The sequence below is a fragment of the Streptomyces sp. NPDC008163 genome (genome assembly GCF_042956885.1).
GTDB classification, from domain to species: Bacteria; Actinomycetota; Actinomycetes; order Streptomycetales; family Streptomycetaceae; genus Streptomyces; species Streptomyces drozdowiczii_A.
The window spans coordinates 1-55,932 of record NZ_JBIBHG010000002.1 but is presented as its reverse complement, the minus strand read 5'-3'; the positions used below and the strand labels follow the sequence as shown (position 1 = coordinate 55,932).

Genomic DNA, 55,932 nt, shown 5'->3' with positions numbered 1-55,932 from the left:
ACCTACTCCAAGTACTTCAGCGACGCCGCGAAGACGGACGCGAGCCGCAAGAAGCTGGTCTCCTCCTGCATCGACCAGTACATCAAGGGCAACCTGCCCGTCGAGGGCGGCTTCGGCGGCGCCGGTTCGGCGGCCGGCATCTTCGACGGCATCGACATCGACTGGGAGTACCCGGCCTCCGCGGGCGGCCACCTGGGCAACCACTACGCCCCCGAGGACAAGCAGAACTTCACGCTGCTGCTCGCCGAGTTCCGTAAGCAGCTCGACGCGTACGGTGCCGCCAACGGCGGCAAGAAGTACCTGCTGACCGCCGCCTTCGGGGCAGGCCAGGACAAGATCGCGAACATCGAGACCGACAAGATCGGCCAGTACCTCGACTACGCGAACCTGATGACGTACGACATGCACGGCGCCTGGGACGGCGACGGGCCGACGTACCACCAGTCCCCGCTGTACTCGGGCGGCAACGACCCGTCCGACCCGGTCGCGCCCGGCACCGAGAAGTACTCGATCGACAACGCGGTCGACTCCTGGCTCGACGGCAAGCCGGCCTACGGCATCGCCGGCGGCTTCCCCGCGAACAAGCTGACCCTGGGCTACGAGCTCTACTACCGCGGCTGGAAGGGCGTCCCGGCGGGGACCACCCACGGCCTGACCCAGTCCGCGACCGGCGGCTCCTCCCCGCGCCCGCTGAGCCAGCAGGCCGGCATCGCGCACTACAAGGAGCTCGGCGGCATCGTCGACAACCCGGCGACGACGTACTGGGACGACGAGGCGAAGGCGTCCTACTTCTACAAGGACGGCGAGTTCTTCACGGGTCTGGACCAGAAGTCCATCCAGGCCAGGGCCGACTACGCCAAGCAGCGCGGCCTGGCCGGGGCGATGATGTACTCGCTCCTCGGCCTGGACGACAAGACCACCCTGCTGAACCAGATCAACACCGCGATCGGCGGCACCACCACCGGCCCCACGACCCCGCCGACCACCGACCCGACCACCCCGCCCACCACCGACCCCACGGACCCGCCCGCCGGGGGCTGCGGCTCGGTCCCGGCGTACGTGGCCGGCACGGTCTACAACGCGGGCAACGTGGTCTCCTACAACGGCCGCAAGTACAAGGCCCAGTGGTGGACCCAGAACGAGACCCCCGGCAGCACCGGCGACTGGGGCGTCTGGAAGGACCAGGGCGCCTGCTGAACGCCCTGAACCGCTGCGGGCCCCCGCCGGTGCGCGCACCGGCGGGGGCCCGCGCGTCGGGGGCCACGGCGGCCCGGAAGGAAGGTGGGGCAGACGAGTCGGGCTGTACGCCGGGTTCTGTCGCCCGGTCGCCTCGCGGCGGCCGGGGAGACGGCCATCCATCTAGGACCGGCATTGCTGCCGGCCTCGTGCGGTCTACCCGCGAACTCGGGCGGGCCGCCCTCGAACGTTCGCGCAGGAGCACCGGGGTGCTCCCTCTTGACCTTGCTCCGGGTGGGGTTTACCTAGCCGCCTGAGTCACCTCAGACGCTGGTGGTCTCTTACACCACCGTTTCACCCTTACCCGGGACCGAGGTCCCGGGCGGTCTGCTTTCTGTGGCACTGTCCCGCGGGTCACCCCGGGTGGCCGTTAGCCATCACCCTGCCCTGTGGAGCCCGGACGTTCCTCGGGAGGATCCGGAGATCCCCACGCGGCCGTCCGCCCGGCTCGTCTGCCGTGCCGCCCATGCTACCCGGCCGGGAGGGGTGGCTCAGAGGAAGTCCTCCGTCTTCAGTTCCAGGTCGAAGGGGGACGGCAGGCGGATCGGCTTCCCGAAGGGCACGGTGCAGTGCTGGCGGTAGTCGTCACCCTCCGGGTCGCGGAACAGCGTCACCGAGGACTCCTCCCGGTCCACCAACAGGTACAGCGGGATCGGGCCCCTCGCATAGCAGTGCCGCTTGGCCTCCCGGTCGGCGGCCGGCTTGGACGAGGTGACCTCCACGACCAGCGCCACCCCCTCGCACGGCATCCACGGGTCCGCGCCCCGGTAGAGCCGGAGTGCCGTGGGGGCGAACGTGCCGTCCGGGATGGCGTGGTTCTTCGGGCAGCGTCCGCCGCTTCTCAGTTTCAGGCCCTTGTTCCCGGAGAAGTCCATATCGGTCGTCGCGTGCCTGACGACCTGCTTCAAGATCACACTGATGTAGTCCTCATGATCCCCGTCCGGCGGCGGTGTCACGACGATCTCCCCCTCGATCAGCTCCGCCCGGAAGCCCTCCGGCGTATCCAGCGCCAGGAAGCCCTCAAGCAGGACGTCCGCCTGCGAAAGCGGTTCGTGCGGCATGGCAGACATGTCACGCCCCTTCCTCGGTCGCTCGCCAGAGTGGGCCATCGCGGAACCAGCCGTCCGTGAGATGGGAGTCTTTCTCCCGATCGTGGCACAGGAGGACCCTCCACGGTCAGAGGCGGCTCGATGCCAGCGCGGTGATGCCCGCCGTCCAGGCCGTGGTGACGGCGTCGGGGGTGGGGAAGCGGCCGTTCAGTTCCATCATGACCATGCCGTGGGCGAAGGCCCAGGCCGCGCGGGCCAGGTGGGCGTCCGGGGCCAGGGCGCGGAAGAGGGGGGCGGCCGCGCGGTCTTCCAGGTCGTGCGGGTGGGCCCGGGACGTGGTGAGGCGGTAGAGGTGGGGGTGGGCCAGGGCGTGGGCGCGGTAGGCCGTGGCCAGGGCCGGGAAGGAGCCCGGGGCGGCCGTCTCCGCCGCCTCCAGGGCCTCGGCGGTCTCCGTCAGCATCGCGTCGGCCAGCGCGTCCACCACCGAGGACTTGTCCGGGAAGTGCTTGTAGAGGGACGGGGCCGTGATGCCGAGCAGGCCCGCGAGCCGGCGCATCGTCAGCGCCTCCGGGCCCTCCTGCTCCAGGAGCATGCGGGCGGCGGCCAGGATCTGGTGCTGGCGGGCGCGGTCGGTCACGCCGGTCCTTCCGTCGTACGGGCGCGGGGCGCGGGGGCCGAACTCGCGATCGTACGAGACGCCGTCAGGCCGGAACGAACAGGGCCTTCGCCGTGCCCGGGGCGGCCTGGGCGAGGCGGACCCGCAGCCGCTCGCCCAGCGGGAGGGGCGCGGTGCCCTCGACGCGGGCGACGACCGCCGGGGCGTCGATGTGGACGGTCCCGGTGGCCGGTTCGTTCTCCTTCACGTCCACCACGTAACCGTCGAAGACCTCGCCCACCCGGTCCTTGAGCAGCGCCGCCTCGACCAGATCCACGGACTCCCGCTCCACCGTGTTGCCGCGCCGCGTGCCCTCCGCCATCTCCTTGGGCAGGGCGGGCAGGGCGGCCAGGACCCATTCGGGCGGGTCGCGGTCCTCGCAGGCGGCGACGCACAGCTCGGAGGCGTAACGGTCGACGAGGCGGCGCAGCGGCGCCGTGCAGTGCGTGTACAGGCCGGCGACCGCCGCGTGCACGGCGGGCACCGGCAGGTCGCCGCCGTCGAAGACGGTGTAGCCCGCGCCGCGCAGCAGCGTCGTGCAGTCCTGGAGGAACGCCGCGTGGTCGGCGCGGACCGGGTCGAGCGAGCGGACCAGCTGGGCGTACGGGACGTGGTGCGGCCAGTCGATGTGCAGGGCCGCGGCGCTGCGGCGCAGCCGGGCCACCGCGCCGTCCGGGGCGACCGGCAGCGTGCGCAGGATGCCGGTGCCGCTCTCCGCCATGAGGCGGGCCGCCGCCATGCCGGTGAGCAGGGAGAGCTGGGCGTTCCAGCCGTCGGCGGGGAGCGGGGCGCGGTATTCCAGGCCGTACCTGCCGTCGTGCTCGGTGATCTCCTGCTCGGGCACGTGGAGCGAGATGCCGCCCCGGGCCACCTCCTGCTCCTCGCGGAGGGTGCCGATGTCCCGGAGCAGGGCGAGCGGTTCCTCGGCGGTGCCCGCGTCGATCTGCCGCTGCACGCCCGCGTAGTCGAGCTTCGCGCGGCTGCGGACGAGGGCCCTGCGCACCCGGGTCGCGACCGCCGCGCCCTCCGGGTCGAGGTCGATCTCCCACAGGACCGCGGGGCGGACCCGGCCGGGCAGCAGGCTGGCGGCGTCCTCGGACAGGACCTCCGGGTGGAGCGGCACCCGGCCGTCCGGGAAGTAGAGCGTCGTCACCCGGCGGTGGGCCTCCGCGTCGAGCGCGCCGCCGGGGCGCACGAACGCGGCCACGTCCGCGATGGCGTAGTGCACGCGGTAGCCGTGGGCGCGGCGTTCCAGGTGCATCGCCTGGTCGAGGTCCGTGGAGGTGGGCGGGTCGATGGTGAGGAAGGGGAGGTCCGTCGCGTCCGCGTGCCCGGCGAGCTCCGGACCGCGCGCGGCGTCCGCCGCCTCGGCGAGCACCTCGGGCGGGAAGTCCTCGGGGAGCGACAGCTCGGTGCGCAGGCCGCGCAGGGCCGCCCGCAGCGGGGTCTCGGCTGCGCCGGTCATGTGCAGATGGCGGCGGGGCATGGTCCCGAGCGTAGGGCGGGGCACGGAACGCGGCATTCCGAACGGAGGGCTTTGTGCCCGTGCGGTGGGCCCTGCGCCCCGTACGAACCGCCGCCGCGTCCCCGTACGCTGACCTGGGGCGTCCGTGCGGTCCGCACACCGCCGCGCCTCTTCCCCGTACGTACGAAGGAGAACCGCCGTGCTCGTGCTGTTGCCGCCCTCCGAAGGAAAGGCCGCCTCGGGGCGCGGGGCACCGCTGAAGCCCGAGTCCCTGTCGCTGCCCGGTCTCGCCGGGGCGCGCGCCGAGGTGCTGGACGCCCTCGTGGAGCTGTGCGTGGCCGACGAGGAGAAGGCGCGGGAGGTGCTGGGGCTCAGCGAGGGGCTGCGGGGCGAGATCGCGAAGAACGCGGAGCTGCGGACGGCGGGGACGCGTCCGGCCGGGGAGCTGTACACGGGTGTCCTGTACGACGCGCTCGGTCTCGACTCGCTCGACACCGCCGCCCGCCGCCTCGCCGGGAAGTCGCTGCTGGTGTTCTCCGGGCTGTGGGGCGCGGTGCGGGTGGGCGACCGGATTCCGCCGTACCGCTGCTCGATGGGCGTGAAGCTGCCCGGGCTCGGCGCTCTCGGGGCGTTCTGGCGTACGCCGATGGCGGAGGTGATGCCGGAGGCGGCGGGCGACGGGCTGGTGCTGGACCTGCGCTCGTCCGCGTACACGGCGGCGTGGAAGCCGAAGGTCGGGGTCGCGGAGCGGACGGCGAGCGTGCGGGTGCTGCACGCGCAGATGGTGGACGGGGTGGAGAAGCGGTCCGTGGTCAGCCACTTCAACAAGGCCACCAAGGGCCGCATGGTGCGGGACCTGCTGCTCGCCGGTGCCCGCCCGGCCGGTCCCGCCGAGCTGGTGACCGTCCTGCGGGACCTCGGGTACACCGTCGAGGCCGAGGCGCCCGCGCGGGCGGGGCGGCCGTGGCAGCTCGATGTGGTCGTGACGGAGATCCACTGACGGTACGTTGCACCCTCCGCAACGCTCGTTGCGTACTGCGCCGCATACCGGGCAGGATGGGCGCATGACCTCCTCCGTGCTGGACCTCGCCCCCGTCGTGCCCGTCGTCGTCCTGGAGGACGCGGCCGACGCGGTGCCGCTCGCCCGCGCCCTGGTCGCGGGCGGGCTTCCGGCGATCGAGGTGACCCTGCGCACCGCCGCCGCCCCGGACGCGATCCGGGCCATCGCCGCGGAGGTCCCGGACGCCGTCGTCGGGGCGGGCACGGTGATCTCGGCGCGGAACGTGGCGGACACCGTGGCGGCGGGGGCCCGGTTCCTGGTCAGCCCCGGCTGGACGGACACGCTGCTGGACGCGATGAAGGGGTCCGGGCTGCCGTTCCTGCCGGGCGTCTCGACCACCTCCGAGGTGGTGGCGCTGCTGGAGCGCGGGGTCACCGAGATGAAGTTCTTCCCGGCCGAGGCGGCGGGCGGCACGGCCTACCTGAAGGCCCTCTCCGCGCCGCTCCCCCAGGCCCGGTTCTGCCCGACGGGCGGCATCTCGGCCGCCTCCGCGCCCTCGTACCTGGCGCTGCCCAACGTCGGCTGCGTGGGCGGGAGCTGGATGGTCCCGGCGGACGCGGTCGCGGCCCGGGACTGGGCGCTCGTGGAGCGGCTGGCCGCCGGGGCGGCGGCGCTGAGGGGGTGAGCGGGGCGGCGGGGAAACCCGTCGCACATCGCCGTGCATGCTCCCCGGCATTCGGGGCACGAGCCTTGTAGGGGACGTAGCCCGCATGCCGGGTGACCCGGGTTCCGGCAGGTAATCCCCCGACCGGCCGGAACCGCCTCGGCCCCACCGGCCTTCCCCCCGCCGGTGGGGCCGAGTGCCGTCCCGATGCCTTTATCGCAGGTGGGACGTGTCGTTCAGCAGGCGTACGGAGGCGTTGCCGTCGGCGTAGTACGCGACGGACGAGACGGACGCCGCCGACAGCTCCATCCGGAACAGCGCCTCCGGGGGCGCTCCCAGGGCGAGCCGGACCAGGGTCTTGATCGGGGTGACGTGCGTGACGACGAGGAGCGTGCGGCCCGCGTGACGCGTGACGAGACCGTCCCGGGCGGCCGCCACGCGCTCGGCGACCTCGGTGAAGCTCTCGCCGCCGCCCGTGGGGGCCGCGTCCGGGGAGGCGAGCCAGGCGTCCAGGTCGTCTCCGTACCGCTCCCGGACCTCGCCGAACGTGAGCCCTTCCCAGGCCCCGAAGTCCGTCTCGCGCAGCCCGTTCTCGACACGGACCTCCAGGCCGAGCCGGGCCGCGACCGCACCGGCCGTCTCGCGGCAGCGGCGCAGCGGTGAGCTGACGATCTCCTGCACGGTGCCGCGCGCCGCGAACGCCGAGGCCGCGCGCTCGGCCTGGTCCAGACCGGCCGGAGAGAGCGCGGGGTCGGTGCCGCCGCTCCCGGAGAACCGCTTCTGCGGGGTGAGGGCCGTCTCGCCGTGCCGCAGCAGGACGAGCGTGGCGGGCGCGCCCAGGTCGGGCGCCGAACCCCAGCCCACCTGCGGGGTCACGGGGTCGGGTGCCACCGGGGCGCGCGGGGTGTCCAGGGCGGCCGTGGAGGCCGAGGGCTCCCATCGGTCGCCGCGCCGGCCCGCGTCCATCGCCTCGTTGGCCAGCCGGTCGGCGTGCTTGTTCCGCTCGCGCGGGATCCACTCGTAGCTGACGTCCGCGCCGGGCAGGACCGCCGCCGCCTCGGCCGCGAGCGGCTTCATGTCCGGGTGCTTGATCTTCCAGCGGCCGGACATCTGCTCCACGACGAGCTTGGAGTCCATCCGGACGCGCACCCGGACCCCGGTGCCGACCGGGCCGTCCGCGATCAGCGCGCCCACCGCGCGGAGGCCCGCGACGAGGCCCTTGTACTCGGCGACGTTGTTGGTCGCGACGCCGATGTACTCGGCGGTCTCGGCCAGCGTCTCGCCGGTGTCCGGGTCGATGACGACCGCGCCGTAGCCGGCGGGGCCCGGGTTGCCCCGGGAGCCGCCGTCGGCCTCGATCACGAACCGGCGCGGCAGGCTCACTACAGGCCCGAGTCGGCGGTGCGGACCAGGATGCGGCGGCAGTTCTCGCAGCGCAGCACCGTGTCGGGGGACGCGGCCTTCACGTCGTTGATCTCGGTGATGTTGAGCTCCAGGCGGCAGCCCTCGCAGCGGCGCTGGTAGAGGCGGGCGGCGCCCACCCCGCCCTGCTGGGTGCGGAGCTTGTCGTACAGCTTCAGCAGGTCGGCGGGGACCGAACCGGCGACGACCTCGCGCTCCTTGGTGACGGTGGCGGCCTCCGCGTCGAGCTCCTGGGTGGCGGCGTCGCGGCGGGCGGTGGCGTCGTCCACCTTGGCCTGCACGGCGGCGACCCGGTCGGTCAGCTCGGTGACGCGCTCCTGCGCGGACTCGCGGCGCTCCATGACCTCCAGGACGACGTCCTCCAGGTCGCCCTGGCGCTTGGCGAGCGAGGTGATCTCGCGCTGCAGGCTCTCCAGGTCCTTCGGCGAGGTGACCGCGCCGGAGTCCAGGCGCTGCTGGTCGCGGGCGGCGCGCTGGCGGACCTGGTCGACGTCCTGCTCGGCCTTGGTCTGCTCGCGGGCGATGTCGCTCTCCTCGGTGGTCGAGGCGACGAGCAGGTCGCGGAGCTGGGCGAGGTCGGCCGTCAGCGACTCGATCTCGGCGTGCTCGGGCAGGGACGTGCGGCGGTGCGCGAGCTGGGAGAGGCGCTGGTCGAGCGCCTGGACGTCGAGAAGTCGGATCTGGTCGGCGGGCGCGGCGTTCAGTTGGGGGCTCCAGAAGAGTGGTGGGCGGTCCAGGGGTCGGTGACCTGCTTCGAGACGTGGACCCTCAGGTCCCATCCGAGGCGGTCGGAAATCGCTTCGAGCTGTGTGGCGGCCTGCTCGCACCACGGCCACTCGGTGGCCCAGTGTGCGGCATCGACCAGGCCGAGCGGCGAGTGCTGGGTGGCCTCGGAGGCCGGGTGGTGGCGCAGGTCGGCGGTGAGGAAGGCGTCCGCACCGGCGCCGCGCACCGCGTCGAAGAGACTGTCGCCGGAGCCGCCGCTCACCGCGACGGTGCGCACCAGCGCCTCCGGGTCGCCGGCGAGGCGGATGCCCTGCGCGGTGGCGGGCAGCCGGGCGGCGGCACGGGCGGCGAACGCGGCCAGGGTCTCGGGGTGGTCGAGCACGCAGATCCGGCCGAGCCCCCGGCGTCCGGCCGGGTCCGTCGCGTCCGGGACAAGGGGGCGCTCGACGCGCAGGTCGAGGGCGGCGGCCAGGGCGTCGGAGACCCCGGGGTCGGCGGTGTCGGCGTTGGTGTGCGCCACGTGCAGCGCGATGCCCTCGCGGATCAGCGTGTGCACTACGCGGCCCTTGAAGGTGTCCGCCGCGACCGTCGTCGTACCGCGCAGGTAGAGCGGGTGGTGGGTCACGATCAGGTGCGCGCCCAGCTCCCGCGCCTCGTCGGCGACCGCTTGGACGGGGTCGACGGCGAAGAGCACCCGGTGGACCTCGGCGTCCGGATCACCGCAGACGGTGCCGACCGCGTCCCATCCTTCGGCCCGCTCGGGCGGCCAGAGGGCGTCGAGCTCGGAGATGACTTCAGACAGACGGGGCACGGAGGAAAGGCTACCTGGCCGCCGCGCCCCGGGAAGCCCCGGGAACGGGCCGCCCGCGGCTCGGCCCCGTACAGCACACGCACCCGCGTACGTACAGCGAAATCCGGCCATCACCACCCTTATGTGTGAAGTGGGGGAGGTCGTGTTGTTCGGCTGGAAGTGCGAAAACTAGCTTCGGTTGCCGGAGGTGATGAGTCGATGACTGCCTGTGCCATCGAGGACGGGGCCATGACGGGTGACGGCGGGTCGGCGGAGCCGGAACCGGAGCCCGATCCGGGCGGGCGCGCGGAGGCCGTCACGGAGACCGGCCCTGCGGAGACCGGTCCTGCGGAGGGTGTGCCCACGGGGAGCGCCCCGGCAGAAGGCGCCCCGGCGTCGGAGGCCGGCGCACCGGCCGCCGGGCCGGAGGCGGGCTCCCCCGCCGAAACGGTTCTGCCCGCCTTCACGCTCACCGCCGACGGCGCGTACGGCGCCCGGCTCACCGCCGCCCCGGTGCCCGGCTCCGACACCGCCTGGTACGCCGAGCGCTGGACGCTCGACGGGCCCGAGCCCTACGCCGTGCCGCTGCCCACCGATCAGCCGGAGGAGGCCGAGGCGCAGGTGGTGCCGCTCGCCGACGGCCGGGTGCTGATCCGGCGCCGGGTCGCCGAGCGGCACACCTTCTCGCTGCTCTATCCGACCGGCCCCGGCACCGGCGAACTGCTGCTCGGGGCGGTCGAGCGGGACGCGCTCGCCCTGCTGCCGCCGTCGCCGGACGGGGTGAGCGCGTACGCCCTGGCGGTCGGCGCGTACTCCACGGAGCTGTGGCGGGTGGCGGGTGGCGGGGCGGACGGACCCGAGCACCTCGCGGACCTGCCGGGGCGCTGCTCCGGCGGCGTCTGGCTGGACCGGACCGGGCGGATGCTGGCCCTGGACCGGGAGCCTGCCGGGGGCGGTCCGGTGAAGACGGTCGCGGTGGACCTGGGGCGGGGCGCCGAGATGACCCCACTGCTCCAGATCGCGCCGGAGAGCGACGACCGGCTGCTGCTCGCGGACCCGGACAGCGGGCTGCTGCTGATCCGCTCGGACGCCCCGGGCCACGACCGGCTCGGCTGGGGGGTCCTCGGCAGCTGTCTGCCCGTGCGGTTCCCGGAGTGCCTTCGGCTGCCGGACTGCTCGGTGGAGCCGTTCGCCGTGCAGCCAGGGCAGATGCTGATGCCGGAGAGCTGTGCGGTGGCCCTCCGGATCGACGGGGCGGCGGGCAGCTGGATCGGCCTGTGGCGTCCGTCGGGCCGTCGGCTGCACCAGCTCGCGGCGCCCGGGGGCTGGCTGGCGGGCAGCGGGGTCTGGTCGCGGGACGGGGTGCTCAAGCTCCCTTACGCGGACGGGGACACGGCGTGCGCGGTGGCCCTGCTGGAGATGCCGGAGGAGACGGATTCTGGGGGCGACGTAAGTGGTAGGCAACCTTCCGCGCCATCGATGAATCCTCCAGTGTGTACACCGGTTCCTCTGGGGCAGGCGCCTCTCGTGGGGCATACGACCCCTGACTAAGCTGGGGCCGGTCTCACGCACCGTGCGTCCTGGTCACCGACCGTGGCCTTCCCGGGCCTGCGGCGGCGTGAAGCTCCGGTCGGCACACACGTAAGCGATCACAACGGGGTGACTTCCCACATGTCTGAAGCCCGCACCGACACGACCCAGACGTTCCCGCCCGCGGCGGACGCGCAGCGGGGCGACGCCGGCGGCTCCGGAAAGCACCGAGGGGGTGTGGCGACGGACGACACGGCGGCAACGCCGGCCGGCCGTCATCGCCGCCCCGCCGAGGAGAGCGGCGCGGCGGCGGCCTGACCGCCGTCGGCCGAGGAGGGGAAGCGGCGCCCCTGCCGCCCGGGAGACCGTTCCGGGCGGCAGGGGCGCCGCTCTGTCCGCCATCGGAAGCGACCGGGACCGGACCAGGACGCGGACCGACTTCGGGACGCGGACCGACGCCGGGACTCGGACCGCGCGTGGAGCCGGATCCGGAGCCTCCGCGTCCGCGATGACAAATGTCATGGCGGACCCAGTACATACACCTCTGCCGCCGCACGCTCACGCTGCGTAACGTCGTAGGCATGACGCAGACAAGGGACGACGAGGCCGCGGTGGTCTTCGCCGGGGCGGTGAAGACGTTCGGACGTGCCGGGCGGAGCGTGCGGGCCGTCGACGGGGTGGACGTACGGATCGGGCGCGGCGAGACCGTGGCCCTGCTGGGCCGCAACGGAGCGGGGAAGTCCACCGCCATCTCACTGCTGCTGGGGCTGAACGAGCCGGACGAGGGGACCGTGCGGGTCCTGGGCCGCTCCCCCGGCCGGGCGGTGCGGGCGGGTCTCGTCGGCGCCATGCTCCAGGAGGGTCGGCCGATACCCAGGGTGACCGTGCGCGAGCTGGTCTCCTTCGTCGCCTCCACCTATCCGCGTCCGCTGCCGGTCGCCGAGGCGCTGGCCCTGGCGGGCGTCACGGAGTACGCGGGGCGGCGCATCGACAAGCTCTCGGGCGGCCAGATCCAGCGGGTGCGGTTCGCCGTCGCGCTGGCCGGCAATCCCGAGCTGATCGTGCTGGACGAGCCGACCGCCGCCCTGGACGTGGAGGGGCGGCGCGCGTTCTGGGAGTCGATGCGGGCCTACGCCCGGCGCGGCAACACCGTGCTCTTCTCCACGCACTATCTGGAGGAGGCCGACGAGAACGCGGACCGGATCGTCGTCATCGACCGGGGCCGGGTCGTCGCGGACGGAAGCGGTGAGGCGATCAAGGACGCGGCCGGGCACAGCCAGGTCGCCTTCGACCTCGCGGGCCGCTCCACCGAGGGCCTGGACCGGCTGCCCGGTGTCGTCGCCGTCGAGGTGACCGGCGACCGCGCCCTGCTGCGCACCGACGACTCGGACGCGACGGTCGTGGAGCTGGCCCGCCTCGGGCTGGTCCGGGGCCTCCAGGTCTCCCGCGCCACGCTGGAGACCGCCTTCCTGGCGCTCACCGCCCCCGGGGAGCCCGCACCGGAAGACACCCCCGCGGCCGGGGACGCCGCTCACGCGCGGACCGCGCCCAGGACCGAGAAGGAGACCGTCTGATGTTCCCGTACATCCTGCTCGAAATGCGCCGGACCCTGCGTGACGCCGGATTTCTGATCTTCGGCACGGGCATGCCGGTGCTGATGTACCTGATCTTCACCAACATCGGTGACGACAGCGCCGACGGCTGGAAGACCGCGTCCATGGTCGGCATGGCGGCGTACGGGGCGCTCGGCTCCGCGATGTCGATCGGTACGGGTGTCGCCTCCGACAAGTCCCTCGGCTGGCTCCAGCAGTTGAGGGTCACTCCGCTCTCCCCGTCGCACGCGGTGGTGGGCCGGGCGGTCAGCGGATCGGTGACCGTGCTGCCGGTGATCCTCACCGTGCTGCTGGCCGGGGGCCTGATCAACGGGGTGCGGATGGCGGCCTGGCAGTGGGCGGTGCTGGTGCTGCTGCTGTGGCTGGGCGCGCTGCCCTTCACCCTGCTCGGCCTGGGCAACGGCTACCGGCTGACCCCGCAGGGCACCGGCGTCGTCAACGTCGCCTGCCTGATGGGCTTCGGCGTCGTCGGCGGGCTGTGGTTCCCGCTGGAGATGCTGCCCGAGTGGCTGCGCTCGGTCGGCCGGTTCACCCCGGCCAACCGGTTCGCGGACCTTGGCTGGGCGACGACCGACGGGCACGCGCCGAGCGCGACGACGCTGGGCGTACTCGCCGCGTGGCTCCTGCTGTTCGGCACGTACGCGGTGATCTCGTACCGTCGGTCCGCCAGGACCGTGTGACAGGAGCGAACATGCCGCGGAACGCACGACCGTCGTTCAGGGAGCGCCGCAGGCTGCGGCGGGAGAACCGCAGGCCCGGACCGCCGTCGCCCTACGCCCTGCTGCCCTGGCTGCTGATGGGCCTGGGCGCCTTCTCCAACCTCTTCCAGGGCGAGACCCCCACTCCGTGGATCGCCGGAGCCGGCCTGCTGGCCTTCAACTCGCTCTACATCTCCGTGGTGTTCCGCGGCTTCACCAAGGAGAAGCGCGAGAGCCCGGTGACCTACGTCCTGCTGGGCGCGCTGGCCGCGGTCACCTTCGCCCTGGCCATCGGTTACGGGGGCAGCTGGCTGCTGTTCTTCCCGCTGCTCTCGCTGGCCGCCGGCACGGTCCTGCGCCACCGGCTGCTCGCGGTCGGGCTGCTCGGGCTCGCGGTCGCCGCGTGCGCGGTCGCGGTCTGGCGGGACGACAGCGCCTCGCCGCCGTGGACGCTGGGATACGGGACGTTCATCTCCGGGGCCGTGACCTCGGCGATCCTCCGGCTGGCGGAGACCGTGACGGAGCTGCGCGCCACCCGGCAGGAGCTGGCCCGGGCCGCCGTCGAGCAGGAGCGACTGCGGTTCTCGCGCGATCTGCACGACCTGCTGGGCCACACGCTCTCGGTCATCGTGGTGAAGTCCGAGGCCGCGCGCCGGCTCGCCCCGCGCGACGTGGACGCGGCACTGTCCCAGGTCGCCGACATCGAGTCCGTCGGGCGCCAGGCGCTCACCGAGATCCGCGAGGCGGTCACCGGATACCGCGAGGGCAGCCTCGCGACCGAGCTGGACCGGGCCAGGTCCGCGCTGACCGCCGCCGGGGTCGAACCGGTCGTCCGGCGCTCCGGGCCGCCGCTCTCCCCGCAGACCGAGGCGCTGCTGGGCTGGGTGGTGCGGGAGGCGGTCACCAACGTGGTGCGGCACTCCACGGCGACGCGCTGCGTGTTCGAGGTCACCGGGACCGGCGAGAAGGTCCGGCTCACGGTGACCGACGACGGCCGGGGCAGGCCCGAGGGCCCCGCGCCCACCCCGGGCATCGGCGGCACCGGTCTGAAGGGGCTCACCGAGCGGCTCGCGGCGGCGGGCGGCTCCCTGGTGGCGGGCCCCGGCCCGGACGGCGGGTTCGTGGTGACCGCCGAACTGCCGGTGGACGCGGGCGGCGCGGAGGACGGCGACGCCGACGCGACGCCGACGCCCGGAGCGGGGGGCGATCCGGCCTGCTCGCCTACCCTGGGCCGGTGAACGAGATGCCTCAGGAGCACCCCCCGGCCAAGTCCGTCCGCGTCCTGCTCGCCGAGGACCAGGGGATGATGCGCGGCGCGCTCGCCCTGCTGCTCGGGCTGGAGCCGGACATCGAGGTGGTGGCCCAGGTCGGCGCGGGCGACGAGATCGTGGCGGCGGCGCTGGCGTCCCGGCCGGATGTGGCGCTGCTGGACATCGAGCTGCCGGGGCGCAGTGGTCTGGACGCGGCGGCCGACCTGCGCGAGGAGGTCCCGGACTGCCGGGTGCTGATCCTCACCACCTTCGGCCGGCCCGGCTATCTGCGCCGGGCGATGGAGGCGGGGGCGGCGGGCTTCCTGGTGAAGGACGGCCCGGTCGAGGACCTGGCCGAGGCGGTCCGCCGGGTGCTCGCCGGGGAGACGGTGGTCGATCCGGCGCTGGCCGCCGCGGCGCTCAGCTCGGGGCCCAGTCCGCTCACCGCGCGGGAGCGGGACGCGCTGGTCGCGTCGGCGGACGGGGCGACGGTCGCCGACATCGCGGCGAAGCTGCATCTGTCAGAATCAACGGTCCGCAATTACCTTTCGTCGGCGATCGGCAAGACGGGCACCCGCAACCGCATGGAGGCGGTCCGCGCGGCCCGGCAGCAGGGCTGGCTCTGACCGCGTCCGTGCTCCGTCCCGACCCGAGGGCACACCCGGCATGCCGTCTCGAATAACCGCGCCCCGGCGCCTCCCGCTCTGGCTCATACCCGCGCTCTGGACCCTGGGCCTCGGGCTCTGGGGGCTCTCGCGGCAGCGCAGCCTGTGGCGGGACGAGGCGGCGACCTGGCAGGTGGCGCTGCGGTCCGCCGCCGACATACGGGCCATGCTGGCCAACGTCGACGCGGTCCACGGGCTCTACTACCTGCTGATGCACGGCCTGTTCGACTGGTTCGGGCCGAGCACGACGACCCTGCGGCTGCCCTCCGTCCTGGCCATGGCGGTGGCGGCGGGCTGTGTGACGGTCATCGGCGAGCGACTGGCGGGACGATGGGCGGGCCTGGGCGGCGGGATGGCCCTCTGTCTGCTGCCGGCGGTGCAGTTCTACTTCCAGGAGGGCCGTCCCTACGCGCTGGTCGCGGCGGGCGCCGGGGTGTCGACGCTGCTGCTCGTGACGCTGCTCGGCGGGCACGGCCGGTGGGGGCGCTGGGCGGCGTACGCGGGGACGGTGCTGGTCTGCGCGCTGCTGAACTGGTTCTCGCTGCTGATCCTGCCCGCGCACGCGGCGACGCTGGTCTGGAGCGGCGCCGGGCGCCGGATGTGGGCGCGCTGGACGGCTGCCTCGGGTGCGGCCGTGGCGGGGGCGCTGCCGCTGATCCTGTTCACCTCGGGCCAGTCCAAGCAGGTCTCCTGGATACCGCCGTTGACCTGGCACATGATGATCGGCCCGGCGGTGCTGCTGGCGGTCGGCGGCCTCGGGGCGCTGGTGGACCGGCCGGGCGGGCGCCGGCTTTCGACGGCGTCGGTGGGGCTGCCGCTGCTGGCGGTCCCCCAGCTCGGTCTGGCCGCCGCCTCGCTGTCCAAGCCGCTCTTCCTGGACCGCTACATCCTCTTCAGCCTGCTCGGCCTGGCGCTGCTCATCGGCGCACTGCTGGGAGCGGCCGTACGGGCGGTGGCGCCCCGGTTCCCGGCGGCCTCGCGGCTGCTGGTGCCCGTGCTGCTGGCCTGCGCGGTGGCGGCGTTGCTGCCGCAGTCACTGGCCAAGCGGTCGCCGTCGAGCCGGGTGGACGACGTGCTGGCCATGACGGCGGACGTGCGCCGGATGAAGGAGCCGGGCACCGCGGTGGTGTTCCTGCCCGGTGCCCGGCGCGACGCGCGGCTGGTCTCGCCCGAGGCGTTCACCGGGCTCCGGGACATCGCGCTGGCCCGCGGCCCGCGCGCGTCCGGGACGCTGAACGGGGTGGAGGCGGCGCCGGACCGGATAAGGGACGCGATGCTCGCCCAGCGCCGGATACTGCTGGTCACGGACGCGCCGGGGGCGGCGCGTCCGGAGAACGGGCGGCGGGAGAAGGTGAAGGCGGCCGTACTGAAGGGCTACTTCACCGTGATCGGGGACGAGCGGGTGCGGGGGCGCCGGGTGACGCTGTACGCACGGAAGTGACGGCCTCACCCACGATGGTCAGCGGGAGAAGGAGCGGCGCCCGGGGCCTTCGAATCCACGGCGGAGGTCCCGGGCGCCGCGACGCCGCTGACCGTCGTGGGTGAGGCCGCGAGACGTTCCGGCCGGTGGCGCGGGAGCCACACCAGCATGAGGAGCAGGCCGCCGAGCAGGACGCAGCCCGCCGTGCGGAAGGCCAGGGCATAGCCGGCGGTGAGGGCGGCCGGGTCCGCCCCGCCGTCGGTGCGGGCGGCGGCGACCGTGGAGAGTACGGCGAGCCCGAGGGCACCGCCCATGGTGCGCGAGGTGTTGACGAGCCCCGAGACGAGCCCGGCCTCCCCCGGCGCGGCGCCCGAGGTGGCCAGCGAGGCGAGCGGGGTCGAGGCGAGTCCGGCACCGGCCATCATGAGCACGCCGGGCAGGCAGACCGCGGTGAGGTAGGAGCCGTGCACGGTCATCGTGGACTGCCAGCCGAAGCCGGCGGCGGTGACAGTGGTGCCGATCAGCGCGAGGTTCTTCGCCCCGACGCGGGCCATCAGCCGGGGCGCGCTCTTGGAGCCGACGACCACGGCCAGCGAGGTCGGCATCAGGGCGAGCCCGGCCTCCAGCGCGCTGTAGTCCAGCACGTTCTGCGCGTACACCGTCATGAAGTACCACATGGAGAACGTGGCCGAGCCGATCACGAGCATCGCCACGTTCGCCGACGCCACCGCCCGTGCCCCCAGCACCCGCAAGGGCATCAGGGGTTTGGCCGTGCGCGTCTCCACGAGGGCGAACAGGGCGAGCAGCAGCGGTCCGCCGAGCAGCGGGACCAGGGTCGCGGCGGCGGTCCACCCCGCCGCCTCGGTCTGCACGATGCCGTACGCCGTGGAGGCGAGGCCCGCCGTGACGAGGACGGCGCCCAGCAGGTCGACGCGGCTGCGCCCGCCCGTGCGGCCCTCGGCGAGCCGGAGGGCGGCGCCGGTCAGCACGAGCACCCCGATGGGCACGTTGATCAGCAGCACCCAGCGCCAGGAGAGCGCGTCGGTGAGCACTCCGCCGACGAGTCCGCCGGCCGCGCCGCCGCCCGCCCCGACCGCCATCCAGGTGCCGATGGCCCGCGCGCGGGCGGGGCCCTCGGGGACGGCGGCGGTGAGCAGGGTGAGGGTGGCGGGGGCGAGGACGGCGGCGCCGAGCCCCTGCGCGGCGCGGGCGGCGAGCAGCTGCCAGCCCTCCTGGGCGAGTCCGCCGGCCAGGGAGGCGGCGGTGAACAGGCCGAGGCCGACGAGGAACATCCGCTTGCGGCCGTAGAGGTCGGCGGCGCGCCCGCCGAGGAGCATGAACCCGGCGAAGGCGATCGAGTACGCGTTGAGCACCCATTGAAGTCCGGTGGAGCTCAGCCCGAGGTCCGCCCGCATCGACGGGAGCGCGACATTGACGACGGACACGTCGAGCACGACGAGGAACTGCCCGACGCAGGCGGCGATGACCACCGCCCAGGTGCGGACGGGGCTCCGGTCGGTGGGCGGTGCGAGCATCGGGACGTCGGCCATGGCTGTCATACTCGCAGGCCCCATCTGCCCCGTACATCGGTTTCAGGTCCCCTCGCCCTCGGCCCAGCGGCGTAGGACCGGACCGTTAGCTGACGCACCGTCACCCCACCTGCGCACGCGCCCCGCGCGCGGCCGGTCCGGATTCGCACCCCGCGCCCCGGAATACGCCGTGGCCGATGAAGGTTCACCATGCACAGACTTGGCGGTCGGTGCTGCCCGCAGCACCGGCCGCACCCGTTCGCACACCCCGCTTTCCCACCGCCGCCCGGAGGCCGCACGCATGCCACAGACGACGCACGAACAGCCCACCGCGGAGCTTCCTGATCCGCGCGCGAAGGCGGGCCGGGGGATCGTCCCCGTGCTCGCCTTCGCGGGTATCACCGTCGCGGTGATGCAGACCCTGCTCGTCCCCGTCATCAAGGATCTGCCCGCCCTTCTGCACACCGCCCCCTCCAACGCGACCTGGGTGATGACCGCCACCCTGCTCGCCGGAGCCGTCGCCACCCCGATCATGGGGCGGCTCGGAGACCTGTACGGCAAGCGCGGGATGCTGCTGGCCAGCCTCGCCGTGATGGTCGTCGGCTCGCTGATATGCGCCTTCACCGACGACCTCGTCGTCATGATCGTGGGCCGCGCCCTCCAGGGCTTCGCGATGGGCGCGATTCCGCTGGGCATCGGCATCATGCGCGACGAGCTGCCGCGCGAGAAGCTCGGTTCGGCGATGGCGCTGATGAGTTCGTCGATCGGGGTGGGCGGCGGACTCGCGCTGCCGGCCGCCGCGCTCGTCGCCCAGCACACCGACTGGCACGCCCTCTTCTTCGGCGCGGCCGGGCTCGGTGTGCTGGCCATGGCGCTGACCGTGCTCGCGGTGCCCGAGACCACGCTGCGCGCCCCCGGCCGGTTCGACACCGTCGGCGCGCTCGGTCTCTCGCTCGGTCTGGTGCTCCTGCTGCTGCCGATCACCAAGGGCAGCGACTGGGGCTGGGGTTCGCCCACCACTCTCGGGCTGATCGCCGCCTCGCTCGTCGTGCTGGTGCTGTGGGGCCTGTTCGAGCTGCGCAGCGACGCCCCGCTGGTCGATCTGCGGACGACGGCCCGCCGTGAGGTACTGCTCACCAACCTGACCTCGATCATGGTCGGCGTCGCGTTCTACGCGGTCTCGCTGGTCCTGCCCCAGCTGCTCCAGCTGCCGGCCTCGACCGGTTACGGCCTCGGCCAGTCGATGGTGGTCGCCGGGCTCTGCGTGGCCCCGCTGGGCCTGACGATGATGTTCGTCGCCCCGCTGTACGCCCGGATCTCGGCCCGCAAGGGCCCGAAGGTCTCGCTGATCCTCGGCATGCTGGTCATCGCCATCGGTTACGGGGCCGGGCTCGGCCTGATGAGCGCCGCCTGGCAGACCGTGATCATCGCCGTTCTCCTCGGCGCGGGCATCGGGCTCGCCTACTCCTCGCTGCCCGCCCTGATCATCGGCGCCGTCGACGCCTCGGAGACCGGCGCCGCGAACGGGCTCAACACCCTGATGCGCTCCATCGGCACCTCGGTGTCCAGCGCGGTGATCGGCATGGTCCTGGCCCACACCTCGACCCGGATGGGCCCGGTCGCGGTGCCCACGATGAAGGGCTTCCGGATCTCGTTCCTGATCGCGACGGGCGCCGTGGTCGCCGGTCTCGTCCTGGCCTCGTTCCTGCCGTCCCGGCGCACGGCCACCGCGCCGGTCCTGCTGGCGAGCAGCGAGGGCGACGAGGCGGCCCGGCGCGCCGCCGAGGACGCCGAGCCGCTCCCCCTGCCGGGCCCGGAGGGCTTCCGCGGCCGGGTCCTCGACGCGGCCGGGGCTCCCGTCGCCGGGGCCAATGTGACCCTGATCGACCGGCGGGGCCGGCAGGCGGGGCTGACCACCACGGACGCACTCGGCCGCTGGGCGCTGGCCGCCCCGGAGACCGGCACGTTCGTCCTGGCGGCGTCGGCCTCCGGGCACGCGCCGCGCGCCTGCCCGGCGCAGGGCGGCTCCGCGGTCACCGACCTCGTGCTGGGGGGTGTCAGCGCTCCGGAGCGTCGAACCGCGGTTCCGTCCTGAGCAGGTGGGACACGTCCGTCCCGGCCGCCAGCTCCCGGGGCTCGGCGCCCCGCGTGAACAGGCGGGCGGGGCGGGCGCCCTCGACGTGGGCCGCCTCGTTCTCGACGCGGAGCCAGGAGCCCTCGCGCAGGCCGAGGACCGGGACGTCGTTCTCCTCCAGGAATTCGGTGAGCCGTTCCTCGCGGGTCTCGCCCTTGTGGGTGCTGGCGGGGTCCGGGTCCAGGTAGTGCGGGTTGATCTGGAACGGCACGAGGCCCAGGGTCGCGAAGGACGGCGGCTGCACGATGGGCATGTCGTTGGTGGTGCGCAGGGTGGGCGCCGCCATGTTGGTGCCGGCGCTGGCGCCCATGTACGGCAGCCCGGCGCGCACGGCGTCCACGACGGCCTCGCGCAGCCCGGTCCGGCAGAGGGCACCGAGCAGCCGGAAGGAGTTGCCGCCGCCGATGAACACGGCGTCCGCGTCCTTCAGCGCGGCGGCCGGATCGGCGTGCTCGTGGACGCCGCGCACGGTGATCCCGGCCGGTTCCAGTGCGCCGCGGACGCGCGCGGTGTACGTGTCGTGGTCGGCGAGCGCGTACGGCACGAAGGCGAGGCGGGCACCGGCGGGCAGGAAGCCGGTGACCGTGTCCAGGGCGTGTTCCAGGTAGCCGCGGCCGTACTGGGTGGAGTTGGAGAGCAGGAGCAGGTGCACGGGGTTCCTCTCGGGGTGCTTCGGATCAGGCGGACGGGGTGCGGCGGGCCCTGGGCTTCGGGCGCTGCGGCGGGTGGGTGAGGCGCTTCTCCAGGAGCGCGGCGGCGTGCCGGAGCGCGTCGAGGCGGTTCTCGGGGGCGCCCTCGAAGCGTTCCTCGGCGCCGCCGAGGCTGAGGCTCCCGTACGGTTCGCGGCCCAGGAAGACGGGTACGGCGAGGGTCGCGATGCCGGTGTCGTACTCGCCGACGGTCCAGGCGTACCCCTGGGCCCGGACCTTGAGGAGCTGCTGCTCCAGCACGTCCGGGTCGGTGACCGTGCGGTCGGTGAAGCGGGCCATCGGGCGGCCCCGGAAGAGCCGGTGGCGCTGCTCGTCGGGCAGGTAGGCGTAGAAGGACTTACTGGTCGCCCCGGCGTGCGCCGGGTAGAGCTCGCCGACCAGCGGGTAGTAGCGCAGCGGGCCCGCCTCGCCCTCCTCGGCGGCCACGCACCGCATGTGGAAGCTGTCGGGCAGGCAGAAGAGCACGGTGTCGCCGGTGACTCTGCGCAGCTCCTCCAGGACCGGTCCGGCCAGCAGTTCCAGCGATCCCGAGCGTTCCCAGAGCCGGCCGAGGCGCAGCACGGCGGGGCCGATGCGGTAGCGCCGGGTGGCGGGGTCGGAGACCAGGAAGCCGCGCCCCGCGAGCGTGGCGAGGAGCCGCTGGGCGACGGAGGTGTCCCAGCCGAACTCCGCCGCGACCTCGGTCACCCCCCAGTCGGGCCGGGTCCGCTCGAACGCGAGCAGCACGAGCAGCGCGCGGTCGACGGTCTGGAGGGCTCCGGCGGGGGTGCGCCGGTCGACTTCGAACTCCGCCATGGCCATCTCACCATTCAGACGTGAATTGCAGATAACGGGAAATCATTGCGCTCAACGCTATCCGATCCCGAATCTGCTCTCAGCACCCCGTCCGGAGCCCCGGCTCCCTGACGGACTCCGGACGGGTGTGACGGATGCGCGAGAAAGGCCCCCCATGTTGAAGTACGTACTGGACCTCGTCGAGCTGCTCGACGACCCCCAGGCCAATGGCAAGACGGTCGTCGAGTACCTGGACGCCGCGGCGGGGGCCGAGGGCTCGTCCGCACAGGTCACCACGGTCGCCGGTGAGCGGGGCTCAACGGACTTCGTATCGGTCCGCATCCCCGGCTCCCGGGGCCGTACGGCCGGGGGCGACGCCCGCACCCTGGGCGTCGTCGGCCGGCTCGGCGGCATCGGCGCCCGGCCCGAGGTGACCGGTCTGGTCTCCGACGCCGACGGCGCCGTCTCGGCGCTGGCCGCCGCCGCCAAGCTGCTCGACATGCGCCGCCGGGGCGATGTGCTGCCCGGGGACGTGATCATCGCCACCCACATCTGCCCGGATGCCCCGACCGAGCCGCACGACCCGGTGCCGTTCATGGGCTCGCCGGTGGACATCGCCACGATGAACCGCCACGAGGTGACCGGCGAGATGGAGGCCGTGCTCTCCATCGACACCACCAAGGGCAACCGCATCATCAACCACAAGGGCCTCGCCCTGTCGCCCACCGTCAAGGAGGGCTGGGTGCTCCGCGTGAACGAGCAGCTGGGGGAGCTGCTGGCCGTGGTGACCGGTGAGCCGTTGGTCACGTACCCGGTGACCACCCAGGACATCACCCCGTACGGTAATGGGGCACACCACATCAATTCGATCCTCCAGCCCTCCACCGCGACGGCGGCCCCCGTGATCGGCCTCGCCATCACCTCGGCCGCGGCGGTGCCGGGCTGCGGGACGGGCGCGAGTCACGAGAGCGACATCGCGTCCGCCGCCCGCTACGCCGTCGAGGTCGCCAAGGCGTACGGCGACGGCCGGCTGGACTTCCACGACGCGGTGGAGTTCGACAACCTCGTCAGCCGCTACGGCTCGCTGACCCACCTGCAGACCTTCGGCCGTACACCCCAGGAGTCCTGATGGCAGCCGCCCCGCAGTCCGGTGCCGTGGCGCCCGCGCCCAAGAGCATCGGCAGCGACGACTACGCGCTCTCGCGCGTCCCGCGCGACAAGCGGTTCGGCTTCTGGTCGATGCTCCTCCAGTGGCTGGCCCAGTCCGGTTCGATCTCGCAGTTCACGCTCGGCGCCACCATCGGCGTCGGGATGACGTTCGGCGACGCGTTCCTCGCGTTCACGCTGGGCGCGGTGATCCTGGAGGTGGTGATCTTCGCGATCGGCCTGGCCGGGATGCGCGAGGGCCTGGCGACGCCGATGCTGACCCGCTGGGTCGGCTTCGGGCGCAACGGCTCGGCGCTGGTCAGCTTCGTGATCGCGGTCAGCCTGGTCGGCTGGTTCGGCGTCCAGAACAAGATCTTCGGCGACAGCGTCTCGGCGCTGGTCGGCGGCCCGTCCTGGATGTGGTGCGTGCTCGCGGGCATCGCGATCACCGCACTGGTGATCTTCGGCTTCAAGTACATGGCGAACTTCGCGAAGGTCGTCACGCCGCTGTTCTTCGCCATGGTCGCCTTCTCCGTGATCCGGACCCTGAACGACCACTCGTTCAGCGACCTGGTCCACTCCCCGCCGCCGGGCGACACCATTCCGCTGGCCGTCGCCGCCACCGCCATCGCGGGCGGCTACATGACCGGCGCGATCGTCTCCCCGGAGATGACCCGCTACAACCGCAAGGGCTCGCACGTCTTCCTGCAGAGCGCCTCGTCGATGATCCTCTCCGAGTACATCGTCGGCCTGACCGGTGTGCTCCTGGGCCACCTGGTCAAGAGCAACGAGGTCTCGCACATCGTGCTCTCCACCTCCGGCGCCTTCGGTGTGCTCGTCGTCCTGATGTCCACGGCGAAGATCAACGACTGGAACCTGTACGGCTCCTCGCTGGGCGTCGTCAACTTCTTCCAGGTCGTCTTCAACAAGCGCGTCCACCGCGGCGCGGTCACCATCGTCCTGGGCATCGCGGGCACGGTCCTGTCGGCCGTCGGCATCATGAGCCACTTCACCGAGTTCCTGACGATCCTCGGCGTCGCCATCCCGCCGATCGGCGGCATCATCGTGGCCGAGTACTGGGTCGTGAAGCGGATGCGCAAGCCGCTCGACGAGACCCGGGAGGCCCAGACCCTGCCGGCGCACTCGCCGACCTGGGTGCCGATGTCGATCGTGATCTGGATCGCCGCGTTCTGCGTCGGCAAGTTCTACGACGGCGGCATCCCGGCCCTGAACTCGCTGGCCACCGCCTTCGTCCTGTACAGCGCCCTGGGCCTGCTGGGCTGGATCAAGCCCTACGGCACCTCCGTCCTCGCCGACGAGCAGGACGGCCCGGCCCCGGCCGCCCGCACCACCACCCCTGTGGGAGCAGCATGAGCACCGCACCCGGCACCGCACTCGTCCCGGCCTCCGAGGAGGCCCAGGACGAGGTCGTCACCCTCTGCGCCGAGCTGATCAGGTTCGACACCTCCAACCCGACGAGCACCGAGCGCGCGAGCGCCGAGTGGGTCGTGGCCCGCCTGGCCGAGGTGGGCATCGGCTCCGAGCTGGTCGAGTCGGCGCCCGGCCGCGCCAGCGTCATCGCCCGGATCGCCGGACGCGACCCCGGGCGCGGCGCCCTGCTGGTCCACGGCCACCTGGACGTGGTCCCGGCGGACGCGTCCGAGTGGCAGGTGCCGCCCTTCTCCGGCGAGATCCGCGACGGCTACCTCTGGGGCCGGGGCGCGATCGACATGAAGGACACCGTGGCGGTGATGCTGGCCACCGCCCGGCACTTCGCACGCACCGGGACGGCCCCCTCGCGCGACCTGGTCCTCGCCTTCCTCGCGGACGAGGAGGCGGGCGGCAAGTTCGGCGCGCACTGGCTGGTCGAGCACCGCCCGGAGCTGTTCGCCGGGGTCACCGAGGCGATCGGCGAGGGCGGCGGGTTCTCCTTCGCGATCGACGACACCCGTCGGCTGTACCCGATCGAGAACGCCCAGCGCGGCATGGCCTGGATGGAGCTGACCGCCACCGGCCGGGCCGGCCACGGCTCCTCCCCCAACGACGAGAACGCGGTCACCGACCTCGCGGAGTCGCTGACCCGGATCGGCCGCGAGACCTTCCCGGTCCGCCTGATCGAGCCGGTGCGCGCGCTGCTCGAAGAGGCCGCCCGGCTCTACGGCGTCGCGTTCGACGAGGACGACATCGAGGGCAGCCTCGCCCGGCTCGGCCCGGTCGCCGACTTCATGCAGGTGGTGCTGCGCAACTCGGCGAACCCGACGATGTTCAGCGCCGGCTACCAGACCAACGTGATCCCGGGGAAGGCCACCGCCCGCGTGGACGGGCGCTTCCTGCCGGGCCACGAGCAGGAGCTGATCGACACCATCGACCGGCTGCTGCTGCCCTCGGTCAGCCGGGAGTGGGTCAACCACGACGTCGCGATGGAGACCGCCTTCGACGGCCCGCTCGTCGACGCCATGTGCGCGGCGGTCCGCGCCGAGGACCCGGACGGCCACCCGGTGCCGTACTGCAACCCGGGCGGCACGGACGCCAAGGCCTTCACCCACCTGGGCATCCGCTGCTTCGGCTTCAAGGGCCTCAAGCTCCCGCACGATCTGGACTACGGCCGCCTGTTCCACGGCGTGGACGAGCGTGTCCCGCTGGAGGGCCTGCGCTTCGGCGTCCGCGTCATGACCCGCCTCTGGCAGAGCTGCTGACCCGAGCCACGCCAGGCGCCCCTCCGTACGCCCCCGCCGGTACCTTCGGCGGGGGCGTACGGCACGATGGCGCCCTACCCGTCCCACCAGGAGGAACACCGTGGCCGCCGAGCCCAAGCCGGAGATTCTCGCCGCCTTCCAGGCCGCCAAGGGCTTCATGCCGGTGGTCGAGGGGCTCGCGCTGTACGCGGCGGCCACCGAGGCCGCCGCGCTCGGCCTGCCGCTGCTGGAGGTCGGCACCTACTGCGGGCGCTCCACGATCCTGATCGCCGACGCGGCGCGGGCGGCCGGCGTCACCGCGCTCACCGTCGACCACCACCGGGGCAGCGAGGAGCAGCAGCCCGGCTGGGAATACCACGACCCGACCGTGGTGGACCCGGAGGTCGGCCGGATGGACACCCTGCCGACCTTCCGCAGGACGCTGCACGCGGCGGGCCTGGAGGACCACGTGGTGGCACTCGTGGGGCGCTCGCCGCAGGTGGCGGCGGTCTGGGGCGGTGCGCTGGGCTTCGTCTTCATCGACGGCGGCCACACCGACGAGCACGCGAACGGCGACTACGAGGGCTGGGCCCCGCATGTCGCCGAGGGCGGGCTGCTGGTGATCCACGACGTGTTCCCGGACCCGGCCCACGGCGGTCAGGCCCCGTACCGGGTGTATCTGCGGGCGCTGGAATCGGGCGCCTTCACGGAGATCTCCGTCACGGACTCGCTGCGCGTGCTGCGCCGCACCGGACCGGGCTGCTGACCGCGAAGGCCCCTGTACGGGGTGTTCCCGGCCGGTACGCGGACGCTCCGGACAGGGCAAGACCCGGCCGGTAGCATCGCCGGGTGCGTCACCACGAGAGCCCTCCCCCCACCCCGCGCCGCCCCCTCCGGCTCGCCGCCGCCGCTGCCCTGCTGTGCCTGGGCTCGGCCGGCTGCGGCGACGGAGGCGGCACCGCGCAGGCCCAGGCCGGGCCGAGCGGCGGTGCGGCCACCACCCCGGTCGCACCGGCCCCGCTGTCACCGGCGCCCACGAAGGCCGCCCCTTCGCCGTCGAAGTCCCCGGCGAAGTCCCCCTCGCACGCGAAGCCGCCGTCCGCGCCCGACGGGCCGCTGTCCGGCAGGACCGTGGTCATCGACCCCGGGCACAACCCGCGCAACCACCTGCACACCGCCGCGATCAACCGCCAGGTCGACATCGGCACCGGCCACAAGGAGTGCGACACCACCGGGACCGCGACCAACGGGGGTTACGCGGAGGCGGAGTTCACCCTCGACGTGGCGCACCGACTGCGGGACCTGCTGCGGGCGCAGGGCGCGAAGGTGCTCCTGACGTACGACGGGGACCGGGAGTTCGGGCCGTGCGTGGACGAGCGGGCGCGGATCGGCAACGAGGCGCACGCGGACGCGGTGGTCTCGGTGCACGCGGACGGGTCGGCCGTGGGAAACCGGGGGTTCCATGTGATCCTTCCCGCACGCGTGAGCGGCGGGGGCGCGAACACCTCGAAGATCGTTGAGCCTTCACGCGATCTCGGTACCCGTATCGCCGGGCTGTTCGTACGCAGTACCGGAAGTTCCCCTTCCAATTACGTGGGCGGCAAAACGGGTTTGGACGTGCGCAAGGATCTCGGCGGACTGAATTTGTCGACCGTGCCCAAAGTCTTCATCGAATGCGGCAATATGCGTGATCCCGAGGACGCCGCCCTGCTCACCAGCCCGGGTTGGCGCCAGAAGGCCGCCCAGGGCATCGCGGACGGCATCAGCAGCTACCTCAAGGGGTAGTCAAGGGGTGATTCTGCGATGAATTCGGGAGGATGTTCCCGCACCAACCGGGCAGGAACACAACCCGCCGGGCCAGACGATAGATTCATCCCTACGATGGGGAGCCGTTCCCGAGCTTCAAGCCGTGCCCGCCGTGTATCCGGCGGCAGCGACGACCGCCCCGACGAGACGATCGACTAAGGACCTTCACGTGAATATCCGCTCCCTCACTCGAGGCGACGGCGTGGTGATCGGAGCAGCGGTCGTGCTGTTCATCGCCTCGTTCCTGGACTACTACGACTACGGAAACGCCGCCACGGACGCCCCCAACTCCTGGGACATGCTGGGCAACGGCATCGGCGTCTACATGGTCGGAGTGATCGGCGCAGCGCTGATCGTGCTCTCCCGTTCCCAGCCCCAGCCACGCAAGGTCGCGGGTCTCGACCTCGGCCAGTTCGGCGTCGCCGCCACGGTGTTCACCGCGTGGAACCTGTTCTGGACGATCATCGACCTGGGCCAGATCGACGCGGGCGCCGGCCTGATCCTCGGCTTCATCGCCTCCCTGGCGCTGGCCGCGGGCGCGATCGCCTCGCCGCTGGTCCCGGCCCTCAAGGCCCCGCTCGCCGGCGCCCCGGGCCCGCAGGCCGTGCAGCCGCCGTACGGTGGCCAGCCCGGCCAGGGCTACGGCTACCCGGGCGGTCCGCAGCCGGCGTTCGGCGGCCAGCAGCCGGGCCAGCCGCAGCCGTACGGTGCGCAGCAGCCGGGTCAGCCGGGCCAGCCCGAGGCGCAGAAGGCTCCGGCGGCACCGGCGGCCGGTGGCGGCTCCGGTGACTTCACCCCGTTCTGGTTCGCGGTGCCGGTGGCCCGCCAGCTGTACAACGAGGACGGTTCGCAGGCCCCGATCGCCGAGCTGGCGCCGGGCACCTGGTACCTCGCGGTCGAGCAGCGCGGTTCGGCGCTGATCGCCCAGACGCAGGACGGCCGTCGCGGCGTCCTCCAGGACACCACGGGCATCCAGCGCGGCTGAGGCCCCGCACCCGCTCCGTCACGCGGCCCCCTGCCTTTCCGGGCGGGGGGCCGCGGCCGTGTCCGGGGTCAACCGGCCGCGCGCTCGGGGATTTTGCCCTTCCGGGTCCAGCGCAGCAGTTCGTCGGCCGTCCAGGTGGTGACCACGCGCTCCGGCGGGACCCCGCACTCCTCGGCGCGGGCACAGCCGTAAGCCTGCCAGTCGAGCTGGCCCGGTGCGTGCGCGTCGGTGTCGACGGCGAACAGCGTGCCCGCCGCCACGGCCCGGCGCAGCAGCCTGCGGGGCGGGTCGAGCCGTTCGGGCCGGCTGTTGATCTCGACCGCGGTGCCCGCCTCGGCGCAGGCGGCGAAGACCTCGTCCGCGTCGAACGACGACTCGGGGCGGCCCCGGCCGGTGACCAGGCGCCCGGTGCAGTGGCCGAGGACGTTCGCCTGCGGATGGCGGACGGCGGCGACCATGCGCCGGGTCATCGGGGCGGCGTCCATGCGGAGTTTGGAGTGGACGGACACCACGACCAGGTCGACCTGTTCGAGCAGGTCCTCCTCCTGGTCGAGGGAGCCGTCGAGGTTGATGTCGCACTCGATGCCGGTGAGCAGCCTGAACGGCGCCCAGCGCTCGTTGAGTTCGGCCACCTCGGCGAGCTGCCTGCGCAGCCGCTCCGGCGAGAGGCCGTTGGCGACGGTGAGCCGGGGCGAGTGGTCGGTGAGGACCGTCCAGTCGTGGCCCAGTTGCGCCGCCGCGCGGCCCATCTCCTCGATGGGGCTGCCGCCGTCCGACCAGTCGGAGTGCGTATGGCAGTCGCCGCGCAGCAGGGACAGCAGGTGTTCGCCGCCCTGCGCGAGGGGTCCGGCGTCGGAGGCCTCGGACTCCAGGCGGTCCAGGTAGCCGGGAGTCTCCCCGGCCATCGCCTCGCGGATGACCTGGGCGGTGCGGGGGCCGATGCCCTTGACCCGTTCCAGCGAGCCGTCGGCCACGCGCCGCTCCGCCTCGCCGTCGTCCATCGCGGCGACGGTGCGCGCGGCGGTGCGGAAGGCCTGGACGCGGTAGGTGTCCGCCTTGCCGCGCTCCAGCAGGAAGGCGATCCGTTCCAGGGCCCGGACCGGGTCCATCGGCACCTCCTCGCGGGACGGGACGGCCGGCGGCCGCCCGTCCAGCTTGGCCCAGCCGGGCCCGGCCCGCACACCGGCCGAGCGCTCCCCGCTCAGCCGAAGGAGGTGCGCGCCAGCCAGAAGTCCAGAAGTCCGGCGTCGCCCAGCACCTCGACCCGGTCGCTGTCCGGGGCGAGGCGGCGGTTGAAGACGAGCATGACGTCGGTGAGCGGCCCGCGCAGCGCCACGTCCGCCTTGCCGTGCGCCCGGCGCCAGGTGACGCCCTCCGCGCCGAGCTCGATCAGCCACTCGGCGTCGGGTACGTCGGTGGCGTGCAGGTGCAGGGAGCGCTCGGCCCCGCGCAGCTGGGCGACCTCGCGGTCGCCGTCGGCCTGCGCGAAGCTCACGATCTCCAGCCACTCGTCGACGGTGTCGGCGGCCAGCTCGGGCGTCATCGTGTACGGGACCCCGGCGGCGAGGGCGGCGTCGGCGAGGTGGACGACGGTCTCGATGGCCATGCGGCGGGCCCAGAAGCCCGCGCTGTGGTCCCAGGCCCAGGACCACACCTCGGCGTCCGGCCCGGCCTCCCGCAGTGCCGCCACGGTGCCGGCGGCCCCCTCGGCGAGCCAGGCGTCGAGCGCGGCGGGGTCGTCACCGGCGGGGCTGTTGTCGGGCACCTTCTCGTCCGGCACCGCCTCGGCGGCGCGGGTGCGGACGATCTCGCCGGCCCAGCGGTGGGCGCGGCCGACGTGCTCGGCCAGTTCGCGCAGGGTCCAGTCGGGGCAGGTCGGCACGGTCGCGCCGAGGTCGGCGACCCGCAGGGTCTCCCTCAACTCCCCGGTGAGCCGGACGATTTCGTCGCAATAGCGCTCGTGCGCCAGAAGTCCCATGATCGCACCCTAGTGCGGCCGCCCCCGCTTCACATGCGATTATCCGCCGAGCTGCGAGGTGGACGGGACCTTGTCCTTCACCTCGGCGCCCGCGCTCTTCCCGGCGTCCTTGATGCCGCTGATGACGTCCTCGAACATGCCGATGTCGCCCGCTCCCGCCTCGCCCTTGCGGAGCTTGGTGCCGAGGCCCTTGAGCGAGGCGATGCCGGCGGTGAGCGGGGCGACGGCCTTCGACAGCAGCGGGTCGCCCTTGGCGTTCTCGGTGGCGGCCTTCAGCCGGTTGTAGGCGAAGCCGCCCGCGAGCCCGGCCTTGACGAGGGCGAAGGTGCGCCCGTCGGCGCCCTTCTTGAACTTCCCGGCCCGGTAAGGCTTCACGATCCACTGGTACGTGGCGCCCGCGGCGAGCCCCGCGTTGGCGACGAACCTGGTCTTGGCCCACTTCTGCGCCTCGGCCGACGAGGTGCCGGTGGGCGAGGCCGAACTGCTCGCGCCGCTGTCCTTGTCGTCGCTGCCGCACGCGGTGGTGCCCGCCAGTACGGCGCAGGCCAGCAGCAGCGCGAGGAGCAGGCGGCGGAGCGGTACGGGTCGGGGCACGGCGGACCTCCCTGGCCGGGCGGAGCGGGTGCCGGGGCCCGGCACTCCCCGCCAGGCTCGCCGCGTCCCGGGCAACCCGCCACCGCTGCGCGGCCGTACGAGTCCGGCCGACGGGTTTCGGCCGCGCCGGAGCGGCAAAGCGGAGACCATGTCCTACAGCAGAGGCAACGGCTTCACCGCAGCACGTGTCATCGCCCTCGTGGCGGACGTCATGGCCTTCATCATCGGCCTGTGGATCCTGATGTACCTGCTCGATGCGAACCGCGGCAACGAGCTGGTCGAGTTCGTGCGGGACGCCGCCAGGTGGCTCGCCGGCTGGTCGTACGACCTGTTCACCTTCGACAAGACGTGGGCCAACGTCGTCGCCGGCTACGGGCTCGCCGCCCTGGTGTACCTGTTCATCGGGCACGCCGTGGCGGGCCGCGTCCGGCGCTGACGCTCCCCCGTCAACCGCTCAGCCGCAGCAGTCCGGCTCCAGTCCCTTCGGCAGCCGGTCCCCGCTGAAGACGGCGGTGGTCGCCTCGTCCCCACCGAGCGCGGCCACCGCCAGCAGCAGCGAGCCGGCCGTCCAGGAGGTGTGCTCCTCGGGCCAGAAGGCGCGGTTCCCCTCGAAGACGTAACCCGTCCAGTACATGCCGCCCTCGGCCCGCAGGTGCTGGACCGACTGGAGGATGTCGAGTGCCCGGTCGGACTCGCCCATCACCCAGAGGGCCAGGGCCAGTTCGCAGCTCTCGCCACCGGTCACCCACGGGTTGGGCAGCACGCAGCGCACCCCGAGGCCGGGGACGACGAAGCGGTCCCAGCCCTCCTCGATGCGCTCCTTGGCCGCCGCGCCGGTGACGGCGCCGCCGAGGACCGGGTAGTACCAGTCCATCGAGTACCGGCTCTTGTCGAGGAAGCGCTCCGGGTGGCTGCGGATCGCGTGCCCCAGGGCCCCGGTCGCCAGCTCCCAGTCGGGCTGGGGCTCCTCGCGGCGTTCGGCGATGGCCAGCGCGCAGCGCAGCGCCTGGTGGACCGAGGACGAGCCGGTGAGCAGCGCGTCCGTGACCGGGGTCCCGTCGTCCTCGCGCTTCCAGCCGATCTGCCCGCCGGGCTGCTGGAGCCGCAGGACGAACTCGACGGCCGCGTAGACGGTGGGCCACATTCGGTCCACGAAGGCGTCGTCGCCGGTGGCGAGGTAGTGGTGCCAGACGCCGACGGCCACATAGGCGCAGAAGTTGGACTCCCGGCCCCGGTCGGTCGGCTGCTCGGCGTCGCCGTCGTGGTAGGCGGCGTACCAGGAGCCGTCGCCGTTCTGGTGCCGGGCCAGCCACTCGTACGCGCGTTCCGCGGCCGCGTGCTCGCCGGCCGCGTCCAGGGCCATGGCGGCCTCGGTGTGGTCCCACGGGTCGAGGTGGTGGCCGCGGAACCACGGGATGGCGCCGTCCGGGCGCTGAACGGCGCGCAGCGCGGCGACGGTCTCGGCGGCCTGCGCGGCGGTGAGGACTCCGGGCAGGACGAGGTGCTCGGTCCGCTCGGGAAGGCTCACGCCTCGGCCTCGGCGGCTGCTGCGGCGGCGAGGGGCAGGTGCGGCTTGGTCGCGTAGGCCACGAAGCTCTTGCCGACGACCGGGTTGAGCAGTTGCTCGGCGACCCGGGTCAGGGCGGGCTTCTTCATGATGTCCCAGACCAGGAGCTTGTGGTACGCCTTCACCGGCAGCGCCTTGTCGTTGTCGACACCGAACGCGCACTTCAGCCACCAGTACGGGGAGTGCAGGGCGTGCGCGTGGTGGGTGCCGTACGGCTTGAGACCGGCGCCGCGCATCTTGCCCAGGAGTTCGTCGGCCTTGTAGATGCGGATGTGGCCGCCCTCGACCTCGTGGTACGCGTCGGAGAGCGCCCAGCAGACCTTCTCGGGGCCGTAGCGCGGGACGGTGACGGCGATCCGGCCGCCGGGCCTGAGCACCCGGACCATCTCGGCGAGGACGCCCTTGTCGTCGGGGATGTGCTCCATGACCTCGGAGATGATCACGACGTCGAAGGACTCGTCGGGGAAGGGCAGGTTGAGCGCGTCGCCCTCCATCGCGGTGGCGGTGGCGCCCTCGGGGGCCTCCCCGGCCTCCTTCATCGCGGCGAACCACTTCGCGACCTCGCGGATCTCCTCGCCGTTCTGGTCGAGGGCCACCACCTGGGCGCCGCGCCGGTAGCACTCGAAGGCGTGGCGTCCGGCGCCGCACCCGAGGTCGAGCACGCGGTCGCCTGCGGCGAGCGGGAAGCGGGTGAAGTCCACGGTCAGCACGAGTGCCTGCTTTCGCGGTCGGGGGTCGGAAGGGAGGACGGGGTCAGGGGCCCGGCGGGCGGTCCGGGGTCACCGCCGGCCGCCGGGGCCGGTGGCGGCGCGGGCGGCGATGGCCTGCCGATAGAGCTCGGCGGTGCCGATCGCGGCCTGCTTCCAGGTGAACCGGGCGAGCACCCGCTCACGCCCCGCGGCCCCGAGCCGGGCGCGCAGCTCCGCGTCGCCGAGCAGCCGGCCGAGCGCGTCGGCGAGGGCCCCCGGGTCGCCGGGCGGGACCGCGAGGCAGGTCTCCCCGTCGGGTCCGGCGACCTCCGGGATGGCGCCGCCGGTCGTCGCGACCAGCGGGGTCCCGGTGGCCATGGCCTCGGCGGCGGGCAGCGAGAAACCCTCGTACAGCGAGGGGACGCAGGCGATCTGGGCGCCGCGCACCAGGTCGACCAGCTCGCTGTCGCTGATGCCCTTGACGAACTCGACGGCGTCCGCGAGCCCGTGCCGCTCGATGGCCCGGGCGACCGGCCCGTCCTCGGCGCGCTTGCCGACGACGACGAGGTGGGCGGCGGGGTTGCCGGTACGGAGCTTGGCGAGGGCTTCCACGAGGTGGACGAGGCCCTTGAGCGGGACGTCGGCGCTGGACGTGGTGACGATGCGGCCGGGGACCTCGGCGACCGACGGGTCGGGCGACCACAGGTCGGTGTCGGCGCCGATGTGCACGACCTGGATGCGGCGCGCGTCGACTCCGAGGTGGTCCACGATCTCCTGCTTGGAGGAGCCCGAGACGGTGAGCACCGACGGCAGCCGGCGCGCGACCCGCTTCTGCATGCGGGTGAACCCGTACCAGCGGCGCACGGAGGCGCGGCGGCGGCGGCTCGTCGCGGCGTCCAGGTCGAGCTGCCGGTCGACGGTGATGGGGTGGTGGATCGTGGTGACCAGGGGCGCGCCGAGGTCGGCGAGGAGCCCGTAGCCGAGGGTCTGGTTGTCGTGGATGACGTCGAACTCGCCGCGCCGGGCGGCGAGATGGCGCCGGGCCCGCAGGCTGAAGGTGAGCGGTTCGGGGAAGCCGCCGGTCCACATGGTGGCGACCTCGGCGGCGTCGATCCAGTCCCGGTACTCGCCGCGGCTCGGGGTGCGGAACGGGTCGGGCTGCCGGTACAGGTCGAGGCTGGGCAGCTCGGTGAGCGGGACGCCTTCGTCGAGGACCGGGTAGGGCTGGGCGCCGATGACTTCGACGCGGTGGCCCAGTCGGGCGAGTTCGCGGGCGAGGTGCCGTACGTAGACGCCCTGGCCGCCGCAGAAGGGATTGCCCTTGTAGGTGAGGAGCGCGATGCGCAGGGGTCCGTCGCCGGGGCCCGTGCCCGGTGCGGCGACGCCCGTACGGGGGCCCGACTCAACGGCCTCAGCGGTCACACTCGGCCCCCTTCTCACTGCGTGTTCGCCGGAGCGTAACCGCTGGCGCTAATCTAGAACAAGTTTCAGACTGGGTAGTTCAATGAGCTACGAATCTACCGGCAGGTAGCGTCGGTGCAACGGCCGGATCAGGTGATTCACGCCACGGCACACACCCTGGCCACGGGACGGGACACATGACAGCGGAAGCCAGACCGGCATCGCCGCCCCTGACGGAGCGCCAGGAGGCCCGCCGGCGCCGCATTCTGCGGGCCACCGCCGAGCTGGCCGGCCGAGGCGGTTTCGAGGCCGTGCAGATGCGCGAGGTGGCAGAGGCGGCCGAGGTCGCCCTCGGCACCCTGTACCGGTACTTCCCGTCCAAGATCCACCTCCTCGTGGCCACCCTGCGCGACCGGCTCCAGCATCTGCGCACCACCCTGCGCGAGCACCCCCCGGCCGGGGACGACGCGGCGGCCCGGGTCGCCGAGACGCTCATGCGGGCGTTCCGGGCCATGCAGCGCGAACCGCAGCTGGCGGACGCCATGGTGCGCGCCCTGACCTTCGCGGACCGGAGCGCGAGCAGCGAGGTCGACGCGGTCTCACGGCTCACGACGGCGATCATCCTGGACGCGATGGGCACCGGCCACCCGACGCCGGGACAGCTCTCCGCCGTGCGGGTGATCGAGTGCACCTGGCACTCAGCGCTGATCACCTGGCTCGCCGGCCGGGCGTCCATGGCGCAGGTGCGCACGGACATCGAGACGGTGTGCCGGCTGGTCGGCCCGGCGGCCCCCTAGGGGGTGTCGTCGAACTGCCATGTGCGGTGCCCACACGCCCCGGGGGCGAGGTGGGGTGCCCTGCACCATATCGACGGCGGCGCGGTGTTCATACGGTTCGGCGACATCACAGGAACACGCCGAGGAGCCGGTCACCATGCCCCGCAGCCGTACCGCCAGCAGAGCCCGCAGATCCCTCAGTGACATCCGTACCGTCGCCGTCCTGGCCGCAGCCGGTCTGCTGCTGACGGGCTGCACCGCCGCCGGGAAGGCGGGCGACTCCGACTCCGCGAAGTCCGCCGACGACGCGGCCGTCAAGGTCGGCCTGGTGTACTCCAGGACCGGGCTCCTCGCCGACTACGGCAAGCAGTACCGCGATGGCTTCATGGCCGGGCTCGACTACGCCACCAAGGGCACCCGCAAGGTCGCCGGACACCGCATCGAGGTCACCGAGCAGGACGACGCGGGCGACCCGGGCAAGGCCGTCTCCGCCGCGAAGAACCTCATCGGCAAGGGCTACAAGGTGCTGGCCGGCACCACCGACTCCGGCGTCGCGCTCCAGATGGCCCCGCTCGCCGCGCAGAACAAGGTGCTGTACGTCAGCGGACCGGCCGCCACCGACGCGGTGACCGGGATCAACGACTACACCTTCCGCTCCGGCCGCCAGTCCTACCAGGACATCCTGACGGCGGGCACGATGCTCGGCGACGCCAAGGGCAAGAAGGTCACGGTGCTCGCCCAGGACTCCACCTTCGGCCAGGCCAACGTGGCCGCCGTGAAGGCGGTGCTCGGCGGGAAGGGCGCCAAGGTCGGCTCGGTGCTGGCGCCGCCCAGCGCGACGGACCTGACGCCGTTCGCCCGGCAGGTCAAGGCGGGCGGCCCCGACCTGGTCTTCGTGGCCTGGGCCGGCTCCACCGCCCCGGCGCTGTGGACCGCGCTCGACCAGCAGGGGGTGCTCGGCGCGAGCAAGGTCGTCACCGGTCTGGCCGGCACCGCCTCGTACCCGATCTTCGGCGCCGCCGGGTCCAAGGTGTCGTTCCTGGCGCACTACTTCCCGGGCGCGGGCGGCGACAACGCCGTGGAGAAGGCGATGCTGGACGCGGTGAAGAAGGACGGCGGCAAGCCCGACCTGTTCACGCCGGACGGCTTCACGGCCGCCCAGATGATCGTGCACGCCGTCGAGAAGGGCGGCGCCACCGACACCGCCGCGATGGTCAAGGCCCTGGAGGGCTGGAGCTTCGACGGGGTCAAGGGGCAGACGCGGGTGCGCGGCGAGGACCACGCGCTGCTCCAGCCGATGTTCGTGGCCAAGCTGGAGGGCAAGGGCCCGACCGCCGAGCCGAAGCTGCTGGACACCGAGCAGCTGGACGCCGTCGCGCCGCCCGTGAAGCCCGCGGCGGGCTGAACCGTGACCGCACCCCACACCCTCGGGCAGGCGAGCCCGGCGGACCGGGAGACGCCGGTGCTCCGGCTGGCAGGACTCGGCTGGAGCGTCGGCGGCGCCACCATCGTCGAGGACGTCTCCCTGAGCGTCCGCGAGGGCGAGTTCCTGGCCTTCATCGGGCCCAACGGGGCGGGCAAGACCTCCCTGTTCAACCTGATCAGCGGGCTGAACCTGCCGACCGCGGGCCGGATCGAGCTGGACGGCGCCGAAATGACGGACCGGCCCGCGCACGTCCGGGCCCGGCGCGGCGTCGGCCGGACCTTCCAGACCTCCAGCCTGTGGCCCGCGATGACCGTCGCCGACCACGTACGGCTCGCCGCACAGGCGGCCCGGGGCGGCTCGTACCGGCTGTGGCGGCGCGCCGACCCGTACACCGCCGACGTGGCCGGCGTCCTGGAACGCACCGGCCTCGGCCACCGGGCCGGGGCCACGGCGGGCGAGCTGTCGCACGGCGAGAAGCGGAAGCTGGAGCTCGCCGTGCTGCTGGTGGGCGAGCCCCGGCTGATGCTGCTCGACGAGCCGATGGCCGGGGTCAGCGCCGAGGAGGTCCCCGCCCTCACCGAACTCATCCGCACCCTGCACCGCGAGGAGGGGCGCACGGTCCTCATGGTCGAACACCACATGGACGTCCTGCTCGGCCTCGCGGACCGGCTCGCCGTGATGCACCACGGCAGGCTGCTCGCCCTGGACACCCCGGAGGCGGTCACCGCCGACCCGGTCGTGCAGCAGGCGTACCTCGGGGAGGGACTGTGACGGAGCAACCCCTCCTGGACGTACGGGATCTGCGCGTCCTGATCGGCGGCCGGCACATCCTGCACGGCGTCGACCTGGACGTCACCGCGCACGGCGTCACCGCGCTCCTCGGGCGCAACGGCGCCGGGAAGACCACCACGGTCCGGGGCATCCTCGGGCTCGTCCCGCGCGCCGGGAGCGTCCGGCTCGACGGCGAGGAGACCGCGGGCCTGCCCACGCACGCCCTGGTCCGGCGCGGCATCGGCTACGCCCCCGAGGACCGGGGCATCTTCGCCGGGCTGACCGTCGCGGAGAACCTGCGCCTGGCCGAGCGGCGCGGCGCGGGCGAACCCGCGTACGGCCTGGTCCACGAGCTGTTCCCGGAACTCAAGCAGCGGGCCCGGCAGTTGGCCGGGACGCTGTCGGGCGGCCAGCAGCAGATGGTGGCCATCGGGCGCACCCTGCTCAACGCCAACCGGCTGATCATCGCGGACGAACCGACCAAGGGCCTGGCGCCGAAGGTGGTCACCGAGGTGGCCCAGGTGCTGGAACGGGCCGCCGAGGCGGTGCCGGTGCTCCTCGTGGAGCAGAACCTCGCCGTGGTGCGGCGGCTGGCCGGGCACTGCGTGGTCCTCGCCGACGGCCGCACCGCCCACCGGGGCCCGGCCGCCGAGCTGCTGGGCGACGCGGAGGCGGCCCGCACGCTGCTCGGTGTGGGCCACGGCCCGCTCCCCGCACACCCTTCCGTGAAGGCGGATTCCTGATGTCCACCCTCGTCCTGCTCACCATGACCGGTCTCGGTCTGGGGGCCCTCTACTTCCTCGTCGCGTCCGGACTCTCGCTGATCTTCGGCCTGATGGACGTGCTCAACTTCGCCCACGGGGCGCTGCTTTCCATCGGCGCGTACGGCACCTGGTGGGCCGCGGCCGGGAACCTCCCCGGCGCGGGCCCCGGCGGCGCCGGCTTCGTGCTCGCGGTCCTGTTCGGTACGGCGGTGGGCACCGCCGCCGCCGTGCTCCTCGAACTCGCGGTCGTCCGCCCGCTCTACACCCGGCCGCGCGAGCAGGTGCTCGCCACGGTCGGGGTGGGACTCGCGGTGCCCGCGCTGCTCTCCGGCGTCTGGGGCTCGGACGCCCACACCTTCCCCGGGCCCGAGGCGCTGTCCGGCACCTTCGGGCTGCTGGGCGCGCAGGTCCCGGTCAACCGGCTGGTCCTGGTGGGCGCGGCGGTCGTGGTGCTGGTCGCGCTCCGGCTGTTCCTCGGGCGGACCCGGCACGGCCTGGTCGTCCGGGCCGGTGTCGAGGACCGGGCGATGGTCACCGCGCTCGGCATCGACGTCCGCAAGGCGTTCACGCTGGTCTTCGCGATCGGCGGCTGCGCGGCGGCGCTGGGCGGGGCGCTCGGCGGGCTGTACTTCGGCTCGGTCGACCCGCGTCAGGGGACCTCGCTGCTCATCTTCGCGTTCGTCGTCGTGGTCACCGGCGGCATGGGCTCGGTGACCGGCGCCGCCGTGGCGTCGGTGGTCATCGGCCTGGTCCAGCAGTTCGCCAACTACTACACCGCAGCGGGGCTCGGCGATCTGGCGGTCGTCGTCCTGCTCGCCGTGCTGCTGCTGATCCGGCCGCGCGGACTGACGGGGAGGCTCGCGTGAGCACCGCCACCGACACACCCGACCGCACCGCGGGCCGCACCGCCGCGGGACCGGCCCCCGCCGGACGCTTCCGGCCGCTGCGCTGGTGGCCCGCCGCCGTCCTGCTGGTCCTGGTGATCGCGCCGTTCAGCGCGGTGCCGGTGCCGGGCCTGCTGGACGGGCCGCTGGGCTCGGCGGGAAGCCTGCAACTCCTGGCGACCTGCCTGCTGTTCGGCGCCCTGGCCACCGGTTACGACCTGCTGCTGGGGCGGACCGGGCTGCTCTCCTTCGGCCACGCCCTGTACTTCGCGGCGGGCGGCTACGCCACCAATCTGTTCCTGCTGGAGGCGGGGCTGCCGTTCGCGCTCGCCGCGGTCCTCGGGCTGCTCTTCGGGATCGCGCTCGCCCTGGCCCTGGGCTCGGTGAGCCTGCGCGTGACCGGCATCGGCTTCTCCATGGTGACCCTGGCCTTCGCGCAGGCGGGCTCGATCCTGGTCTCCCGCAACCCCGGCGGGGTCACGGGCGGCGAGGAGGGCCGGGCTGCCCCGTCGGACCTGCTGCCGTCCTCGCTGGTCGGCATCGACAACACCGCGAACCTGTACTGGATCGCGCTGGCCTACCTGGTCCTGACCCTGGGCGTCGTCCACTGGGCGGTCCGCTCCCCCACCGGCCGGGTCTGGGAGGGCATCAAGGAGAACGAGCGCCGGGTGGAGGTCCTGGGCCTGAAGCCGTACGGGTTCAAGCTGACGGCCTTCGTGGTCGCGGGGGCCCTCGCCGCGCTCGGCGGGATCGTGCACCTGCTGCTCACGGGCGGCTCGACCCCGCAGACGACCACCTCGGACTTCACGCTGTCGCTGCTGGTGATGGTGGTCCTCGGCGGCTCGGGCACCCGGTGGGGCCCGATGGTCGGCGGCATCCTGTACACCTGGGCCGACCACCGGCTCGGCGATCTCGCCGGGTCCGGCACGGTCGCGGACCTGCCGGCGGTGCTGCGCGTACCGCTGTCGCAGCCGTTGTTCCTGCTCGGCGTGGTGTTCGTGGCCGTGGTACATCTGCTGCCCGGCGGCCTGGCCCGCCTTCCGTCCCGGCTCAGGGGCGCGTCCAACCGTAAGGAGACCGGAGTCAGTTGAGCCCGCTCGCGGAGTACGAAGAGATCGAAGTCCCCGTGCGCGGGGGCTCCCTGGCGGCCCTGCGCTGGCCGGCCGCCGACCCGGCGGCCCCGGTCGTGGTGGCCCTGCACGGGATCACCTCCAACGCCCTGTCCTGGGCGGCGGTGGCCCGGCTGCTGGACGGCCGGGTCACGCTGGTCGCCCCGGACCTGCGCGGCCGGGCCGGGAGCGCGCGGCTGCCGGGCCCGTACGGGATCGCCGCGCACACCGACGACATCGCCGCCCTGACCGAGGCCCTGGGCCGGGACCGGGTGGTCCTCGCGGGCCACTCGATGGGCGCGTTCGTGGCGGCCCTCGCGGCGGTGCGCCACCCGGACCGCTTCGGACCGCTGCTGCTCGTGGACGGCGGCATCGGCTTCCCGGCGCCGACGCACCTGACGCCGGACGAGCTGATGACGGCGGTGATCGGCCCGGCGATGGACCGGCTGTCGATGACCTTCCCGGACCGGGGTGCCTACCGGGCGTTCTGGCAGGCGCATCCGGCGTTCGCGGGGGCGTGGTCGGACGAGGTGGACGCGTACATCCAGCGCGACCTGACGGGCGAGGAGCCGGAGCTGCGCTCGTCGTGCCGGATCGAGGCGATCCGCACGGACGGGGTCGGCCTGTTCGACGAGGAGGTCCTGTCCGCGGTGCGGAAGCTGCCCGTCGACGCGACGCTGCTGTGGGCCGCGCGCGGCCTGATGGACGAGGAGCAGGGCCTGTACGACGAGGGCCGGCTCGCCGCCGCCGGTCTGGACGGGACCCGGGTGGAGCCGGTCGCGGTGAAGGACGTGAACCACTACACGGTCCTCACCGGCGACCGGGGCGGCCGGGAGATCGCGGACCGGCTGGTGGCGCTGGCGCGGGGCTGAGAGCCCGTACGAGCGGGGCCCGGCGTGCATGCCGGGCCCCGCTCGTCGTGGTCGGTCAGGCGGTGCAGCCGCTGTCCGCGATGACGAAGTAGCCGGCCGGGGTCTCCTTCAGGGTGTGGCTGACGAAGACGTTGTACAGGCCCATGTTCTGGTTGGAGCCGTTCGCGTAGACGTACCCGCCGGACATGTGCGCCCGGCCCGCCGTGACGTGGGCGTAGTTGGTGGCGGTGTAGCACTGCGCGGGGTCGGGGTCGCCCGGGTCACCGGGGTCCCCCGGGTCACCGGGATCGCCCGGGTCGGTGCCGCCGTCCAGGCCCCAGAAGACGCCCGTGTAGTACGTGGAGCAGAGGGTGTTCAGGAAGTACGCGGCCGTCGAGCCGCACTGCTGGGCACCCGAGCCGGGGCTGACCGGCAGACCGTGGCCCATGCCGGAGACCGAGTACATCTCCACCGCGGGCTGCCCGGACGCGTCGTTGTAGACGGTGCGGGTGGTGCTGCCGGGGAGGCTGTCCGTGGACGACGGGGTCTGGCTGATGCCCCACACATTGGTCCACTGGTCCCGCAGGGCCGTGGCGTTGGCCGGGTAGACCGTGTAGTCCGAGGTGCCCTGCCAGATCGCGACCCGGGGCCACGGGCCCTTGTAGCCCGGGTACGCGGCGCGGACCTTGTCGCCCCACTGCGCGGGCGTCAGCTTCTGCGGGCCCGTCTGGCAGCCCGATGCGGCGGCCTGGCTGGTCGCGCACTGGGCGGGCAGCCCGGAGGCCACCGAGCCGCCCGCGAAGACGTCCGGGTAGGCGGCGAGCAGGTCGGCGGTCATCCCGCCGCCGGCCGAGAGCCCGGTGACGTACACCCGGCGCCCGTCGGAGCCGTAGGTCTTCTTCGCGTAGTCGACCATCTGCACGATCGACGCGGCCTCGCCCTTGCCCCGGGTGTCCTCGTTCGGGTCGAACCAGCCGAAGCAGGACAGCGCGTTGTTCGCCGATGTGGTCTGCGGGAAGACGACGGCGAAGCCCCACTCGTCGGCGAACTTCGGCCAGCCGGAGTTGGTGTAGTAGGCGTCGGCGGTCTGCGTGCAGCCGTGCAGGGCGACGACCAGCGGGGCGTTCGCGGGGAGTCCTGCGGGGGTGTACGCGTACATCTGGAGGTTGCCGGGGTTCGAGCCGAAGCCGGTCACCTGCTGGAGACCGGAGGCAGCGGCGGCGGGCTGCGCGGTGGTGACGCTCAGCGTCGCCGCGAGCAGTCCGAGGACGGCCGTCGCCGCGATGCGGCGGCAGAGGCGTTTCAGGATCGGTGGGCGCACGGGTGCTTTCTCCCTGCCGTGGGGGTACGGGTTGCTGCCGGAACCTACGAGCGGCACCGGCCCCCGCCCATGGGACCGGTGGCCACACCCCGGCCCCCGCTGTGTGCCCCGACGCCCTTGCGCGGCGGGGCCCGGCGGTGGACCCGGAGGAGCGGTACCCGGCGGTCCCGGTCCGGCGGCCGCCCGGGGACCCGCACCATGTACGCCGCCACCATGCGCCGCTACGCGGGTGTGTGCACCGACGCCGTGTGACGCGGGCCCGCGCGTACCTACGGTGACGGCCATGGAGACTTCCCGCAGACCGGATCACCAGCCCGCCGCCGCCCCCGCGCAGGCGCCCGCAGAACCCGTCCTGGCCGGGCGCACCGCACTGGTGACCGGGGCGGCGAGCGGCATCGGGCGGGCCTGTGCGCAGGCGCTCGCCGCTGCGGGCGCCCATGTGCACGTCGTGGACCGGGCCGGTGAGGCCGCCGAGCAGCTGGCGAAGGAGCTGGGCGGGACGGCCTGGGTGGTGGACCTGTCCGAGCCCGACGTCGTGGACACCCTGCCGGCCGATGTGGACGTGGTGGTCAACAACGCGGGCATCCAGCACGTGGCGCCGGTGCACGAGTTCCCGCCGGACCGGTTCGCGCTGATCCAGCGCGTGATGGTGGAGACCCCGTTCCGCGTCTTGCGCCGGACCCTGCCGGGCATGTACGAACGCGGCTGGGGGCGCGTGGTCAACATCTCCTCGGTGCACGGGCTGCGCGCGAGCCCGTACAAATCGGCCTATGTCACGGCCAAGCACGCACTGGAGGGGCTGAGCAAGGTGGTCGCGCTCGAAGCGGCGGAGCACGGGGTGACGAGCAACTGCGTCTGCCCCGGATACGTGCGTACCCCGCTGGTGGAGAACCAGATCGCCGACCAGGCCCGCACGCACGGCATCTCCGAGGAGGAGGTGATCGGGCGGGTGATGCTGGAACGCAGCGCGCTCAAGCGGCTGATCGAACCGGCGGACGTCGCCGAGGCGGTCCTGTGGCTGTGCGGCCCGCGCACCGGGCACATCACCGGCTCCTCGCTCTCCATGGACGGCGGCTGGACCGCGAACTGACCCGCCCGCCCGAACCCCCGAGGAACCCTGGACGCCATGCCTGAACCGCTCCCCGCCGCCGCGCCCCACCTCCGGCGCCTGTTCGACCTGCTGGCCGACGACGCCCCGGCCGAGGCGCTGGGGGCGGTCTCCTCGCAGGCGCGGGCGGACGGGGTGCCCGCCGAGGAGCTGGCGGAGGTGGAGCGGGCGACGGCGACCGCGCTGCGGATCAGGAGCGCGCTGCGCCAGCACCGGCGGCGCGAGGCCCAGCTGACCGCGCTGTTCGACACGGCGGGCGACCTGGCGGCTTCCCGGGACCTGGACGACGTGCTGAAGGCGATCGTGCGGCGGGCCAGGATGCTGCTGGGCACGGACACCGCGTATCTGACGCTGCCGGACGAGGAGGCCGGGGACACCTACATGCGGGTCACCGACGGCTCGGTCTCGGTGCTCTTCCAGCGGCTGCGCCTTGAGCTGGGCGAGGGGCTGGGCGGCCTGGTGGCGCAGACGGCGAGCCCGTACGCGACGCCGGACTACCGCACCGACGACCGCTTCCGCCACACCCGCAACATCAACGCCGGGGTGCTGGACGAGGGCCTGGTGGCGATCCTGGGCGTGCCGCTGCTGCTGGGGTCGAGCCGGGGCGGTACGGGAAAGGTGATCGGCGTCCTGTTCGCGGCGGACCGCTCGCCCCGGGTCTTCAGCCCGGACGAGGTGGCCCTGCTCTGCTCGCTGGCGGCGCACGCGGCGATCGCCATCGACACGGCCCGCGCGCTCGCCGACACGACGGCCGCGCTGGCCGAACTGGCCGAGGCGAACGCGGAGCTGGCCGAGGCCAACGCCTCGGTGCGGGCGCACTCGGCGGCCATGCGGCGGGCGGAGGAGTCGCACGACCGGCTCACCGACCTGGTGCTGCGCGGCCGGGACGTCAAGGACGTGGCGGCGGCGGTCGCCGGGCTGCTCGGCTCGCCGCTGACCATCCACGACCCGGGCGGCCGCCCGCTGGCCGCCGTCCGCCCGGACGGTTCGGGCTTCGCCGCCGACAGCATGGACGCCGGCTGGCTGGCGGAGGCGGCCGAGGAGTCGCGTACGGGCGCGCGGGCGGTGCACCGCGACGGGCGGGTGGTGTGCGCGGTGCTCGCCGGACAGGAGCTGCTGGCCGGGCTCGTCCTGCACCGGGCCCGCCCGCTGGACGACTCGGACCGGCGGCTGTTCGAGCGGTCGGCGGTGGTGACGGGCCTGCTGTTGCTACTGCGGCGCACGGTGGCCGAGACGGAGAACCGGATACGCGGTGAGCTCATCGCGGACCTGCTGTCGGACCCGGCCCGTGACCCGGCGGGGCTGGCCGAGCGGGGCCGCCGCCTGGGCATCGACCTGGACCGCCCGCATCTGCTGCTCGTGGCGGAGACCGGGGCGCGCGAGCGTCTCGCCCCGGCCGCGATGCGCTTCCTGTTCGGCGGCGAGCACCAGGGCGTGAGCGCCGAACACGCGGGCGCGGTGGTGCTGTTGACGGAGGACACCGGCACGGCTGCGGGCGCGGCGGCCCGGGCGGCGGCGGCCCAGCTGGGGCAGCTGGCCCAGGCCCCCGTCACGGTGGCGGCCGCAGGTCCGGCCCGGGGCCCCGGCGAGCTGGCCGCCGCGTACGCGGAGGCGGCGCGCTGTCTGCGGGCGATGCGGGTGCTGGGGCGGAGCGGCGAGGGCGCGTGCGTGGAGGAGCTGGGGTTCCTGGGCGTGGTGCTGGGCAACGCGCAGGACGTGGACGGCTTCGTGGCGGCGGCCCTGGGGCCGCTGCTGGAGTACGACGCGCAGCGCGGCACGCATCTGGTGCGGACGCTGAGCGCGTACTTCGGGGCGGGCGGCAGCCTGATCCGGGCCAAGGACGAGCTGCACGTCCATGTGAACACAGTGGTGCAGCGGCTGGACCGCATCCAGGTGCTCCTGGGCCGCGACTGGAACGAGCCGGACCGGGCGCTGGAGCTCCAGCTGGCACTGCGGCTGCACCTGTTGTCGGGGGCCTCGCGGGACACGCGGCCGGCCTGACGGGCAGAATCCGGAATCGTGACGATCACCGCGCGCGCCCTGAACCGGGCGACCCTCAGCCGTCAACTGCTGCTGGCCCGTGAGCCGCTGACCGCGTCCGAGGGGGTGCGGCGGGTGGTCGCGCTCCAGGCCCAGCATCCGGCGTCCCCGTACATCGCCCTGTGGAACCGGCTCTCGGGCTTCACCCCGGAAGCGCTCGACGCGGCCTTCGCCGAGCGGTCGGTGGTCAAGGCGACGCTCATGCGGATCACGCTGCACGCGGTGCACGCCGAGGACTACCCGGCCTTCCGGGCGGCGGTGCGGCCGGTGCTGTACGCCTCGCGGCTGGGCTCCCGCTTCACCGCGTCCGGGCTCACCTCGGCCGACGGCGAGGAACTGGTCGCGGAGGTCGTGGAGTTCGCCCGTACGCCGAGGACGTCGGCGGAGATCCAGGCGTGGCTGGCCGAGCGCTTCGGCGCGGAGCGGAAGGATGCGGTGTGGTGGGGCATGAAGACGTACGCCCCGCTCCATCACGTCCCGACCGGCCCGCCGTGGTCCTTCGGCGCGCGGGCCTCGTTCGTCGCGGCGGGCGCGGGGCCCGCGCCCCGGGGCCGGACGGTGGACCGGGCGGCGCTGCGCGCGCTGATCCTGCGCTACCTGGCCGGGTTCGGCCCGGCGTCGGTCGCGGACGTGGCGCAGTTCTCGATGGTGGGGCGGGCGCCGGTCCGGGCGGAGCTGGCGGCCATGGCGGACGAGGTGGAGCGTCTGGAGGGGGTGGACGGGGAGGCGTTGTTCGACCTCCCGAACGCGCCCCGGCCGGACGCCGGCACCCCCGCCCCGTCCCGGCTCATGGCGATGTGGGACTCCACGCTGCTGGCGTACGCGGACCGGAGCCGGGTGATACCGCCGGAGTACCGCCCGCTGGTGATCCGGCGCAACGGTGACGTGCTGCCGACCCTGCTGGTGGACGGCCTGGTCGCGGGCGTGTGGCGTCCGACGGCCGAGGGGGTCGAGGCCACGGCGTTCCGTCCGCTGCCGGCCGCCGTGTGGGACGAACTGGGTGCGGAGGCCGAGGCGTTGACCGCCTTCCTCGGCGACCGCGAGCGGGTGGTCTACAACCGCTACCACCACTGGTGGACGAAGCTTCCGGACGCAGAGGTGCGGATGCTCTAGGTCCTGCCCGGCGGCGGGTGCGGGGCGCGGAAGGTGAAGGCGTCGGGGGTGTCGCCCTTGGCGCGGAGCAGGGCGACCCGGTCCATCGCCTCCTGGACGCTCGGGCGGTGTCCGGCCGGGACCCACCACAGGGCCGAGTGGTGCTCGGCCAGGCGCTCGAACCATTCGCGGCGGCGGGCCAGGACCCTGAGGTGGTCACTGCGGTACACGTACGCCTTCAGCGCCTCGACCGACTCCCAGACCGAGCAGTTGATCAGGAAGAGGTCGTCACCGTCCTCCGGGCGGAGGCTCGTGGCGTCGGCGCCCTCCCCGTCCACCATCCGCCAGACGAAGCCGGGGGCGTGGTCGGCGAGGGCGTTGATCTCGGGGAGCTGTGCGACGAAGTCGGCGATCTGCGGACTGCCGAGCGGGGCGAGGAGGCGCCCGACGTTGACCTGGGCAAGGTGGAAGTCGTTCACGGGCTCAAGCATGGCCGGGTGAACCTTCTAAAGTCAACGGATTCTTTTTTAGACTTCGCCGGTCCCTTCGGGCCCCTCGATCGCGACACAACAGCCTTCCGGCAGCGGGTCCATGGCGGCGCTCCAGCCCTCGGCGAGCAGCCCCTCGATGCCGGCGAGGTTCATCCCGCAGACCAGAGCCGGGAATTGCTCCGCCAGCGCGTGGAACGGGCAGTTGTTGAGACGGAGTTTCCCGCAGTCCCAGTACGGCTCGTAGCCGCGCTCCCGCAGCGCGTGGACGGGGTCCGCCGCGCCCGCCGCCTGCCCGGCGGCGCGGGCCGCCGCCTGCAACTCGGTGTCGAGCCCGGCGCGTTCGACGACCTCCGCGAGCAGCCGGCTCACGGTGTCGTACGACCGCGGCGGCACGGAGACGGCGTGCTCGCCGTCCGCCCGCCGGTACAGCTTGGACGGCCGCCCGGCGCCGGGTCCGGTGCGGCCGGAGAGCCGCCGGAACGTGGTCTCCAGGAGCCCGGCGTCCACGAGCTTGTCCAGATGGAACGCGGCCACGGCCCGCGTCACCCCGGCCGCGTCGGCGGCGGCGTCCCGCGTGACGTCGCCCTGGGCGGCGGCCACGTGCCGGTACAGCCCGCGGCGTACGGGGTCCCCGAGCATCGCTAGCGCGTCCAGGGCGGCGTCATCACTGCTCACGGGCCCGAGTCTAGGCCGCACGCCTCTCGGGGGCGCTGCCCCCGAACCCCCGCCGCTCAAGCGCCGCGGGGGCTTGAGCTGGCCGCCGCCCTTCGCCCGCGGCAAGGGACCCACCCCGGCGCAAACCAAGCCCCGCCGGCGGTGAGGCGCGGGGTCCGGGGCGGCGCCCCGAAGACCAGCCCCTGCGGCACTTGAGCAGCGGGGTGCGGGGCGGCGCCCCGGTTTCGGGAAGGGGCGGGGAGGGGAGGAAAGCCCGCCCGCTAGACTGGCCGCGTCGTCACTATGCCCGTTCAGGGGGAAGCCGGTGCGAATCCGGCGCTGACCCGCAGCCGTAAACCGCCGCAAGGCGAAAGTCGGAATGCCCTGTCCGAGTCGTGACCGGCTCACGCCGCCGGAACCCCGGCGGCCCGCCCCGTCGAGGTATACGGAGCCGGAGCCCGGTGCCGTGTGTGCCTGCCCCGGCCCCCAGGAGAGGCACCACCCGCCATGACCGCACGCCGCAGCGCCGCCGCGCTCGCCGTCACCGCCGCCGCGCTCTGCGCGGCCGCCGCCCCGGCCGCCGTCGCCGCGCCGTCTCCGTCGCCCTCCCCCTCGGTTGCGCTGCCCTCCGGGCTCTACGGCACCGGCGACCCGACGTACGACGGGGTGTGGCGGCAGTCGCTCGCGTTCCTCGCGCAGCAGGCCGTGGGCGTGACCCCGGCCACGAAGGCCGTCGACTGGCTGACCGGCCAGCAGTGCGACAGCGGCGCGTTCCCCGCGTACCGCCCGGACGCCTCCACGCCCTGCACCGACAAGACGATGGTCGACACCAACGCGACGGCCGCCGCCGCCCAGGCCCTGCGCGCGGTCGGCGGGCACCAGGACGCCGTCGCGAACGCGGTCAGCTGGCTCAAGTCCGTCCAGAACGAGGACGGCGGCTGGGGCTACACCGCCGGCAGCCCCAGCGACGCGAACTCCACGTCGATCGTGATCGGCACCCTCGCCCGGGCCGGCGAGAAGCTGGGCGACGTCACGACGCACGGCGGCAAGACCCCGTACGCCGCGCTGCTCACGTTCTCCATCCCCTGCGGCGGCAAGGACGGCGGGGCCTTCGCCTACCAGCCCGACAAGGCCGGCAAGCTCGCCCCCAACGGTGACGCCACCGCCGCAGGAGTCCTCGGCGCGCTCGGCAAGGGCCTGGTCGTCTCGGACAACGCGGCCGTGAAGGACCCCGCCTGCCACAAGGGCTCCCCGCTGAAGCCCGAGCAGGCCGCCCAGAACGGCGCCGCCTGGCTCACCACCGCCCTCGCCAAGAGCGGCCACCTCGACGCCGCCCCGATGCCCGGCGCGGAGGACAGCGCCCCGCAGCCCGACTTCGGCAACACCGCCGACGCGGTCGTCGCCCTGTCCGCCGCCGGGCACAAGGACAAGGCGGCCGGCCCGGTCGCCTGGCTCAAGAAGAACTCCGCCGCCTGGGCCGAGCAGAGCGGCCCCGCCGCCTACGCCCAGCTGATCCTGGCCGCCCACGCGACCGGCGCCGACGTCCACGACTTCGGCGGCGCCGACCTCGTCTCCCGGCTGAACGCGACCGGCCCCGAGCCGGCCGCCGTGAAGAAGCCGCAGCCGACGGCCACGGAGGACGAGGAGAAGAAGGACAGCGGCGACGGCGACGGCATCGGCGGCGTCTGGTGGTTCGTCGGCATCGGCCTCGCGGTCGGCGCGGGCGCCGGCTTCCTGATCAGCGGCCGCCGCAAGAACCAGCAGCTGTGAGCCGCCTCGCACGGGCGCTCGTGCTCCTCGTCGTCGGCGGCGTCCTGGCGCTGCTCGGCGCGGGCGCGGCCCAGGCGGCGGGCTACCGCTACTGGTCGTTCTGGGAGGGCTCGGCGGACGGCTGGTCGTACGCCACCCAGGGGCCCTCGCTCGTACGGCCCGAGGACGGCTCGGTGCAGGGTTTCCGCTTCTCGGTGAGCGCGGACTCCCAGGACGCCTCCAAGCCGCGCCGCGCGCCCGACTTCGAGAAGGTCTGCGCGGACACCCCGGCGAAGGACGGCAGCAAGCGCGTCGCGGTCGTCATCGACCCGGGCACCGCGGCCGACGCGCCGGACGGGGAGACCCCGCCCCCGCCGCGGGCCGCCTGCGCGCGGGTCGCGAAGGACGCGAGCGGCGCGGAGGCGCTGGCGGCGGTCGCCAAGCCGCTGCGGTACGACGCGAGCGCGATGCTCTGCGCGATCTCCGGCTACCCGGCCACCGGCTGCGGCGAGCAGGTCTCCGAGACCGGCGGCACGGACGGCGGCGCTGCGAACGGCGGCACGGACGGCGGCAGCGCGGCGCCCACCACGGCCGCCCCCACCTCCGCCCACGGCGACGACGGCGGCCCGTCCGCCGGCATCCTCGTCGGGATCGGCGCCGTGCTGCTCCTCGGCATCGCCGCAGTCGCGCAGGCCCGCCGCCGCCGCGGATGACCGGCTCGACGGCCGGCCGCACGGACACCGCGACGGACCGGCTCCCCGCCTGGCGCGCCCCCGCCGCGACGCGCTCCAACGCGTTGCCGGCCGGGGCGTGGTGGCTGTGGGCGCTGGGCCTGGCCACCGCCGCGTCCCGGACCACCAACCCGCTGCTGCTCGGCCTGCTGGTCGGCGTCGCGGGTTACGTGGTGGCCGCGCGCCGCACGGACGCGCCGTGGGCCAGGTCGTACGGCATGTTCATCCGGATCGGGCTCTTCGTGATCGCGGTCCGGCTGCTGTTCTCCGTCTTCCTCGGCTCCCCGATCCCCGGCACGCACACCCTGTTCACGCTGCCCGAGGTGCCGATGCCCGACTGGGCGAAGGGCGTCCGGATCGGCGGCCGGGTCACCGCCGAGCAGCTGGTGTTCGCGCTGTACGACGGGGCGAAGCTGGCGGCCCTGCTGATCTGCGTCGGCGCGGCGAACTCCCTCGCCAACCCGGCCCGGCTGCTGAAGTCGCTGCCCGGCGCGCTGTACGAGGCCGGGGTCGCCGTCGTCGTGGCCATGACGTTCGCGCCGAACATGGTCGCCGACGTGCTGCGGCTGCGCACCGCCCGCCGGCTGCGCGGCCGGCCGACCGGCGGTGTGCGGGCCGTCCTCCAGATCGGGCTGCCGGTCCTGGAGGGCGCCCTCGAACGGTCGGTCGCCGTGGCCGCCTCCATGGACGCGCGGGGTTACGGGCGTACCGCCCAGGTCCCGGCCGCCGTCCGGCACACCACGAACGTCCTGACGCTCGGCGGGCTGCTCGGCGTCTGCGCCGGTACGTACGGGCTGCTCGCCGCCGAGGGCGCCGGCTACGGGATGCCGCTGCTCGCCGCCGGTCTCGCCGCCGCGATGGCGGGGCTCCGGCTCGGCGGGGCGCGTTCGGTGCGGACCCGCTACCGGCCCGACCGGTGGGGCGTCCGGGCCTGGACGGTCGCCGGGTCCGGCGCGGCGGTCGCGGCGGCGATGATCTGGGCCGGGAACGCCGATCCGGCCGCGCTGCACCCCGGGGTCGTACCGCTGACCGCTCCCGTGCTGCCGCTGTGGCCGGCCGCCGCCGTGCTGCTGGGGCTGCTTCCGGCGGTGGTCGCGCCCGTCCCGCCCTCCCCCACAGGCTTCCAGGAGCGCGTGTGATCCGGTTCGACGCTGTTTCGGTGCGGTACGAGGGGGCCGAGCGCCCCACGCTCTCGGGGGTCGACCTGACGATCCCGGAGGGTGAGCTGGTGCTGCTCGTCGGCCCCTCCGGGGTCGGCAAGTCCACGCTGCTCGGGGCCGTCTCGGGTCTGGTGCCGCACTTCACGGGCGGCCGGCTGACCGGGCGGGTCACCGTGGACGGGCGCGACACCCGGACGCACAAGCCCCGTGAGCTGGCGGACCTGGTCGGCACGGTGGGCCAGGACCCCCTGGCGCACTTCGTGACGGACACGGTCGAGGACGAGCTCGCCTACGGCATGGAGTCGCTGGGTCTGGCCCCGGGCGTGATGCGGCGGCGGGTCGAGGAGACCCTCGACCTGCTGGGCCTGGCCGGACTGCGCGACCGCCCGATCGCCACCCTCTCCGGCGGCCAGCAGCAGCGGGTCGCGATCGGCTCGGTCCTCACCCCGCACCCTCGCGTCCTGGTCCTGGACGAGCCGACGTCCGCGCTGGACCCCGCGGCCGCCGAGGAGGTCCTCGCGGTCCTCCAACGGCTCGTCCACGACCTGGGCACCACGGTCCTGATGGCGGAACACCGCCTTGAGCGCGTGGTGCAGTACGCGGACCAGGTCGTCCTGCTCCCCTCGCCGGGCGCCGCCCCGGTGATGGGCACGCCCGCCGAGGTGATGTCGGTCTCCCCCGTACACCCCCCGGTCGTCGCGCTCGGCCGCCTCGCGGGCTGGGACCCGGTGCCCCTCACGGTCCGGGACGCCCGGCGCAGGGCCGGCGAACTGCGCGACCGGCTGGCGGACGTGACCCCGGGGGCGGCGGACGAGGACGCGCCCCGGCCCGCGATGCCCGCCGCCCCCCTTCCCGAGCCCCGGCCCGCCCCCTCCCGGGGCGCCCTCGCCCGGCTGTTCCGGCGCGACCCGCACGAAGCCCCCGAACCCGCCGCCGGCGCCCCCGCCGCCCGGGCGGAACGGCTCGGCGTCCGGCGCGGGCGCGTCGAGGCGCTGCGCCGGGTCTCGCTCACCGTCCGGGCCGGGGAGACCGTGGCCCTGATGGGGCGCAACGGCGCGGGCAAGTCCACGCTGCTCGGCGCCCTCGTCGGCATGGTCGAGCCCACCTCCGGCACCGTCCTGACCGGGGGCCTGCCCCCGCACCGGACGCCGCCGCGCGAGATGGTGCGCCGCGTCGGCCTCGTACCGCAGGAGCCGCGCGATCTGCTGTACGCGGACACGGTCGCCGCCGAGTGCGCGGCGGCCGATACCGACGCCGGGGCGGAGCCGGGCAGCTGCCGGGCCCTGGTCTCGGAGCTGCTGCCGGGGGTCGGCGACGACACGCACCCCCGCGATCTGTCCGAGGGGCAGCGCCTCGCCCTGGCCCTCGCCCTGGTGCTGACCGCCAGGCCGCCGCTGCTGCTCCTGGACGAGCCGACCCGGGGTCTGGACTACGCGGCGAAGGCCCGGCTGGTCGGGGTGCTGCGCGCGCTGGCCGCCGAGGGCCACGCGATCGTGCTCGCCACCCACGACGTGGAGCTGGCCGCCGAGCTGGCGCACCGGGTGGTGATCCTCGCCGACGGGGAGGTCGTCGCGGACGGCCCGACCGCCGAGGTCGTGGTGTCCTCGCCCGCGTTCGCCCCGCAGACCGCCAAGGTCCTCGCCCCGCAGGAATGGCTCACCGTCTCCCAGGTGCGCGCGGCCCTGGGGGGTGGCGCGTGAGCGAGGTGCGCAGGCGCGGCCGCCCGGTCCGGCTGGGCCCCCGGGCGGTCGTCGCGCTGGTGCTGATCAGCGCGATCGGGATCGCCGCCTTCGGGTGGCCGCTGCTCGCGGACCGGGACTCGGGGCTCGCGCACGCGCAGGACGCGCCGTGGCTGTTCGCGGCGCTGCTGCCGCTGCTGGTCGGGGTGGTGGTCGCGATGATCGCGGACGCCGGGCTCGACGCGAAGGCGGTCGCGATGCTGGGGGTGCTGGCGGCGGTCGGGGCGGCGCTGCGCCCGCTGGGGGCGGGCACGGCGGGGCTTGAGCCGATGTTCTTCCTGATGGTGCTGAGCGGGCGGGTGCTGGGGCCGGGCTTCGGCTTCGTGCTGGGGTCCGTGACGATGTTCGCGTCCGCGCTGCTGACCGGCGGAGTGGGGCCGTGGATGCCGTTCCAGATGCTGTCGATGAGCTGGTTCACGATGGGCGCGGGGCTGCTGCCGGGTCCGGACCGGCTGCGCGGGCGCGGCGAGCTGCTGATGCTCGCGGGCTATGGAGCCGTCGCCTCGTTCGCGTACGGGACGATCATGAATCTGTACGGGTGGACGATCGTGCCGGGCCTCGCCTCGGGCATCTCGTTCCGGCCCGGTGACCCGCTGGGCGACAATCTGGTCCGCTTCTTCGCCTACTGCGCGACGACCTCGCTCGGCTGGGACCTGGGCCGGGCCGTGCTCACGGTGGTGCTGACGCTGACGGTCGGGGCGCCGCTGCTGAAGGCGCTGCGGCGGGCCACGCGGCGCGCTTCCTTCGAGGCCCAGGTCACATTCGGCACTCCTGGCGAGTGAGGGCACCCACAGGACCTTGGTCCTGTACGAAGCGGCTTAGGAGCCCCGTCCGGCGCCGAGTGGTCCCCGCCGTACCGCACCCGACCTGCCATGAAGCGGTTTGGGGTGGTTCGGGACCTTCGGCCCCGGGTGCGAGGCGGGGTCGTAACAGGGGTCGTTGCCACGGCTGAACGGACTCGCTAAGACTGGATCCCGTCGCCGAGCACCGCAGGGTCCTCACCAGGGATCGCGGTCAACGAACGCCGGTCAGCGCAGGATTCGGACCGAGCCGCGACTCCCCCGTTCCCGACGTTAGGTTCCCTGTGACGTTCGCCCGTAACCTCATCGCCAAGCCCCGCACCACCCGTCGTAAGGCCGCCATCGCAGGCGCCTCCGTGCTGCTGGGCGCCACCGGCATCGGCCTGGGTGTCTCCCCGGCCATGGCGGCCCCGTCCGCCGCACCGACCTCTGCCGGGAGTGCCCAGGACACGGCGAAGCAGATGATCGGTGACGACGCCCAGTTCCAGTGCTTCAGCAACATCGTCAGCCACGAGAGCGGCTGGAACCCGAGCGCGACGAACGCCTCCTCCGGCGCCTACGGCCTGGTCCAGGCCCTGCCCGGTTCGAAGATGGCGTCCGCCGGCTCGGACTGGAAGACCAACCCCGGCACGCAGATCAAGTGGGGCATGGACTACATGAACTCCCGCTACGGCAGCCCCTGTGGCGCCTGGTCCTTCTGGCAGGCCCACAACTGGTACTGAGCCGGACCGGCTTGAACCAGTGAACCCGAAGCCCCGACCGCACCGCGGCCGGGGCTTCGGCCTGTCGGGGGTCAGCCACCGAGCCGAACAGGCGTACGGGGATCATGGCGGCCATGCATGCCCTGCTCTCCGCCTTCGCCCCCATCTGGGTCCTGACCGGCATCGGTTACGCGGTCGGGCGCGGCGGGCTGCTCGGGGAGCAGGCGGAGGCCGTGCTCGGCCGGTTCGTCTTCCATGTGGCCATGCCCGCCGCCCTGTTCACGATGGTGTCGGGGGCGAGTCCGGACGTGTTCGGCCATCCGTCGATGGTGGCGTTCGCGGCGAGCACGGCGGTGGCGGCCGGGACCGGGTTCGTCCTCGTCCGGCGGGTCTTCGGCCGGGGGCGGGCGGAGGCGGCGATCGGCGCCATGTCCTCGGGCCATGTGAACTCCGCGAACCTGGGCATCCCGGTGGCGGCGCAGGTGCTGGGCGACGCCTCGTTCGTCGCGCAGGTCATCCTCTTCCAGGTGCTGGTGCTCTCGCCGGTGATCCTGACGCTGCTGGACTCCGGGACGCGCGGGGCGGAGGGGCGGCGCCCCGGTGGCGGGGTGCGGCGGCTGCTCGCGATGCCCCTGCGCAACCCGATCATCCTGGCCTCGCTGCTCGGCGTGGCCGTCTCCGCGACGGGCCTTCGGCTGCCGGCCGCCGTGACGCACCCGTGCGAGGTGCTGGGCGCGGCGGCGGTGCCGACGGCCCTGATCACGCTCGGCCTGTCGCTGCACCGGGGGCCGGACGGCGGCGGGGGCCGGGCGCGCCGGGAGCGGGCGGAGACGGCGGCCGTGGTGGCCGTGAAGACGCTGGGCCAGCCGCTGGCCGCGCTGCTCGTGGCGGGCCCGCTGCTGCACCTCCCCGAGCACCAGCTGCTCGCGGTCGTGCTGTGCGCGGCGCTGCCCACCGCCCAGAACTCCTTCATCTACGCCCGCGAGTACGGCCTCGGCACCGGGCCCGCCCGCGACGCGATCGTGGCCTCCACGCTGGTGTCGATGGTCACGCTGTCGGTGGCCGCGTGGGCGCTGGGGTCTTAGGCCCTGTCGTCACATTGCCGTCGTCCGCCCGGAGGGCGGGCCGGGCGGCGTCAGGTGCGTGCTCTCGGCGTGCCGGCCCCAGACCCCTGTACTGGATGTACTGGGGTCTGGGGCCGGTGCGGCGAGAGTGCGTGCATGGCGTCGCCCGGCAGACGGGAATGTGACGACAGGGCCTAGGTGTATTGACCCGCAGCGTTGTTAATCCGGCTGATGGGTGGCTTGCCGTTCAGTGCGGTGTGGCTTCGGTGGTGGTTGTAGGTGTGGAGGAAGTCTGCCAGGGCTCTGATGCGTTCGTCGTTGGATCGGTAGGGCCGCTGGTAGGCCCACTCGTCGGCGAGGGTGCGGTTGAAGCGTTCGACCTTGCCGTTGGTCTGGGGCCGGTAGGGCCTGGTGCGTTTGTGGGTGATGCCGGCCGTGGCCAGTGCGTGGGTGAACAGCTTCGACTTGTAGCAGGAGCCGTTGTCGGTCAGGACGCGTTCGACGGTGATGCCGTGGGCGGCGAAGAACGC

General features: G+C 73.7%; 54 protein-coding genes, 1 other RNA gene and 1 riboswitch (1 of these 56 only partly in view). Of the genes, 35 read left to right on the top strand and 20 right to left on the bottom strand.

Annotation, left to right across the window (positions count from 1 at the left end):
- Window positions 1-1,197 carry the 3' portion of a glycosyl hydrolase family 18 protein gene (locus ACFZAT_RS05385; RefSeq protein ID WP_391260445.1) on the top strand. 489 nt of this gene lie to the left of the window's left edge, so only the last 1,197 of its 1,686 coding nucleotides appear in the window; its start codon lies off the left edge, out of view; it ends in the stop codon at window positions 1,195-1,197.
- Between the two features lie 90 nt (window positions 1,198-1,287).
- Here ACFZAT_RS05385 and rnpB read toward each other — a convergent pair.
- The 4 genes from rnpB to ACFZAT_RS05365 form a co-directional block, all read right to left on the bottom strand.
- An RNA gene (rnpB, locus tag ACFZAT_RS05380) (RNase P RNA component class A) lies at window positions 1,288-1,687 on the bottom strand.
- 40 nt (window positions 1,688-1,727) lie between these two features.
- On the bottom strand, window positions 1,728-2,297 hold the full coding sequence (locus tag ACFZAT_RS05375; RefSeq protein ID WP_391261644.1) for a Uma2 family endonuclease: 570 nt from the start codon (window positions 2,295-2,297) through the stop codon (window positions 1,728-1,730).
- A 115-nt stretch (window positions 2,298-2,412) separates the two neighbouring features.
- The gene (locus ACFZAT_RS05370; protein WP_391260441.1) at window positions 2,413-2,922 is read right to left on the bottom strand and encodes a WHG domain-containing protein; all 510 of its coding nucleotides are present in this window, start codon (window positions 2,920-2,922) and stop codon (window positions 2,413-2,415) included.
- 64 nt (window positions 2,923-2,986) lie between these two features.
- Window positions 2,987-4,405, bottom strand: a complete 1,419-nt coding sequence (locus ACFZAT_RS05365) for an RNB domain-containing ribonuclease (RefSeq protein ID WP_391261642.1) — start codon at window positions 4,403-4,405, stop codon at window positions 2,987-2,989.
- A 199-nt stretch (window positions 4,406-4,604) separates the two neighbouring features.
- Here ACFZAT_RS05365 and yaaA point away from each other — a divergent pair, with 199 nt between their 5' ends.
- Window positions 4,605-5,405, top strand: coding sequence for a peroxide stress protein YaaA (gene yaaA, locus ACFZAT_RS05360; protein WP_391260438.1), 801 nt, complete (start codon window positions 4,605-4,607; stop codon window positions 5,403-5,405).
- A 64-nt stretch (window positions 5,406-5,469) separates the two neighbouring features.
- Window positions 5,470-6,090, top strand: a complete 621-nt coding sequence (eda, locus tag ACFZAT_RS05355; protein ID WP_391260435.1) for a bifunctional 4-hydroxy-2-oxoglutarate aldolase/2-dehydro-3-deoxy-phosphogluconate aldolase — start codon at window positions 5,470-5,472, stop codon at window positions 6,088-6,090.
- Window positions 6,091-6,282: 192 nt separating this feature from the next.
- Here the strand turns inward: eda and ACFZAT_RS05350 are convergent, their stop codons facing one another.
- Genes ACFZAT_RS05350 through ACFZAT_RS05340 form a run of 3 tightly spaced genes read right to left on the bottom strand, consistent with a single transcriptional unit; the run spans window position 6,283 to window position 9,028 of the window.
- Window positions 6,283-7,452 carry a bifunctional RNase H/acid phosphatase gene (locus tag ACFZAT_RS05350; RefSeq protein WP_391260431.1) on the bottom strand — a complete coding sequence of 390 codons (1,170 nt, stop codon included), beginning with the start codon at window positions 7,450-7,452 and terminating at the stop codon, window positions 6,283-6,285.
- Entirely contained in the window at window positions 7,452-8,195 is a 744-nt protein-coding gene (locus tag ACFZAT_RS05345; protein WP_391261639.1) for a C4-type zinc ribbon domain-containing protein, read from the bottom strand. The genes ACFZAT_RS05350 and ACFZAT_RS05345 overlap by 1 nt, the downstream gene beginning before the upstream one ends.
- Window positions 8,192-9,028 (bottom strand): Nif3-like dinuclear metal center hexameric protein, encoded by an 837-nt coding sequence (locus tag ACFZAT_RS05340; protein ID WP_391260429.1) that lies wholly within the window; start codon window positions 9,026-9,028, stop codon window positions 8,192-8,194. The genes ACFZAT_RS05345 and ACFZAT_RS05340 overlap by 4 nt, the downstream gene beginning before the upstream one ends.
- A gap of 198 nt (window positions 9,029-9,226) precedes the next feature.
- Here ACFZAT_RS05340 and ACFZAT_RS05335 point away from each other — a divergent pair, with 198 nt between their 5' ends.
- From ACFZAT_RS05335 to ACFZAT_RS05305, 7 genes are all read left to right on the top strand, one after another.
- Window positions 9,227-10,558 (top strand): hypothetical protein, encoded by a 1,332-nt coding sequence (locus ACFZAT_RS05335; protein WP_391260426.1) that lies wholly within the window; start codon window positions 9,227-9,229, stop codon window positions 10,556-10,558.
- 120 nt (window positions 10,559-10,678) lie between these two features.
- Window positions 10,679-10,855, top strand: a complete 177-nt coding sequence (locus tag ACFZAT_RS05330; RefSeq protein ID WP_199879062.1) for a hypothetical protein — start codon at window positions 10,679-10,681, stop codon at window positions 10,853-10,855.
- 293 nt (window positions 10,856-11,148) lie between these two features.
- Window positions 11,149-12,111, top strand: coding sequence for an ATP-binding cassette domain-containing protein (locus tag ACFZAT_RS05325; protein WP_391261636.1), 963 nt, complete (start codon window positions 11,149-11,151; stop codon window positions 12,109-12,111).
- A complete protein-coding gene (locus ACFZAT_RS05320) occupies window positions 12,111-12,830 on the top strand; it encodes an ABC transporter permease (RefSeq protein WP_391260422.1) in 720 nt (239 codons plus the stop codon). The genes ACFZAT_RS05325 and ACFZAT_RS05320 overlap by 1 nt, the downstream gene beginning before the upstream one ends.
- Before the next feature lie 11 nt (window positions 12,831-12,841).
- Window positions 12,842-14,086: a histidine kinase gene (locus ACFZAT_RS05315; protein ID WP_391260419.1), complete on the top strand. Its 1,245-nt coding sequence runs from the start codon at window positions 12,842-12,844 to the stop codon at window positions 14,084-14,086.
- 5 nt (window positions 14,087-14,091) lie between these two features.
- Complete coding sequence (locus ACFZAT_RS05310) at window positions 14,092-14,724, top strand: response regulator (RefSeq protein WP_391261634.1); 633 nt, start codon at window positions 14,092-14,094, stop codon at window positions 14,722-14,724.
- 40 nt (window positions 14,725-14,764) lie between these two features.
- Window positions 14,765-16,204 (top strand): hypothetical protein, encoded by a 1,440-nt coding sequence (locus ACFZAT_RS05305; RefSeq protein WP_391260416.1) that lies wholly within the window; start codon window positions 14,765-14,767, stop codon window positions 16,202-16,204.
- A 5-nt stretch (window positions 16,205-16,209) separates the two neighbouring features.
- Here the strand turns inward: ACFZAT_RS05305 and ACFZAT_RS05300 are convergent, their stop codons facing one another.
- Window positions 16,210-17,733 (bottom strand): DHA2 family efflux MFS transporter permease subunit, encoded by a 1,524-nt coding sequence (locus ACFZAT_RS05300; protein ID WP_391260413.1) that lies wholly within the window; start codon window positions 17,731-17,733, stop codon window positions 16,210-16,212.
- A gap of 280 nt (window positions 17,734-18,013) precedes the next feature.
- Here ACFZAT_RS05300 and ACFZAT_RS05295 point away from each other — a divergent pair, with 280 nt between their 5' ends.
- On the top strand, window positions 18,014-19,807 hold the full coding sequence (locus tag ACFZAT_RS05295) for an MFS transporter (protein WP_391260409.1): 1,794 nt from the start codon (window positions 18,014-18,016) through the stop codon (window positions 19,805-19,807).
- Here the strand turns inward: ACFZAT_RS05295 and pepE are convergent.
- Complete coding sequence (gene pepE, locus ACFZAT_RS05290; RefSeq protein ID WP_391260406.1) at window positions 19,770-20,498, bottom strand: dipeptidase PepE; 729 nt, start codon at window positions 20,496-20,498, stop codon at window positions 19,770-19,772. The genes ACFZAT_RS05295 and pepE overlap by 38 nt on opposite strands.
- A gap of 25 nt (window positions 20,499-20,523) precedes the next feature.
- Window positions 20,524-21,357: an IclR family transcriptional regulator gene (locus ACFZAT_RS05285; RefSeq protein WP_361018794.1), complete on the bottom strand. Its 834-nt coding sequence runs from the start codon at window positions 21,355-21,357 to the stop codon at window positions 20,524-20,526.
- Window positions 21,358-21,505: 148 nt separating this feature from the next.
- Between ACFZAT_RS05285 and ACFZAT_RS05280 the strand changes: the two genes are divergently transcribed.
- From ACFZAT_RS05280 to ACFZAT_RS05255, 6 genes are all read left to right on the top strand, one after another.
- Complete coding sequence (locus ACFZAT_RS05280; protein ID WP_391260402.1) at window positions 21,506-22,459, top strand: DUF1177 family protein; 954 nt, start codon at window positions 21,506-21,508, stop codon at window positions 22,457-22,459.
- Entirely contained in the window at window positions 22,459-23,850 is a 1,392-nt protein-coding gene (locus ACFZAT_RS05275) for a cytosine permease (RefSeq protein ID WP_265544601.1), read from the top strand. The genes ACFZAT_RS05280 and ACFZAT_RS05275 overlap by 1 nt, the downstream gene beginning before the upstream one ends.
- The gene (locus tag ACFZAT_RS05270) at window positions 23,847-25,172 is read left to right on the top strand and encodes a M20/M25/M40 family metallo-hydrolase (protein WP_391260398.1); all 1,326 of its coding nucleotides are present in this window, start codon (window positions 23,847-23,849) and stop codon (window positions 25,170-25,172) included. The genes ACFZAT_RS05275 and ACFZAT_RS05270 overlap by 4 nt, the downstream gene beginning before the upstream one ends.
- Window positions 25,173-25,272: 100 nt before the next feature.
- Window positions 25,273-25,917, top strand: a complete 645-nt coding sequence (locus tag ACFZAT_RS05265; protein ID WP_391260395.1) for a class I SAM-dependent methyltransferase — start codon at window positions 25,273-25,275, stop codon at window positions 25,915-25,917.
- An 83-nt stretch (window positions 25,918-26,000) separates the two neighbouring features.
- Window positions 26,001-26,936 carry an N-acetylmuramoyl-L-alanine amidase gene (locus tag ACFZAT_RS05260; RefSeq protein ID WP_391260392.1) on the top strand — a complete coding sequence of 312 codons (936 nt, stop codon included), beginning with the start codon at window positions 26,001-26,003 and terminating at the stop codon, window positions 26,934-26,936.
- Window positions 26,937-27,159: 223 nt separating this feature from the next.
- Window positions 27,160-27,942 (top strand): hypothetical protein, encoded by a 783-nt coding sequence (locus tag ACFZAT_RS05255; protein ID WP_391260388.1) that lies wholly within the window; start codon window positions 27,160-27,162, stop codon window positions 27,940-27,942.
- A 68-nt stretch (window positions 27,943-28,010) separates the two neighbouring features.
- On the opposite strand, the gene ACFZAT_RS05250 is transcribed toward ACFZAT_RS05255, so the two are convergent.
- From ACFZAT_RS05250 to ACFZAT_RS05240, 3 genes are all read right to left on the bottom strand, one after another.
- Window positions 28,011-29,051 carry a PHP domain-containing protein gene (locus ACFZAT_RS05250; RefSeq protein ID WP_391261631.1) on the bottom strand — a complete coding sequence of 347 codons (1,041 nt, stop codon included), beginning with the start codon at window positions 29,049-29,051 and terminating at the stop codon, window positions 28,011-28,013.
- Between the two features lie 92 nt (window positions 29,052-29,143).
- Window positions 29,144-29,920, bottom strand: a complete 777-nt coding sequence (locus ACFZAT_RS05245) for a maleylpyruvate isomerase family mycothiol-dependent enzyme (RefSeq protein ID WP_391260385.1) — start codon at window positions 29,918-29,920, stop codon at window positions 29,144-29,146.
- A gap of 39 nt (window positions 29,921-29,959) precedes the next feature.
- Window positions 29,960-30,514 carry a hypothetical protein gene (locus ACFZAT_RS05240; RefSeq protein ID WP_391260382.1) on the bottom strand — a complete coding sequence of 185 codons (555 nt, stop codon included), beginning with the start codon at window positions 30,512-30,514 and terminating at the stop codon, window positions 29,960-29,962.
- Window positions 30,515-30,662: 148 nt separating this feature from the next.
- Here ACFZAT_RS05240 and ACFZAT_RS05235 point away from each other — a divergent pair, with 148 nt between their 5' ends.
- On the top strand, window positions 30,663-30,950 hold the full coding sequence (locus tag ACFZAT_RS05235) for a hypothetical protein (RefSeq protein WP_391260379.1): 288 nt from the start codon (window positions 30,663-30,665) through the stop codon (window positions 30,948-30,950).
- 18 nt (window positions 30,951-30,968) lie between these two features.
- Here ACFZAT_RS05235 and ACFZAT_RS05230 read toward each other — a convergent pair whose 3' ends face one another.
- From ACFZAT_RS05230 to ACFZAT_RS05220, 3 genes are all read right to left on the bottom strand, one after another.
- Window positions 30,969-32,042, bottom strand: a complete 1,074-nt coding sequence (locus ACFZAT_RS05230) for a prenyltransferase (protein WP_391260376.1) — start codon at window positions 32,040-32,042, stop codon at window positions 30,969-30,971.
- On the bottom strand, window positions 32,039-32,791 hold the full coding sequence (locus tag ACFZAT_RS05225; protein ID WP_018103413.1) for a class I SAM-dependent methyltransferase: 753 nt from the start codon (window positions 32,789-32,791) through the stop codon (window positions 32,039-32,041). The genes ACFZAT_RS05230 and ACFZAT_RS05225 overlap by 4 nt, the downstream gene beginning before the upstream one ends.
- Before the next feature lie 69 nt (window positions 32,792-32,860).
- Window positions 32,861-34,192 carry a glycosyltransferase gene (locus ACFZAT_RS05220; protein ID WP_391260373.1) on the bottom strand — a complete coding sequence of 444 codons (1,332 nt, stop codon included), beginning with the start codon at window positions 34,190-34,192 and terminating at the stop codon, window positions 32,861-32,863.
- Between the two features lie 176 nt (window positions 34,193-34,368).
- On the opposite strand from ACFZAT_RS05220, the gene ACFZAT_RS05215 reads away from it, so the two are divergent.
- From ACFZAT_RS05215 to ACFZAT_RS05185, 7 genes are all read left to right on the top strand, one after another.
- Window positions 34,369-34,968 (top strand): TetR family transcriptional regulator, encoded by a 600-nt coding sequence (locus ACFZAT_RS05215; RefSeq protein WP_391260370.1) that lies wholly within the window; start codon window positions 34,369-34,371, stop codon window positions 34,966-34,968.
- Window positions 34,969-35,104: 136 nt separating this feature from the next.
- Window positions 35,105-36,352: an ABC transporter substrate-binding protein gene (locus tag ACFZAT_RS05210; RefSeq protein ID WP_391260367.1), complete on the top strand. Its 1,248-nt coding sequence runs from the start codon at window positions 35,105-35,107 to the stop codon at window positions 36,350-36,352.
- Between the two features lie 3 nt (window positions 36,353-36,355).
- A complete protein-coding gene (locus tag ACFZAT_RS05205) occupies window positions 36,356-37,144 on the top strand; it encodes an ATP-binding cassette domain-containing protein (protein ID WP_391260364.1) in 789 nt (262 codons plus the stop codon).
- A complete protein-coding gene (locus ACFZAT_RS05200; RefSeq protein ID WP_018103408.1) occupies window positions 37,141-37,887 on the top strand; it encodes an ABC transporter ATP-binding protein in 747 nt (248 codons plus the stop codon). The genes ACFZAT_RS05205 and ACFZAT_RS05200 overlap by 4 nt, the downstream gene beginning before the upstream one ends.
- Window positions 37,887-38,774, top strand: a complete 888-nt coding sequence (locus ACFZAT_RS05195; protein ID WP_391260360.1) for a branched-chain amino acid ABC transporter permease — start codon at window positions 37,887-37,889, stop codon at window positions 38,772-38,774. Before ACFZAT_RS05200 ends, ACFZAT_RS05195 begins: the two co-directional genes overlap by 1 nt.
- Window positions 38,771-39,883 (top strand): branched-chain amino acid ABC transporter permease, encoded by a 1,113-nt coding sequence (locus ACFZAT_RS05190; RefSeq protein ID WP_391260357.1) that lies wholly within the window; start codon window positions 38,771-38,773, stop codon window positions 39,881-39,883. The genes ACFZAT_RS05195 and ACFZAT_RS05190 overlap by 4 nt, the downstream gene beginning before the upstream one ends.
- A complete protein-coding gene (locus ACFZAT_RS05185) occupies window positions 39,880-40,773 on the top strand; it encodes an alpha/beta fold hydrolase (RefSeq protein WP_391260354.1) in 894 nt (297 codons plus the stop codon). Before ACFZAT_RS05190 ends, ACFZAT_RS05185 begins: the two co-directional genes overlap by 4 nt.
- A 55-nt stretch (window positions 40,774-40,828) precedes the next feature.
- Here ACFZAT_RS05185 and ACFZAT_RS05180 read toward each other — a convergent pair whose 3' ends face one another.
- Complete coding sequence (locus ACFZAT_RS05180) at window positions 40,829-42,073, bottom strand: PHB depolymerase family esterase (protein WP_391260351.1); 1,245 nt, start codon at window positions 42,071-42,073, stop codon at window positions 40,829-40,831.
- A gap of 283 nt (window positions 42,074-42,356) precedes the next feature.
- Between ACFZAT_RS05180 and ACFZAT_RS05175 the strand changes: the two genes are divergently transcribed.
- From ACFZAT_RS05175 to ACFZAT_RS05165, 3 genes are read left to right on the top strand one after another with little or no spacing between them, the layout of a single operon-like run.
- Entirely contained in the window at window positions 42,357-43,163 is an 807-nt protein-coding gene (locus ACFZAT_RS05175; protein WP_391260348.1) for a 3-hydroxybutyrate dehydrogenase, read from the top strand.
- A 36-nt stretch (window positions 43,164-43,199) separates the two neighbouring features.
- Window positions 43,200-45,182 (top strand): GAF domain-containing protein, encoded by a 1,983-nt coding sequence (locus ACFZAT_RS05170; RefSeq protein WP_391260345.1) that lies wholly within the window; start codon window positions 43,200-43,202, stop codon window positions 45,180-45,182.
- Between the two features lie 18 nt (window positions 45,183-45,200).
- Window positions 45,201-46,334, top strand: coding sequence for a DNA glycosylase AlkZ-like family protein (locus tag ACFZAT_RS05165; RefSeq protein ID WP_391260342.1), 1,134 nt, complete (start codon window positions 45,201-45,203; stop codon window positions 46,332-46,334).
- Here the strand turns inward: ACFZAT_RS05165 and ACFZAT_RS05160 are convergent.
- Together ACFZAT_RS05160 and ACFZAT_RS05155 are read right to left on the bottom strand one after the other, a co-directional pair.
- Window positions 46,331-46,792: a DUF3291 domain-containing protein gene (locus tag ACFZAT_RS05160; RefSeq protein WP_391261628.1), complete on the bottom strand. Its 462-nt coding sequence runs from the start codon at window positions 46,790-46,792 to the stop codon at window positions 46,331-46,333. The genes ACFZAT_RS05165 and ACFZAT_RS05160 overlap by 4 nt on opposite strands.
- Window positions 46,793-46,840: 48 nt before the next feature.
- Window positions 46,841-47,479 carry a helix-turn-helix domain-containing protein gene (locus ACFZAT_RS05155; protein ID WP_391260338.1) on the bottom strand — a complete coding sequence of 213 codons (639 nt, stop codon included), beginning with the start codon at window positions 47,477-47,479 and terminating at the stop codon, window positions 46,841-46,843.
- Window positions 47,480-47,771: 292 nt separating this feature from the next.
- Window positions 47,772-47,843, top strand: a riboswitch (cobalamin riboswitch).
- A gap of 122 nt (window positions 47,844-47,965) precedes the next feature.
- Here ACFZAT_RS05155 and ACFZAT_RS05150 point away from each other — a divergent pair.
- The 7 genes from ACFZAT_RS05150 (at window position 47,966) to ACFZAT_RS05120 (ending at window position 55,423) form a co-directional block, all read left to right on the top strand.
- Complete coding sequence (locus tag ACFZAT_RS05150; RefSeq protein WP_391260335.1) at window positions 47,966-49,228, top strand: prenyltransferase/squalene oxidase repeat-containing protein; 1,263 nt, start codon at window positions 47,966-47,968, stop codon at window positions 49,226-49,228.
- The gene (locus ACFZAT_RS05145) at window positions 49,225-49,920 is read left to right on the top strand and encodes an SCO2322 family protein (protein WP_391260332.1); all 696 of its coding nucleotides are present in this window, start codon (window positions 49,225-49,227) and stop codon (window positions 49,918-49,920) included. The genes ACFZAT_RS05150 and ACFZAT_RS05145 overlap by 4 nt, the downstream gene beginning before the upstream one ends.
- On the top strand, window positions 49,917-51,077 hold the full coding sequence (locus ACFZAT_RS05140) for an energy-coupling factor transporter transmembrane protein EcfT (protein ID WP_391260330.1): 1,161 nt from the start codon (window positions 49,917-49,919) through the stop codon (window positions 51,075-51,077). The genes ACFZAT_RS05145 and ACFZAT_RS05140 overlap by 4 nt, the downstream gene beginning before the upstream one ends.
- Window positions 51,074-52,798: an ATP-binding cassette domain-containing protein gene (locus ACFZAT_RS05135; protein ID WP_391260327.1), complete on the top strand. Its 1,725-nt coding sequence runs from the start codon at window positions 51,074-51,076 to the stop codon at window positions 52,796-52,798. Before ACFZAT_RS05140 ends, ACFZAT_RS05135 begins: the two co-directional genes overlap by 4 nt.
- Entirely contained in the window at window positions 52,750-53,619 is an 870-nt protein-coding gene (locus ACFZAT_RS05130) for an ECF transporter S component (protein WP_391260324.1), read from the top strand. Before ACFZAT_RS05135 ends, ACFZAT_RS05130 begins: the two co-directional genes overlap by 49 nt.
- A 302-nt stretch (window positions 53,620-53,921) precedes the next feature.
- Window positions 53,922-54,359, top strand: coding sequence for a transglycosylase SLT domain-containing protein (locus ACFZAT_RS05125; RefSeq protein WP_391260321.1), 438 nt, complete (start codon window positions 53,922-53,924; stop codon window positions 54,357-54,359).
- A gap of 104 nt (window positions 54,360-54,463) precedes the next feature.
- Window positions 54,464-55,423, top strand: a complete 960-nt coding sequence (locus ACFZAT_RS05120) for an AEC family transporter (protein WP_391260317.1) — start codon at window positions 54,464-54,466, stop codon at window positions 55,421-55,423.
- A gap of 173 nt (window positions 55,424-55,596) precedes the next feature.
- Here ACFZAT_RS05120 and ACFZAT_RS05115 read toward each other — a convergent pair.
- Window positions 55,597-55,932 (bottom strand): integrase core domain-containing protein (locus ACFZAT_RS05115; RefSeq protein ID WP_391260314.1); only part of this gene is annotated, 336 nt, incomplete at its 5' end.

Excerpts from the sequence above, each read along its gene's own strand:
- ACFZAT_RS05375 (WP_391261644.1), bottom strand. The coding sequence starts at position 2,297 with ATGCCGCACGAACCGCTTTCGCAGGCGGACGTCCTGCTTGAGGGCTTC.
- ACFZAT_RS05150 (WP_391260335.1), top strand. The coding sequence starts at position 47,966 with ATGACCGCACGCCGCAGCGCCGCCGCGCTCGCCGTCACCGCCGCCGCG.
- ACFZAT_RS05175 (WP_391260348.1), top strand. The coding sequence starts at position 42,357 with ATGGAGACTTCCCGCAGACCGGATCACCAGCCCGCCGCCGCCCCCGCG.
- ACFZAT_RS05300 (WP_391260413.1), bottom strand. The coding sequence starts at position 17,733 with ATGGCCGACGTCCCGATGCTCGCACCGCCCACCGACCGGAGCCCCGTC.
- ACFZAT_RS05335 (WP_391260426.1), top strand. The coding sequence starts at position 9,227 with ATGACTGCCTGTGCCATCGAGGACGGGGCCATGACGGGTGACGGCGGG.
- ACFZAT_RS05330 (WP_199879062.1), top strand. The coding sequence starts at position 10,679 with ATGTCTGAAGCCCGCACCGACACGACCCAGACGTTCCCGCCCGCGGCG.
- ACFZAT_RS05270 (WP_391260398.1), top strand. The coding sequence starts at position 23,847 with ATGAGCACCGCACCCGGCACCGCACTCGTCCCGGCCTCCGAGGAGGCC.
- ACFZAT_RS05305 (WP_391260416.1), top strand. The coding sequence starts at position 14,765 with ATGCCGTCTCGAATAACCGCGCCCCGGCGCCTCCCGCTCTGGCTCATA.
- ACFZAT_RS05280 (WP_391260402.1), top strand. The coding sequence starts at position 21,506 with ATGTTGAAGTACGTACTGGACCTCGTCGAGCTGCTCGACGACCCCCAG.
- ACFZAT_RS05320 (WP_391260422.1), top strand. The coding sequence starts at position 12,111 with ATGTTCCCGTACATCCTGCTCGAAATGCGCCGGACCCTGCGTGACGCC.
- ACFZAT_RS05310 (WP_391261634.1), top strand. The coding sequence starts at position 14,092 with ATGCCTCAGGAGCACCCCCCGGCCAAGTCCGTCCGCGTCCTGCTCGCC.
- ACFZAT_RS05215 (WP_391260370.1), top strand. The coding sequence starts at position 34,369 with ATGACAGCGGAAGCCAGACCGGCATCGCCGCCCCTGACGGAGCGCCAG.
- ACFZAT_RS05235 (WP_391260379.1), top strand. The coding sequence starts at position 30,663 with ATGTCCTACAGCAGAGGCAACGGCTTCACCGCAGCACGTGTCATCGCC.
- ACFZAT_RS05250 (WP_391261631.1), bottom strand. The coding sequence starts at position 29,051 with ATGGACCCGGTCCGGGCCCTGGAACGGATCGCCTTCCTGCTGGAGCGC.
- ACFZAT_RS05245 (WP_391260385.1), bottom strand. The coding sequence starts at position 29,920 with ATGGGACTTCTGGCGCACGAGCGCTATTGCGACGAAATCGTCCGGCTC.
- ACFZAT_RS05130 (WP_391260324.1), top strand. The coding sequence starts at position 52,750 with ATGGCTCACCGTCTCCCAGGTGCGCGCGGCCCTGGGGGGTGGCGCGTG.
- ACFZAT_RS05210 (WP_391260367.1), top strand. The coding sequence starts at position 35,105 with ATGCCCCGCAGCCGTACCGCCAGCAGAGCCCGCAGATCCCTCAGTGAC.
- ACFZAT_RS05275 (WP_265544601.1), top strand. The coding sequence starts at position 22,459 with ATGGCAGCCGCCCCGCAGTCCGGTGCCGTGGCGCCCGCGCCCAAGAGC.
- ACFZAT_RS05195 (WP_391260360.1), top strand. The coding sequence starts at position 37,887 with ATGTCCACCCTCGTCCTGCTCACCATGACCGGTCTCGGTCTGGGGGCC.
- eda (WP_391260435.1), top strand. The coding sequence starts at position 5,470 with ATGACCTCCTCCGTGCTGGACCTCGCCCCCGTCGTGCCCGTCGTCGTC.
- ACFZAT_RS05365 (WP_391261642.1), bottom strand. The coding sequence starts at position 4,405 with ATGACCGGCGCAGCCGAGACCCCGCTGCGGGCGGCCCTGCGCGGCCTG.
- ACFZAT_RS05140 (WP_391260330.1), top strand. The coding sequence starts at position 49,917 with ATGACCGGCTCGACGGCCGGCCGCACGGACACCGCGACGGACCGGCTC.
- ACFZAT_RS05285 (WP_361018794.1), bottom strand. The coding sequence starts at position 21,357 with ATGGCCATGGCGGAGTTCGAAGTCGACCGGCGCACCCCCGCCGGAGCC.
- ACFZAT_RS05315 (WP_391260419.1), top strand. The coding sequence starts at position 12,842 with ATGCCGCGGAACGCACGACCGTCGTTCAGGGAGCGCCGCAGGCTGCGG.
- ACFZAT_RS05120 (WP_391260317.1), top strand. The coding sequence starts at position 54,464 with ATGGCGGCCATGCATGCCCTGCTCTCCGCCTTCGCCCCCATCTGGGTC.
- ACFZAT_RS05170 (WP_391260345.1), top strand. The coding sequence starts at position 43,200 with ATGCCTGAACCGCTCCCCGCCGCCGCGCCCCACCTCCGGCGCCTGTTC.
- ACFZAT_RS05295 (WP_391260409.1), top strand. The coding sequence starts at position 18,014 with ATGCCACAGACGACGCACGAACAGCCCACCGCGGAGCTTCCTGATCCG.